This window comes from Mesorhizobium sp. WSM4814 (assembly GCF_055811595.1).
Genome location: NZ_JBVVQT010000005.1, coordinates 84,958 through 142,628 on the forward strand (window position 1 = coordinate 84,958; position 57,671 = coordinate 142,628).

General features: G+C 64.0%; 39 protein-coding genes and 3 pseudogenes (1 of these 42 running past the window's edge). 27 read left to right on the forward strand and 15 right to left on the reverse strand.

Annotated features, from left to right (window positions below):
- Positions 1-144: pseudogene (locus tag AC0L2V_RS10915) on the forward strand (FadR/GntR family transcriptional regulator); the annotation flags it as partial.
- A gap of 182 nt (positions 145-326) precedes the next feature.
- On the forward strand, positions 327-635 hold the full coding sequence (locus AC0L2V_RS10920; protein WP_473509248.1) for an EthD family reductase: 309 nt from the start codon (positions 327-329) through the stop codon (positions 633-635).
- Positions 636-1,566: 931 nt separating this feature from the next.
- On the opposite strand, the gene AC0L2V_RS10925 is transcribed toward AC0L2V_RS10920, so the two are convergent.
- The gene (locus AC0L2V_RS10925) at positions 1,567-2,598 is read right to left on the reverse strand and encodes a GlxA family transcriptional regulator (RefSeq protein WP_473520070.1); all 1,032 of its coding nucleotides are present in this window, start codon (positions 2,596-2,598) and stop codon (positions 1,567-1,569) included.
- A gap of 86 nt (positions 2,599-2,684) precedes the next feature.
- Here AC0L2V_RS10925 and AC0L2V_RS10930 point away from each other — a divergent pair, with 86 nt between their 5' ends.
- Both AC0L2V_RS10930 and AC0L2V_RS10935 read left to right on the forward strand, forming a co-directional pair.
- Entirely contained in the window at positions 2,685-4,088 is a 1,404-nt protein-coding gene (locus AC0L2V_RS10930) for an FAD-binding oxidoreductase (RefSeq protein WP_473509244.1), read from the forward strand.
- A 138-nt stretch (positions 4,089-4,226) separates the two neighbouring features.
- Positions 4,227-4,598, forward strand: a pseudogene (locus AC0L2V_RS10935) (FadR/GntR family transcriptional regulator); the annotation flags it as partial.
- A gap of 122 nt (positions 4,599-4,720) precedes the next feature.
- On the opposite strand, the gene AC0L2V_RS10940 reads toward AC0L2V_RS10935, so the two are convergent.
- On the reverse strand, positions 4,721-5,659 hold the full coding sequence (locus tag AC0L2V_RS10940; RefSeq protein ID WP_473520071.1) for an NAD(P)-dependent oxidoreductase: 939 nt from the start codon (positions 5,657-5,659) through the stop codon (positions 4,721-4,723).
- Between the two features lie 153 nt (positions 5,660-5,812).
- Here AC0L2V_RS10940 and AC0L2V_RS10945 point away from each other — a divergent pair, with 153 nt between their 5' ends.
- Both AC0L2V_RS10945 and AC0L2V_RS10950 read left to right on the forward strand, forming a co-directional pair.
- On the forward strand, positions 5,813-6,709 hold the full coding sequence (locus AC0L2V_RS10945; RefSeq protein WP_287121290.1) for an NAD-dependent epimerase/dehydratase family protein: 897 nt from the start codon (positions 5,813-5,815) through the stop codon (positions 6,707-6,709).
- A 102-nt stretch (positions 6,710-6,811) separates the two neighbouring features.
- A complete protein-coding gene (locus AC0L2V_RS10950; protein ID WP_473509240.1) occupies positions 6,812-7,588 on the forward strand; it encodes a FadR/GntR family transcriptional regulator in 777 nt (258 codons plus the stop codon).
- A 27-nt stretch (positions 7,589-7,615) separates the two neighbouring features.
- Here the strand turns inward: AC0L2V_RS10950 and AC0L2V_RS10955 are convergent, their stop codons facing one another.
- Positions 7,616-8,983, reverse strand: a complete 1,368-nt coding sequence (locus tag AC0L2V_RS10955) for an adenylate/guanylate cyclase domain-containing protein (protein WP_473509238.1) — start codon at positions 8,981-8,983, stop codon at positions 7,616-7,618.
- 2 nt (positions 8,984-8,985) lie between these two features.
- Positions 8,986-9,588, reverse strand: a complete 603-nt coding sequence (locus AC0L2V_RS10960) for a Crp/Fnr family transcriptional regulator (protein WP_473509236.1) — start codon at positions 9,586-9,588, stop codon at positions 8,986-8,988.
- Between the two features lie 277 nt (positions 9,589-9,865).
- Here AC0L2V_RS10960 and AC0L2V_RS10965 point away from each other — a divergent pair, with 277 nt between their 5' ends.
- The gene (locus AC0L2V_RS10965; protein ID WP_473520072.1) at positions 9,866-10,204 is read left to right on the forward strand and encodes a hypothetical protein; all 339 of its coding nucleotides are present in this window, start codon (positions 9,866-9,868) and stop codon (positions 10,202-10,204) included.
- A gap of 98 nt (positions 10,205-10,302) precedes the next feature.
- On the opposite strand, the gene AC0L2V_RS10970 is transcribed toward AC0L2V_RS10965, so the two are convergent.
- On the reverse strand, positions 10,303-10,590 hold the full coding sequence (locus AC0L2V_RS10970; RefSeq protein ID WP_091600302.1) for a DUF3175 domain-containing protein: 288 nt from the start codon (positions 10,588-10,590) through the stop codon (positions 10,303-10,305).
- A 194-nt stretch (positions 10,591-10,784) separates the two neighbouring features.
- On the opposite strand from AC0L2V_RS10970, the gene AC0L2V_RS10975 reads away from it, so the two are divergent.
- The 10 genes from AC0L2V_RS10975 (at position 10,785) to AC0L2V_RS11020 (ending at position 20,165) form a co-directional block, all read left to right on the forward strand.
- Positions 10,785-12,017: an MFS transporter gene (locus AC0L2V_RS10975; protein ID WP_287285202.1), complete on the forward strand. Its 1,233-nt coding sequence runs from the start codon at positions 10,785-10,787 to the stop codon at positions 12,015-12,017.
- 141 nt (positions 12,018-12,158) lie between these two features.
- Positions 12,159-12,482, forward strand: a complete 324-nt coding sequence (locus AC0L2V_RS10980; RefSeq protein WP_473509361.1) for an ArsR/SmtB family transcription factor — start codon at positions 12,159-12,161, stop codon at positions 12,480-12,482.
- Positions 12,479-12,889, forward strand: a complete 411-nt coding sequence (locus AC0L2V_RS10985; protein WP_473509232.1) for an SRPBCC family protein — start codon at positions 12,479-12,481, stop codon at positions 12,887-12,889. Before AC0L2V_RS10980 ends, AC0L2V_RS10985 begins: the two co-directional genes overlap by 4 nt.
- A gap of 122 nt (positions 12,890-13,011) precedes the next feature.
- Positions 13,012-13,233 carry a hypothetical protein gene (locus tag AC0L2V_RS10990; protein ID WP_236385640.1) on the forward strand — a complete coding sequence of 74 codons (222 nt, stop codon included), beginning with the start codon at positions 13,012-13,014 and terminating at the stop codon, positions 13,231-13,233.
- Between the two features lie 248 nt (positions 13,234-13,481).
- Positions 13,482-14,510, forward strand: a complete 1,029-nt coding sequence (gene gntR / locus AC0L2V_RS10995; RefSeq protein WP_473509230.1) for an HTH-type transcriptional regulator GntR — start codon at positions 13,482-13,484, stop codon at positions 14,508-14,510.
- Positions 14,511-14,885: 375 nt separating this feature from the next.
- Positions 14,886-16,010: a sugar ABC transporter substrate-binding protein gene (locus AC0L2V_RS11000; RefSeq protein WP_023798660.1), complete on the forward strand. Its 1,125-nt coding sequence runs from the start codon at positions 14,886-14,888 to the stop codon at positions 16,008-16,010.
- 69 nt (positions 16,011-16,079) lie between these two features.
- Entirely contained in the window at positions 16,080-17,648 is a 1,569-nt protein-coding gene (locus AC0L2V_RS11005; RefSeq protein WP_473509228.1) for a sugar ABC transporter ATP-binding protein, read from the forward strand.
- Positions 17,645-18,625: an ABC transporter permease gene (locus AC0L2V_RS11010; protein WP_023798662.1), complete on the forward strand. Its 981-nt coding sequence runs from the start codon at positions 17,645-17,647 to the stop codon at positions 18,623-18,625. Before AC0L2V_RS11005 ends, AC0L2V_RS11010 begins: the two co-directional genes overlap by 4 nt.
- A complete protein-coding gene (locus tag AC0L2V_RS11015; protein WP_023798663.1) occupies positions 18,622-19,608 on the forward strand; it encodes an ABC transporter permease in 987 nt (328 codons plus the stop codon). Before AC0L2V_RS11010 ends, AC0L2V_RS11015 begins: the two co-directional genes overlap by 4 nt.
- Before the next feature lie 29 nt (positions 19,609-19,637).
- Positions 19,638-20,165 (forward strand): gluconokinase, encoded by a 528-nt coding sequence (locus AC0L2V_RS11020; protein WP_473509224.1) that lies wholly within the window; start codon positions 19,638-19,640, stop codon positions 20,163-20,165.
- Between the two features lie 37 nt (positions 20,166-20,202).
- Here the strand turns inward: AC0L2V_RS11020 and AC0L2V_RS11025 are convergent, their stop codons facing one another.
- Together AC0L2V_RS11025 and AC0L2V_RS11030 are read right to left on the reverse strand one after the other, a co-directional pair.
- Positions 20,203-20,652, reverse strand: a complete 450-nt coding sequence (locus AC0L2V_RS11025; RefSeq protein WP_027154320.1) for an RrF2 family transcriptional regulator — start codon at positions 20,650-20,652, stop codon at positions 20,203-20,205.
- Between the two features lie 252 nt (positions 20,653-20,904).
- Positions 20,905-21,891 carry a sulfate ABC transporter substrate-binding protein gene (locus AC0L2V_RS11030; RefSeq protein WP_473509222.1) on the reverse strand — a complete coding sequence of 329 codons (987 nt, stop codon included), beginning with the start codon at positions 21,889-21,891 and terminating at the stop codon, positions 20,905-20,907.
- A 377-nt stretch (positions 21,892-22,268) separates the two neighbouring features.
- Here AC0L2V_RS11030 and AC0L2V_RS11035 point away from each other — a divergent pair.
- Positions 22,269-22,388: pseudogene (locus AC0L2V_RS11035) on the forward strand (type II toxin-antitoxin system VapC family toxin); the annotation flags it as partial.
- 18 nt (positions 22,389-22,406) lie between these two features.
- Here AC0L2V_RS11035 and AC0L2V_RS11040 read toward each other — a convergent pair.
- The 6 genes from AC0L2V_RS11040 to AC0L2V_RS11065 form a co-directional block, all read right to left on the reverse strand.
- On the reverse strand, positions 22,407-23,447 hold the full coding sequence (locus AC0L2V_RS11040) for a sulfate/molybdate ABC transporter ATP-binding protein (RefSeq protein ID WP_473509220.1): 1,041 nt from the start codon (positions 23,445-23,447) through the stop codon (positions 22,407-22,409).
- A gap of 80 nt (positions 23,448-23,527) precedes the next feature.
- Positions 23,528-24,412: a sulfate ABC transporter permease subunit CysW gene (gene cysW, locus AC0L2V_RS11045; protein WP_023798668.1), complete on the reverse strand. Its 885-nt coding sequence runs from the start codon at positions 24,410-24,412 to the stop codon at positions 23,528-23,530.
- The gene (gene cysT / locus AC0L2V_RS11050; protein ID WP_473509219.1) at positions 24,405-25,256 is read right to left on the reverse strand and encodes a sulfate ABC transporter permease subunit CysT; all 852 of its coding nucleotides are present in this window, start codon (positions 25,254-25,256) and stop codon (positions 24,405-24,407) included. Before cysT ends, cysW begins: the two co-directional genes overlap by 8 nt.
- A 32-nt stretch (positions 25,257-25,288) precedes the next feature.
- Complete coding sequence (locus tag AC0L2V_RS11055) at positions 25,289-26,317, reverse strand: sulfate ABC transporter substrate-binding protein (RefSeq protein ID WP_473509217.1); 1,029 nt, start codon at positions 26,315-26,317, stop codon at positions 25,289-25,291.
- 272 nt (positions 26,318-26,589) lie between these two features.
- Entirely contained in the window at positions 26,590-28,695 is a 2,106-nt protein-coding gene (gene pbpC / locus AC0L2V_RS11060) for a penicillin-binding protein 1C (RefSeq protein WP_473520073.1), read from the reverse strand.
- 193 nt (positions 28,696-28,888) lie between these two features.
- Positions 28,889-34,369, reverse strand: a complete 5,481-nt coding sequence (locus AC0L2V_RS11065) for an alpha-2-macroglobulin family protein (protein WP_473520074.1) — start codon at positions 34,367-34,369, stop codon at positions 28,889-28,891.
- 303 nt (positions 34,370-34,672) lie between these two features.
- Here AC0L2V_RS11065 and AC0L2V_RS11070 point away from each other — a divergent pair, with 303 nt between their 5' ends.
- The 6 genes from AC0L2V_RS11070 to AC0L2V_RS11095 all read left to right on the forward strand — a co-directional run bounded on the left by AC0L2V_RS11070 (position 34,673) and on the right by AC0L2V_RS11095 (position 51,265).
- A complete protein-coding gene (locus AC0L2V_RS11070; RefSeq protein WP_473520075.1) occupies positions 34,673-36,601 on the forward strand; it encodes an autotransporter assembly complex protein TamA in 1,929 nt (642 codons plus the stop codon).
- Positions 36,601-44,511 carry a translocation/assembly module TamB domain-containing protein gene (locus AC0L2V_RS11075; protein ID WP_473520076.1) on the forward strand — a complete coding sequence of 2,637 codons (7,911 nt, stop codon included), beginning with the start codon at positions 36,601-36,603 and terminating at the stop codon, positions 44,509-44,511. The genes AC0L2V_RS11070 and AC0L2V_RS11075 overlap by 1 nt, the downstream gene beginning before the upstream one ends.
- A gap of 389 nt (positions 44,512-44,900) precedes the next feature.
- Positions 44,901-46,556, forward strand: a complete 1,656-nt coding sequence (locus AC0L2V_RS11080; protein WP_473520077.1) for an ABC transporter substrate-binding protein — start codon at positions 44,901-44,903, stop codon at positions 46,554-46,556.
- A 224-nt stretch (positions 46,557-46,780) separates the two neighbouring features.
- Positions 46,781-47,815 carry an ABC transporter permease gene (locus tag AC0L2V_RS11085; protein ID WP_027153847.1) on the forward strand — a complete coding sequence of 345 codons (1,035 nt, stop codon included), beginning with the start codon at positions 46,781-46,783 and terminating at the stop codon, positions 47,813-47,815.
- A gap of 12 nt (positions 47,816-47,827) precedes the next feature.
- On the forward strand, positions 47,828-48,985 hold the full coding sequence (locus AC0L2V_RS11090) for an ABC transporter permease (protein WP_128167239.1): 1,158 nt from the start codon (positions 47,828-47,830) through the stop codon (positions 48,983-48,985).
- A gap of 51 nt (positions 48,986-49,036) precedes the next feature.
- The gene (locus tag AC0L2V_RS11095; RefSeq protein WP_128174264.1) at positions 49,037-51,265 is read left to right on the forward strand and encodes a dipeptide ABC transporter ATP-binding protein; all 2,229 of its coding nucleotides are present in this window, start codon (positions 49,037-49,039) and stop codon (positions 51,263-51,265) included.
- 13 nt (positions 51,266-51,278) lie between these two features.
- Here AC0L2V_RS11095 and AC0L2V_RS11100 read toward each other — a convergent pair whose 3' ends face one another.
- Positions 51,279-51,869: a transglycosylase SLT domain-containing protein gene (locus AC0L2V_RS11100; RefSeq protein WP_473509206.1), complete on the reverse strand. Its 591-nt coding sequence runs from the start codon at positions 51,867-51,869 to the stop codon at positions 51,279-51,281.
- 218 nt (positions 51,870-52,087) lie between these two features.
- Between AC0L2V_RS11100 and AC0L2V_RS11105 the strand changes: the two genes are divergently transcribed.
- Together AC0L2V_RS11105 and AC0L2V_RS11110 are read left to right on the forward strand one after the other, a co-directional pair.
- Positions 52,088-53,626 (forward strand): trimethylamine methyltransferase family protein, encoded by a 1,539-nt coding sequence (locus AC0L2V_RS11105; protein ID WP_473509204.1) that lies wholly within the window; start codon positions 52,088-52,090, stop codon positions 53,624-53,626.
- Positions 53,627-53,856: 230 nt separating this feature from the next.
- A complete protein-coding gene (locus tag AC0L2V_RS11110; protein ID WP_473509203.1) occupies positions 53,857-56,298 on the forward strand; it encodes a GcvT family protein in 2,442 nt (813 codons plus the stop codon).
- 140 nt (positions 56,299-56,438) lie between these two features.
- Here the strand turns inward: AC0L2V_RS11110 and AC0L2V_RS11115 are convergent, their stop codons facing one another.
- The gene (locus AC0L2V_RS11115) at positions 56,439-57,215 is read right to left on the reverse strand and encodes a VOC family protein (protein WP_473509201.1); all 777 of its coding nucleotides are present in this window, start codon (positions 57,213-57,215) and stop codon (positions 56,439-56,441) included.
- 217 nt (positions 57,216-57,432) lie between these two features.
- On the opposite strand from AC0L2V_RS11115, the gene AC0L2V_RS11120 reads away from it, so the two are divergent.
- Positions 57,433-57,671: the 5' portion of an NAD(P)-dependent oxidoreductase gene (locus AC0L2V_RS11120; protein WP_473520078.1), read on the forward strand. It continues 1,126 nt past the right edge of the window; 239 of the gene's 1,365 nt are visible here — the first part of the coding sequence; the start codon lies at positions 57,433-57,435; its stop codon lies off the right edge, out of view.

Here is a 57,671-nt window from a genome sequence, read left to right on the forward strand (position 1 = left end):
GAAACCAGCGACCAGCCTCGGGCGCAGGCGCTGCATGAGGCGATCGAGAAGAACATCCGCCTCCGGCGGCCGGCGGCAGCCCGCACCGCGGTGCACCGACTGCTCGCCAACACCGACGAGGTTATCGGGCGGTCGCGGCGGTAAGGTCAAACGCCATCGCTCTGAACGGCCAGGGAGCGGCGACTTGGAAGACTCACGTCGGGCCTGAAACCCCATATGCTTCGTTGACCTCCTCAGAGCGAGGAACGACCCCATTTGCCAGCACTCTTGCTGAGGAGTATCCTTTTGCGCAAAGCTGGCGGTGAGTGTCGGTTGAAAGGGGGAGCATGGCCAGACTTGTCGCACTCTACAAGACTCCGAAAGACGTGGCCGCCTTCGACCGTTACTATGTTTCGACCCACATTCCTCTGGCCAAAGCCATTCCCGGCTTGAGGAAATACGAAATCAGCGATGGCGGCGTCCATTCGCCGGGTGGGACCTCAGGCTATCATCTTGTTGCTACGCTCTACTTCGATTCCGTTGCGGATATTCAAGCGGCCTTAGCGTCCCCCGAGGGTCGGGCCACGGCGGCTGATCTTGGCAATTTTGCAGATGGCGGAGTGGAGCTAATGCTCTTTGAGACTAGCGAAGTCTGAACCTCGCACAATCCGACCCCATCGGCCATGTCGTGAAGGAGGGCGATGGCTTTCGCTGGCTGCCGGCGGACTGGGTCTGGGATAGAGAAACCTGACCTGTCTGCGTTTCCTGGGCGATCTGCTGTCGGCGGATGTCACGCCTAAACGCCGACTGACACGGATCGCGGTTCTCAACGACGTCCCGTGGAAAAGCCACTGTCACCAACCGATCCGCCATCAAGTGGCCGTCAAGGCGGGACTGGAAATCCGCTGGGGCGCGTGAGCCATCGTAGAGGGCTTCTGAAGCATTGATGGCGTTTTCCGAGCGCCCACTTGGTGCATTAGATGTCGGATGTCATCTGCAGTATGACCGTAGATTGCCATGACCGTCAGGATGATCGGCTCGCTCAGGAGATCGTCAAGCGTAGGTTCACGCTCTTGCGTCATGGGTCGCCTCAAAGTTCTTGTTTATTCCCGCACCTTCTGCTCGAACGATGACAGTGAGACGGCGTTCGGGAAACTCCTCAAAAAGAGGTAGTCTGCATCGTCATCGTCGACGACCGATATGGGTGCAGGTTGCCGCCATCAACTTAGTGAGCGGCTGTCTTGCTTTCCTGCCGCGCCCAGTAAAGCGAATACAGAAGCTGATTTGCCGCGCTGTGCCCCTCCTGGTGGGCGGCGGCTCAAGCCACTCTTGCCATGTTCGGCACCCGCGCTTTTTATCTGCTTGCTAGCTGGAGGAGCTGAGGAGAACCGAACCTCTGACCTCGTCATTGCGAATGTCGAGTACGCGATTGCTTGCGGACATTACCCGGTGCTGCCGCAACTTCCGCTTCTGTGAAGGGTTGCGGATGCCGGCAATGTCGGCTTACGAGAAATGGCAAAGCTGGCCTTTATGGCCGACATCGCGGCGCAGAGCGGAATATGGGCATCGCGCCGCGACTGTTGACATTTAATCGCGGCTCAGCGCTCGCCGGAGAGCACTGAAACGAATGCGATATTGCTGGGGCGTCAGTCCGATCTTGCGCCGGAACAGGCGCCCGAAAAAACTCGCATCCTCATAGCCCACTTCATTGGCCACCGCCTCGACCTGCAGGTCGCCCGTCTCGAGTAGTTCCTTGGCCGCTTCGAGCCTGAGCGCGTGGATGTAGTCGATTGCCTTCATGTCCGTGGCCCTTGCGAAGCGGCGCACGAAGGAGCGCTCGGAAAGGCCTGACAGCTTGGTCATGGCAGCGACGGGCGAGGGCGTCCGGTAGTTGAGCTCCGCCCATTTCTGGCAGCGGTTGATCACCGCGTCGTCGGTCTGGCGGAAACGCATCAGCGCGGCGAAGGGCTGCTGGCCCATGTCGTGCCACTGCAGCATGTAGACCTTGGCGACCTCCATCGCCTCCTTGAGGCCGACGAAGCGCGCGATGAGATAGAGGGCGAGATCCTGCCAGCTCGAGCCGCCCCCGGCCATGACGATGCGCTGGGCCTCGCCGCTCAGCACCAGCGACTGGCCCGGCTTCACCTTCACGCCTGGATAGTTGTTAGCGAGCGTCGCGACATAGCCCCAATGGATTGTGGCCTCGCGATTTTCCAGCAACCCCGCTTCGCCGAGCAGGACCGCGCCGGAACAGGCGCTGGCCAACATGGCGCCGTCCGCATGCGCCTGCCGCAGCCAGCGGGCCTCGGCATCATACTGCCCGGCGACGCTTTCGCCCGGATTGACGAAGAAATCGGGGATGCAGACGATGTCGGGTCGCGGGCAGTCGGAAAGCGCGTGGTCCGGGCGTACCCAGACGCCGTTTGCGGCGCGAAACGCGCTGCCGTCCCCAGCAACCACATAGGGCCGCATGCGCGGCGTGCCCGCGGCACCGCTGGTGATGAACAGGAAATCCCTGCCGGGCGAGGAAAACAGGTCGAACATGCCGTAGATCGTGGAGGCGGTAGCCTCCGGAACGGCAAGGATCGCCACATTCAATGGGCCGGTCTGTTCAACCATGGCAGAAATGACCGCCTTCCAGCATTTTTGACTTTAGCGGTCGTGCCGGTGCTGCGCTAGCGTGCGTGAAACGAGGAGACCGCCATATGGCCACCGCCGCCACCCTTGCACCATCGAGCATCGAAAGCTTCCGTTCAACGATGCGTGGCGAGGTGCTGGAGCCGTCTAGCCCGTCCTACGATGCGACGCGGGTCGTCTGGAACGGCATGATCGACCGCCGTCCCGCCGTCATCGCGCGCTGCCGGAATGCTGCCGATGTCGCGGCATCGGTGAATTTCGCGCGCGAAGAGCGGCTGGCGATCGCGATCCGCTCGGGCGGCCATAATGTCGCAGGCTATGCCGTCTGCGACGGCGGCCTGATGATCGACATGTCGCTGATGAATGGCGTGCGGGTCGCCGGCCTCGATCGTGCTTTCGTAGAGGGCGGCGCTACGTGGGCCGATGTCGATGCGGCCACCGCCCCGCTTGGCCGCGCCACGCCGGGCGGCCTGATCTCGGCGACCGGCGTCGCCGGCCTGACACTCTCAGGAGGCATCGGCTGGCTGCGCGGCAGCCACGGCCTCAGCGTCGACAATCTGCTGGCCGCCGATCTGGTGACCGCCGATGGACGCCTCATCCATGTCGATGCGACGCAGAACCCGGATCTCTTCTGGGCGTTGCGCGGCGGCGGCGGCAATTTCGGCGTGGTGACGAGCTTCGAGTTCAAGCTGCACCCGATCGAACCGGAGCTGATGTTCTGCGGTCCTGCCTATCCGGAAGAGCGCGCCAACGAGATCATTCCGCTTTGGCGCGACTTCATGCAAACCGCCCCCGACCGCCTGAGCGGGCTGGCCGAGTTCTCCACCATGCCGGAGGACCCCTCCGTTCCCGAACACGCCTGGGGCCGCCGCGTCCTGGCGCTTGCGCATGTCTATGACGGACCGGCGGACGAGGGCGAGCGCGTCGTGGCTCCGCTGCGCAGCTTTGGCGAACCGCTCGTCGATTTCAGCGGTCGCATGCCGTATCGAACCATCCAGGCGCTCTATGACGGCCTGTTCCCGAAAGGCCGCGACCGCTGCTACTGGAAATCCACCTACCTCTCGCGCCTCGACGACGAGGTCATCGGGGAGATCACCGCGCGGATGGCGAAGCGGCCCTCCGAGATGACCTTCGCCTCGATCTGGAAGTTCGGCGGTTTCGTCCAGCGCGTTGCAGCCGATGCGACCGCCTTCGGCGACCGCTCCATGCCCTTCATGCTCAGCCTCGACGCCATCTGGCCAGGCGCTGACGATGACGATGCGAACATCGGCTGGGTTCGCAGCTTCTGGCAGGACATGCAGCGCTACTCGACCGGCCGCCTCTACCTGAACTTCCCAGGCCATGGCGAAGGTGCGGATCTCGTGCGCGACGCCTTCGGAGCCGAGGTCTACGCGCGGCTCGCCAAGATCAAGCACAGATACGATCCGGACAATCTGTTCCGCCTCAACCAGAACATCCTGCCAATGCTCTGACGCACAATCCAAATCGGGCGCGTACGGTTGCGACTCTCGTCTCGATCGTGATGGCTTTGATCGCGCTGAGTCGCGAGCGACTCCCAGTGTGGTCGCCGCGATGTGTGCTTTCAATCAGTGGCAAATCTGTCCGCAACGGCCGAGATCGGCCAGGCCTGCCGGGAGATGGGCGAGGCGGCGACGCTGCCGGAGCGCACCCGCGCCGACACGCGTTTTCACCTGGCTATCCTGCGCGCCTCGGGCAACGACCTGCTGGTGCCGCTGGGCGTGCTGGTCGAATCGGCGCTCGATCATCTCTTCGTTTTCGTCACGCGCGAAACCAGCGACCAGCCTCGGGCGCAGGCGCTGCATGAGGCGATCGAGAAGAACATCCGCCTCCGGCGGCCGGCGGCTGCAAGAAGTGCCGTGCACAGGCTGCTCGCCAATACCGACGAGGTTATCGGCCGGTCGCGGCGGTGTTTCATACGCCTTTCCTTCTCCCCTTGTGGGAGAAGGTGGATTGGCGCGTAGCGCCAAGACGGTTGAGGGGTATTGGAAGAAATGAGGCGTTGGCGTTCCCTGGAACACCCCTCATCCGACCTCGCTTCGCCAGGCCACCTTCTCCCACAAGGGGAGAAGGGACGGCGATCGCCTCAGATCGTCTGTTTCTTCCCATCCTTCGTCGGCGTCAAATCGACGCCGTTGACCTTGCCGATATGCGTCGCCAGCATCGGCACATATTGATCGGCGGGCCCGGCGGCGAATGCGCTGGCGAAGGCGTTCTTGGTGGCGTTGCCGAGCGGGTTGGCGATGCCGGCGGCACCGGCCATCGATTCGAGGTAGGTGAGGTCCTTGAAGGCGTTGGCGATGGTGAATTTGTGCGCATCGCGGTCGCCTTCAAGCGTCCAGCGCATAAAAGTCTGGTAGAAGCCGCAATCCATGCGGCCGTTGCGGATGACGCTGTCGAAGCGCGGCGGCGAGATGCCGACCTTTTCGGCCAGCGCCAGCGCCTCGGAATAGATCGCCGCATAGCCCAGCGAGATGAAATTATTGAGCAGCTTCATACGGTGGCCGTCGCCGGTGTCACCGATATGGACGATACGTCCGGCCCAGGTGTCGAGCACTGGCTTCAGCCGGGCAAAGACCGCGTCGGATGCGCCGACCATGGCGTCGAGCGTGCCTTCCCAAGCCTCCTTCGGGGTGCGGCTGAGCGGGGCGTCGACATAGTCGACGCCGAGCCCCTTGAGTTCGGCGGCAAGCGCCACCGTCGAAGTCGGGTCGGAGGTCGAGCAATCGACGACGACCGAACCCCTCTTCAAGCCTTCCTTGAGGCCGCCCGGCCCGCGGATGATGGCCTCGACCTCGCGCGAGCCGGTGACGCAGACGAAGACGATATCGGATGCCGCTGCCACCTCGCGCGAGGTTGCGGCTTCCTTCGCACCGCGGTCGAGCATGTCTTGCGCCGGTGCGCGGTTCTTGCGGCCGAGAAACGTCAGGGAATAGCCCTTGTCGACGATGTTCTTGGCGATCCCGTGTCCCATCAGGCCAAGGCCGATGAAGCCGATCTTTTCGCTCGCGGCGGTGGTGTTCATGTCGTGTAATCCCTGTTGCGGTCTCGATGACGGCGCCGCACTTCTGCAGGCGAATTGTTGAAGCGGGTTTTTGCCGCAAGCGGTTGGCAGACGATTGCAGAGTTCGATATTGTCTGACAATACACATGAATCCTGGAGAATGTGGAGAGCAAAATGACGAAGCGGATCATGTTCACCGGCGGCAGCGGCAAGGCTGGGCGTCATGTCGTGCAGTATCTGGTCGAGCAGGGCTGCCAGGTGCTCAACATCGACACCAAGCCGCTCGACAATCCCAAGGTGCGCACCTTGATCACCGACATCACCGACAGCGGGCAGGTGTTCAATGCGCTGTCGAGCTATATGGGCCTGCATGAATTCGACCCGTCGCTGCGCGCGCAGCCGGTCGATGCCGTAGTGCATTTCGCGGCGATCCCGCGCATCATGATCACGCCCGACAACGAGGTGTTCCGCATCAACGCGCTCGGCACCTACAATGTCATCGAGGCGGCGGCAAAACTCGGCATCCGCAAGGTGGTGATCGCCTCCAGCGAGACGACCTATGGGCTGGTCTTCGCCAACGAGCCGCGCGACCCGACGCATTTCCCGCTCGACGAGGATTATGACGTCGATCCAATGGACAGCTATGCGCTGTCGAAGATCGTCAACGAGAAGACGGCGCGCGCCTTCGCGCTGCGCAGCGGCATCGACATCTACGCCTTGCGCATCGGCAACGTCATCGAGCCGCATGAATATTCGCTGTTCCCGAAATGGTTCGCCGATCCAGGTTTCCGCAAGCGGATCGCCTGGAGCTATATCGACGCGCGCGACCTCGGCCAGATCACGCTGCGCGCCATCGAGAAGGACGGGCTCGGCTATCAGGTGTTCAACGCCGCCAATGACGACACCTCCTCCGACCTGCCGACGGCCGAACTGTTGAAGCGGTTCTATCCCGGCGTGCCGGTCAAGGTTGAACTCGGCGAATACGAGACGCTGCTCTCGAACCGCAAGGCGCGGGATATGCTCGGCTTCCGCCCGGAACACAGCTGGCGGAAATACGTCAGGACGGCATGACGAGGCCGATGCATCCCGGCTGATCTGTGCACAGAAGCAGGCTTTGCCGCCCGAGGCTGTTGCGGTGCTTGACAGCTTTCGGAATCCGGACTTTGTGAACGCATGCGGGACGGCAAGCCGAATAAGCCAAAAACACCGGCCAGGGCGGCGTCGGCCGAGCGCCCGGCTGTCGTTCGCCGTGCCGATACGGCGCGTATGCCTGGGGCGAGCGTGCATGCGTCGCTAGCCAACGAAATCGGTCTCAGGATCGTGCGCGGCGACTATCCGCCGGGAACCATCCTGCCCAATGAGGCCAAATGGTCCGAGACTTTCGACGTCAGCCGCTCGGCGGTGCGCGAAGCGATCAAAATGCTGATGGCCAAGAGCCTTTTGGCGTCGCGTCCAAAGATCGGCAGCTGGGTCGAGCCGAAAGAGCGCTGGAACCTGCTCGACCGCGACGTGCTGGCCTGGTACGCGACCTCGCCCGACCGCGAGGTGTTCCTGAAGACGGTGCAGGAGTTCCGCCACATCATCGAGCCGGAAGCGACCGCCTTTGCCGCGATGCGGCGCACAGACGAGCAGATGGCCGAGATCAGCCGGGCCTGCCGGGAGATGGGCGCGGCGGCGACGCTGCAGGAGCGCACGCGCGCCGATACGCGTTTTCATCTGGCGATCCTGCGCGCCTCCGGCAACGACCTCCTGGTGCCGCTCGGCGTGCTGATCGAATCGGCGTTCGATCATCTGTTCGCCTATACGACGCGGGAACTGGACGATCTGCAGCACGCGCAGAAACTGCACGAGGCGATCGAAAGGAACATCCGCCTGCAGCGGCCGGATGCGGCACGCAACGCGGTGCGCAAGCTGTTGGCCAATACAGATAGCGTCATCAAGTCGCGCTGAAAAAGCGCGCCGGACCACTGCAGCGCTTCATCTTCTTTCTCCACCGCCCGCAATTTCGCCGTTCGCAATCTCCCCGTTCGCGATCTCCCCGTTCGCAATCTCCTTGTCGGCATCGGCAAGCGCACCGGTCAAAAACCAGGCTTCGGTTTCAGCCAATCCCTTAAGGGCGATGCTGCCGCGGCGCTCGAAGGCGAAGCGATGGCCGACCATCGCCATCAATTGAGCCGAGACCTGAATGCGGCCGGGCTCGCCATGAGCCTCCATGCGCTGCGCGACGTTCACCGCGTCGCCCCAAACGTCGTAGGAGACGCGCAGGTCACCGATCACCCCGGCGACAACCACGCCGTTGTGGATGCCGATCCGCAAGGAGAGCCGGTGGCCTCCCAATGCCTTGTGCCGGCTCATTTCATGCTGCATCTCGAGCGCCAGCCGGCAGATCGCGACGGCGCCGCGTTGAGCGTCGCCGTCGAGGCCGCCGACGGCCATATAGCTGTCGCCGATCGTCTTGATCTTGTCGACGCCGTTGCTTGTGCAGAGTCCATCGAAGCTGCAGAACAACTCGTCCAGCCATCCGACCAGCTCATCGGGTCCGACTGCATTGGCTGCGGCTGTGAAGCCGGCGAGGTCGGCAAACATGATGCTCGCCGATGGTACTTTGTCGGCGATGCGCCGTTCTTCTCCGCGTTTGAGGCGCGCCGCTATCGCCCGGGGCAATATCACCTCGATCAGCGATTCCGAGCGGGCGAATTCCTGTGAAAGCTCAATCTCGGCACGGCGCAGAGCGGTGAGGGCGTAGGCGATCAACAGGAGGTTGATGATCATCGTGTTTATGAGCGCCTGAACCGCCAGCGTTTCCCGAAAACCGGCCTGTTGGGGCATTACGAAGCCAGTCGGGCGCCCGAAGTAAAGCGTCGCGATCAAGGCCAGGAACGCCGCTGCGTAGAAGATCAAGAACTGCCGCCATTGCTCGATGCCGAAAATGAACAGCAGGAAAGCGGCAAGCGTAAAGTAGATCTGAAGGCCGCTGTCCAGACCGAGCGCCAGAACCACATAAGTATGGCCGCCGATGGTCAGCGTCGACAGGGCGATCGCTCCAAGATTCTCACCATAGCGTTGCAGCCGGTGCAGCCGGTGCACGGACAGGGCAAGAACGGTCACCACCGCATTGTAAATATGCAGCGGCATCAAAGCCCAGGGGAAGAGGACGGCATTCAGCAGCAGATGCGAGAAGGCGTTGAGCGCGATGGCGAATGCGCCGATATTGGTGAAAATCTGCCGCCGGCGGATATCGGGATTGTCAGCCGTGACACCCAATTGGATAAGGCGCGAAATCCAGGGCGGGGTCTGACGCCGGCGCGATCGGCTCTTCGGGGTCAGTTCGTGCAGCCCAGCCATCGTCAGGCATTCATCGCAACCGAGATACGCCGGTTGAGTTCTGCCGGGTTTGTAAGAACGAGCGCGCCGCGCGCCTTCGCAACAAGCCCGTCCCGGACAAGCGCCGATAATTCGCGTGACACCACCTCACGGCGGGAACCTATGCGCGCGGCGAGGTCGTTCTGCAGTGGCGGTGGCGTTATGATCCGCTCACCGCTGCTGCCGCTTCGCAGCCGCGACAGGCGCAGCAATTCGCACAAAAGCCTCGGCCTCACCTGCAGGAACGAATATTCCGCAAGGCGCGTGTTCAGGCTCCGTATCCTTTCGGCCAGCAGCGCGAGGAAATGCAGGGCGAACGCCGGATTGTCGTGGAGCAACCCTGAAAAGAACGGAGCAGGCATCACCACCAGTTCTGAACGGTGGAGCGCGGTGACATTGGCAGCGCGCGGCCGGCCGTCGATGGCCGCCAGTTCGCCGAAACATCCACCCACTCCCAACTCGCCAAGGATCACCTCTTTGCCAACTGGAGAGCGATAGAGAATGCGGACCCGGCCCGACATCAGGAAATAGACATCGGTGCTCGGATCCTCGAAATCGATGATCATCTGATTGGCGTCGACGCTCATCCGTCTGCAGCGCTGCGAAATACGCACGCGCGTATCGGCGTCGAGTGTCTCGAACACTGGAATGGCATCCAGATCGGTCATCTTCCCAACCCGCCACCGAAAAAAAGTGACGCTGGCCCTTCCGGGACATAGTGGCCGCGTCGTGCCGGACTGGCAAGCAAAGAGCGCCCAGGTTGATGGTGTGACCGAATGCACATCGTAAAAATTCGGGACACGGCATGATCGTCTCCATCGAAGGGCGATTGGCGCTCTTCGCGAAACCCAGGGAGGAACGAACATGACCAGCAAACTTATCGGCATCGCAACAGCAGCCACCATCGCCATCGCAGCGCTCGCATCGACGGCTTCCGCAGCACCATTGGCGGCCTTCGGCAACACACCATCGGCGGCCTTCGGCAACACTGGGCAGCAGAGCCAGGCTGCCGGCGACTTTGTCATCAAGGTCGGCCATCGCAGCCATCGTCATGGCCACGGTCACGGCCACCGCTGGCACAAGCGTTTCGGCTTCTACGACTACTATCCCGTCTATGATTATCCCGGCTATAGCTGCTGGACCAAGAAGAAGATTTTCACCAACCATGGCATTTTCTGGAAGAAGATCTGGATCTGCGGTTGAACCATAGCTTGGACACACCGAGGCCCGGCCTATTGCAGCCGGGCCTCTTTTGTATTTGGCTGCCGTGGCCCCTATGCCTTCGTTGTCCTGCAGGCGTCTCAGTGTTCTCTCGGGCGGCCAAACGCGGCGCGCAGTTCGTCCTTGGCGTCCTCCAGCACTTTCTTCTGCTTGGCCGGCAGGTTCGTGCCGGCGCGGTTGATGTAGAAATTCAGCATCGACATGGCGGACTGGAACGGCTCGGCCTTGCGCCGGTCGCTGTGCTCGGCCGATCGCTTCAGCGAGGCTGCGATCTTCTTGGGGTCGTGGGATTCGAAGATATGTTCCTCGAGGTCCAGCGCATCGCTGTGCTCGGTGACCTCGGCCGACCATTTCCTTTTCGCGGTCATGACAAGCTCCTTCTCCCTTCTATTGGCCTATTGGCAAGTTTGATGAAAAACTCCGGGACGGCGGCCACCGTTCCACTGCAGCTCAAAATCCCTGGAGCCACGCAATTGCGGATGTGGCGCTGCACGGCGCCGCCAATGTGCCGATAGTGGTGTCGAACACGTCGACTTGCGCACAACCGCGGACAGGAAACGCCTTGACCACAACCGCCTCCAGCCGGCCGAGCAGCCCCGGCATAGACAGCGCCTATGCCTGGCTGCGGCTCGGCATCTCGATGCTGCTGGCGACGATCGGCGGTGTCGGCATGTGGGCGGTGGTCGTGGTGCTGCCCGCCATGCAGGCCGAATTCGGCGTCGATCGCGCCGCCGCTTCGATGCCCTATACCGCGACCATGGCCGGTTTCGCCGTCGGCAATGTGCTGGTCGGCCGCGCCATCGACCGCATCGGCTACTGGATACCGGCGCTCATTGCCTCGGTGACGCTCGGTACCGGGTTCCTGCTGGCGTCGCTGACCACTTCGATCCTGCAGTTCACCCTTGTCCAGGGACTTTTGATCGGCGTCGGCACGTCGGCGATTTTCGGGCCGCTGATCGCCGACATCTCGCACTGGTTCAACCGCCGCCGCGGCGTCGCGGTGACGGCTGCCGCCGCCGGCAGCTATCTCGCCGGGGTGATCTGGCCGTTGGCAATGCCCTACGTCATACAGAGCGAGGGCTGGCGCTTCACCTATGCCGCAATCGGCGTCGTCTGCCTCGCCACCATGCTGCCGCTGATCATGCTGCTCAGGCGCGGCGCACCACATGCCGCCGCTCCCGGTTCACCCGGCAGCCGGCCGGTCCAGCCGATCACGCTGTCACCGGCAGCGCTGCAGGTGTTGCTCGTCGTCGCCGGCCTTGGCTGCTGCGTGGCGATGTCGATGCCGCAAGTCCATATCGTCGCCTATTGCATGGATCTCGGCTACGGCGTGGCGCGAGGCGCCGACATGCTGTCGATCATGATGGCGGCGGGCGTCGTCAGCCGGCTGGCGTCCGGCTTCCTTGCCGATCGCATCGGCGGCGTGAAAACCCTGCTAATCGGCTCGGTGCTGCAAGCCCTGTCGCTGTTGTTCTACATCCCCTTCGACGGGCTCGCGTCGCTTTACGTCGTCTCGCTGGTCTTCGGCCTGTCGCAGGGCGGCATCGTGCCTTGCTATGCCATCATCGTGCGCGAATACATGCCCGCCAAAGAGGCCGGCCAGCGCGTCGGAATCGTAATCATGGCAACGATCTTCGGCATGGCAATCGGCGGCTGGATGTCGGGCTGGATCTACGATCTGACCGGCTCCTACGCCGCCGCGTTCCTCAACGGCATCGCCTGGAACCTGCTGAACATAGCGGCCATGGTGCTGCTGTTGTGGAAGGCGCGACGCAGCGCCGCGGCGATGGCCTGAGCACTGACCCCGCTGGCCCAGAGCGATGGCAGCGACATGGGGTGAGCCCCCCGTGACGCGGAGCCCGGTCCAGGTTCCTGCTTGACTTACACATATCTCGGCGGTTATTGGTTTTCAATAGCCAGAGAGTTATCGATCGCCATGTCACAGCCCCACGAGATCCTCTTCAAAACGCTTGCCGATCCGACGCGACGGGCCATCTTCGAGCGGCTGTGTCGCGACGGAGACCAGACCGTCGCGGCCCTGACCGCTCGGGCCGGGGTCTCACAACCGGCCGTGTCAAAGCATCTTGGGGTGCTGAAGCAGGCCGGATTGGTGCGCGACCGCCACGAAGGCCGCAACACGCGCTACAGCGCGGAGTTCGGCGCCCTGGCGCCGCTGATCGACTGGACAAACCAAATGGCTGGGTTCTGGCAAAGCCGGTTCGACAACCTCGAAGATCTGCTCAAAAGGATGGACCAATGATCAATACCGAGACCGAAACGCGCGCCGTCATTGTTGAACGGGAGGTCGCTTTTCCGCCGGAAAAGATCTGGCGCGCGCTCACCCAATCACACCTGATCGAGGAGTGGCTGATGAAGAACGATTTCAAGCCAGACGAGGGGCACCGTTTCAATCTGAGCGCGGACTGGGGGACGGTCGACTGTCAGGTCCAGGCAGTCGAGCCCAACAAGACGCTGTCTTACACGTGGGATACCAAGGATCTCAGAAGTGTCGTCACGTGGACGCTCACCCCTACGAGCACGGGGACCCATCTGCGCATGGAGCAGTTGGGCTTCCGGCCGGATCAGCAGCAGTACTATCAGGGCGCCCAACACGGATGGCAGCGGTTCTTTGCGAAGCTGGAGCAGGTCCTGGCGCGAATAGAATAGGCGTGCCGGCGCCATAGGCATCTGCGGGCGAACGCAATGCCCAACAAGACGTCTGTCAACGAAACAAGGTAGCAAAAAAGCCGCCAAGCGGGCGTGCAGCTCGTCTTCTGAGGAGGTCCCAAATGAACTGGAACAAATGGATCCGGCAATTCCACCGCTGGCTGTCGATCATTTTTACGGCGGTCGTCGCTGCCATCTTCATCACCTTGGGCGTAGGTGTCGAGCCGGCCTATTGGGTATATCTCATGCCGCTGATCCCGCTCGGCTTGCTCATGCTCAGCGGTCTCTATCTGTTCGCGTTGCCCTATGCCACGAACTGGCGCAGCGGACGACGCACGGCGTAGAAGACTGAGCACGGTGGACGACAAGACGCCCGCTCACCACCCACAGCCGAAATTCAAACAGTGGCGCTACCCGAGTTCGGGTAGCGTCCTGCCCGGTTCGCTTGACAATGGGGTAAGGCTGCGCGACGCCAGACGGGTGTGGCAAGTCGGGTGCGGCAAAGTCGGATTGGCATGGCGACAGTGGCAAAGACGCTGAACAGCATTTCGCGGTCGCGCTTCGGCGAGGGCGCCGCGTTCGGGACCAGGCTATGACCAAACCGCGCTCGCGCCGTGGCGGCGGCCGTCCGACGATCGCCGATGTCGCGCGCAAGGCCGGCGTCGGCGCCATTACCGTCTCCCGTGCCTTGCGCGAGCCGGAGCGCGTTTCGGAGGATCTGCGCCGCCAGATCCAGGCTGCTGTCGATGAGCTCGGCTATCTGCCCGATCCGAATGCGCGAGCATTGGCTTCGGCGCGCGCCGAGGTCTTTGGCGTGCTGGTGCCGTCGCTCACCAACAGCGTCTTTGCCGAAGTGCTGCGCGGCATCTATGACAGCCTGTCCGACAGTTCCTACCGCATCCAGTTCGGCAACACCCATTATTCCGGCCTCGAGGAGGAACGGCTGCTGCAGGTGTTCGGCCCGCAGCGCCCGGCGGCGCTGATCGTGGCGGGCATCGACCAGACGCCAGTTTCGCGAAGACTGCTCGAGACGGCCGGCTGCCCGGTGGTGCAGGTCATGGAGACTGGCCCCGATCCGGTCGACATGATGGTCGGCTTCTCGCATTTCGATGGCGGCAGGGCGGCGACTGAGCACATGATCGAAATGGGCTATCGCTGCATCGGCTTCATCGGCGCGCGCATGGACCCGCGCTCGCAGCGGCGTCTGGCCGGCTATCGCGCGGCGATGGAGGCGGCCGGCCTGTTCAACGCGCGGCTTGTCACCACCACGCCGGTGCCGTCCAGCGTGACGCTCGGGCGCGAATTGTTTCGCGACGCGCTGGCCAAGATGCCGACGCTGGACGGGATTTTCTGCAACAATGACGACATCGCGCTCGGCGCGCTGTTCGAGTGCCACCGCACCTCGATCGCCGTGCCGAAGACGATCGGCATCACAGGCTTCAACGATCTCGATATGATGGAAGTGGCTTTCCCCTCGGTCACCAGCGTCCGGACGCCTCGCTACGAGATCGGCCGGCTGTCGGTCGCCATGGCGCTCGCGGCGATTGCAGGCAAGCGGCCGCAACAACCGGTCGTAGACCTTGGCTTCGAACTCAAGCGCCGTGAGAGCACTTCCCGCTGAAAGCACTGGCCGCTGAAAGCACTGGCCGCTGAAAGCACTGGCCGCTGAAAGCACTGGCCGCTGAAAGCACTGGCCGCTGAAAGCGCTTGCAGGCATCGCCAAATGCCGCTTTACTCTACGTCATGGTAGCGCTACCAGTTATATCCAGGCGAAAGCTCGCGAAACAGCGAAAGTCTGTTTATTATATATAAGCGACAGCTGATGCTTGTTTATTATGGATAATATGATAGTTTTTATTCCGGTTTACTGAGCCACGAGGGAGGAGATCGGGTTGGCATTCGGCCACCCTGAAAGCGCGACGGCAAGGCAGGAGGTGCCGAGCCAGGCACGCGAGACGCGTAGAACAATCAGAAACTGCAACTGGGAGGAATATCGATGATCAAGTCACTCGTAGGTGGCGTCGTCGCCGCCACTGCATTCGTCATGCTGAGTTCGTCGGCGCTCGCCGAACCCGAAATCGTCGCAGGCCCATCCGCCGAGCCGGAATGCTTCGCGCCATGGGCCGCCGACACGCAGTTCTTCAAGTTTCCCAAGAAGGAAGGCCCGTACCGCATCGCGCTCGCCAATGGCTATATCGCCAACACCTGGCGCATCCAGATGGTGCAGACGGCAAAAGCCTATGCGGCGCAGCCGGAGGTCGCGGCCAAGCTCAAGGAATTCAAGGTCGTCTCGACCGGCGAAGACGTGCCGGCGCAGATTTCGGCGATCAACAATTTCATCGATTCCGGCTATGACGCGATCGTCGTCAACGCGCAGAATCCGACGGCGTTCGGTCCGGTCATCAAGCGCGCCAAGCAAGCCGGCGTCGTGCTGGTCGCCTTCGACAACATCCTCGACACCAAGGACGCCATCAACGTCAATGTCGACCAGAAAGGCCTTGGCGAGTTGTGGGCCAACTGGCTGATCAAGCATATCCCCAATGGCGGCAAGCTCCTCGAGGTGCGCGGCGTTGCCGGCACGTCGGTCGACACCGACCGCCACAACGGCATCCATGAGGCCCTCGACGCTTCGGGCAAGAAGTGGGAGGTCACCGAAGTCGTCGGCAAATGGGACGATGGCGTCGCGCAAAAGGCTACGGCCGACGCGATCGCCACCAACGGTCCCTTCGATGGCGTCACCGGGCAGGGCGGCGACACCGGCATCGTCCAGGCGATGATCGACGCCAAGCATCCGTTCGTGCCGTTCGGCGGCGAAACGGAGAATGGGTTTCGCAAATTCTGCGCCAAGTTTGCCTCAGAAGGGCTGAAATGCTCGTCGGCCGGAACCGGACCCGCCCAGGTGGCGGTCGCCATCAAGACGGCGATCGCCGCGCTCGAAGGCCAGGTCGTCCCGCAGGCGGTGAAGCTGCCGCTGGCGATCGTCGAGGATCCGAACCTCAAGGAGGGCGAGGACTATTTCCCCGACCAGTCCGACAATTTCTTCGTCGGCAATTCCTTCCCGACCTGCGGCATCAATTTCACCGCGCAGGAAATCATGGGCCAGAGCAAGGAGAACCAGTAGGCTGATCGCTCGGCGCCGCGGGTATTCCGTGGCGCCGGTCCCGAAGAACAAGCGCCTTGGGAGGGGCCGATGGACGGTGCGGTTCCGCTCTTCCGCATGGAGGGCATATCCAAGCGCTATGGCGGTGTGCGGGCGCTGGAAAAGGCCGAGCTTTCGGTCACGCCAGGCAGCATCCACGCTATCCTCGGCGAAAACGGCGCCGGCAAATCGACGCTGATCAAGGTCATGGCCGGCGTCGTCGCGCCTGACGAAGGCCGCATGATGCTGGACGGAAGCGAGGTGAGCTTCGCGTCGCCGGCCGCGGCCAACCAGGCCGGCATCGTCTGCATCTTCCAGGAATTGTCGCTCGTCCCCGAACTCAGCGTCGCCGACAACATCGTCATTTCCGATCCGCCGAAACGGTTCGGCATGATCGACCGCAAGGCGCAGCGGCGCATCGCGGAGGAAGCCCTGGCGCGTGCAGGCGCCGCCGACATCCACCCGCTGGCGCTGGTCAAGGATCTTCCGCTTTCAAGACGGCAGATGGTCGAGATCGCCAAAGCACTTGCCAGGAAGCCGCGCATCCTGATCCTCGACGAGGCGACCTCGGCGCTGACCGCGGCCGACGTCGCCAAGATTTTTGGCGTCTTGAAGCGGCTGCGCTCGGAAGGGTTGGCGCTGCTCTACATCTCGCATCGGATGAACGAGATCGCCGAACTGGCCGACCAGTGCACGGTGTACCGCAACGGCCGCAACGTCGCCAGCTATGCTGCGGGCTCGAAGAGCGACAACGAAGTCGTCGAGCTGATGATCGGCCGCGAATACAGCCATATTTTTCCACCGAAGCCGGTGCGCGCCCCGGCTATAACCGCTCCGGTGCTTGAGGCGCGAAAACTGTCGTGGACCGACCGGCTGGACAATATCTCGCTCACGGTCGGGGCAGGCGAGGTCGTCGGCCTCGGCGGCCTCGACGGCCAGGGCCAGCGCGAATTGCTGCTCGCCTTCTTCGGCGTGCTGCGCGGCCTCAGCGGCCAGATACTGATCGACGGCAAGCCGGTGGCGATCGCCAGCCCTGCCAAGGCCCGCAGTGACCGGATCGGCATGGCGCTGATCCCGGAGGACCGCAAGACCGAAGGCCTGATGCTGCCAATGACGGTGCGCGAAAACCTCTCCTTCGCCGCACTCGACCGGTTGTCCAGGGCCGGCATCATCGACCGTGCCGCCGAACAGCGGCTGATCGACGAAATGGTCGCCCTGCTGGCGATCAAGACGGCCGGCCTCGACATCCCGGTTGGCGCGCTGTCCGGCGGCAACCAGCAGAAGGTGGTCATCGCCAAATGGCTGATGCGGCAGCCGCGCATCATCCTGCTCAACGACCCGACGCGCGGCATCGACGTCGGCACCAAGCAGGAACTGTATCAGCTGATGCGCAAGCTCGCCGACCAGGGCGCGGCGATCCTGTTTTACTCGACCGACTATGACGAGCTGATCGGCTGCTGCGACCGGGTGCTGGTGCTCTATGACGGAGCGGTCAAGCGCGAGCTGGTCGGCGCCGAGATCACCGAGCGGGCGCTGATCGCCAGCGCGCTCAACATCCATGGCGAAGAGATGCCCGTCAGAGGCATGGCGAAGACGCCAGCCCGAGGAGCAGACGCGTGAAGGATTGGCGCTACTGGCTTGCCGAACAACGCGGAACGCTGCTGGCGTTCGGTATCTTCATCGTGATGTTCACGATCTACACCTCGAACCATCCGGCCGGCTTTACCGCCAATGTCGTGCAGACGGCTTCCAACAAAGGCGTGCTGCTTGCCTTCGTCGCCATGGCGCAGACGCTGGTGGTGATCACCGCCGGCATCGACCTTTCCGTCGGCATGATCTTTCTGCTGACCAACTGCCTGGCCTCATGGCTGGTCATCGGCACCGGCATCGAGACCGCGTTCGGTGTCGTCGCGGTGCTCGGCACCGGGCTGCTGTGCGGGGCGATCAACGGCGCCATCGTCATCTACGGACGGCTGCAGCCGATCGTCACCACCATCGCCACCGGCGCGGTCTATTTCGGCATCGCGCTGCTGCTGCGACCGTTCCCGGGCGGTTCGGTCAATGAGGATCTTGCCGACGCGCTGACCGGGCGGCTGTTCGGCGTGGTGCCGGCGAGCCTGGTGGCGCTGCTGGCCATCGTGCTCGTCGTCTGGGTGCCGTTCAGCCGCTCGGTGCTTGGGCGCGCGGCCTATGCCGCAGGATCTTCGGAGATGGCAGCCTACATGTCCGGCGTGCCGATCCGCCGCGGCAAGTTCGCCGCCTACGCGCTGGCCGGCCTGCTGGCCGCGATTGGCGGGCTGTTCCTGACCTTCTTCACCTATACAGGCGAGGCGGCCTATGCCAGCGGCAATGCCTATACGCTGTTCTCGATCGCCGCCGTGGTGCTCGGCGGCGTCTCATTGTTCGGCGGCAAGGGCAGCGCCATCGGCGCGATTTTCGGCGCGCTCGCCTTCCGCACCATCGGCGACCTGCTCTTCGTCTTCGATTTCGATCCGCTCTGGCAGCCGCTGTTCCAGGGCGTCATCCTGCTGATCGCCGTCAGCCTCGGCGCCTTCGCCCTGTTCAGGGTCCGCAACCGGCTGGAGTGGTTCCTGTGAGCGAAACGACCATCGCCGGCATCGCCGGCCGCATGCCGAAATTCATCCGCCGCGCCGACCCTGCGGTGCTGACCGCCTTTGCCTGCATCGTGTTGCTGCTGTTTGTCGGCAGCCTTTATTCGCGCAGCTTCCTGTCGCCGGAATATCTGCTGCAGCAGCTCAAGGTGGCGTCGTTTCTCGGCGTCATCGCCACCGGCATGATGCTGGTCATCCTGCTTGGCCAGATCGACCTGTCGGTTCCGTGGTCGGTGGCGACGGGCGCGATGATGGCCTGTGCGGCCGCCGCCTACGGCCCGCTCGGCGTGGCGCTGGCGATCCCGTTCGGCATTTTCTGCGGCGTCGCGATCGGCATCGTCAACGGCATCGGCGTCGCTTATCTGCGCATTCCCTCGATGATCATCACGCTCGCCACCAATGCCGTCGCCCAAGGGCTGATGGTGGTCTATACAGGCGGCTTCTCGCCACAGGATTCGGCGACCCGGGCGATGCGCTATCTGGCGACCGGCTTTGCCATTCCGGGCGTGCCCAATGCCGTCGTCATCTGGGCGCTGATCGGTGCTGCGATGGTTTTCGTGCTGACCCGCACCGGCTTCGGCCGCACGGTCTACGGCATCGGCAACCGCGAGCGCGCCGCCTACCTCTCCGGCATCGACACGCGGCGCGTGGTGCTGATCGCCTTCGCCGTATCCGGCGGGCTCTCAGCCTTCGGCGGCGTGCTTCTGGCCGGCTATGCCTCCAAGGCGGCGCAGTCGATGGGCGACGCCTATCTCCTGCCGTCGATCGCTGCAGTGGTGCTTGGCGGCACCTCGATCCTCGGCGGCCGCGGCTCCTATCTCGGCACGGTCGCGGGCGTCATCCTGATCACGCTTTTGCAATCCATTCTTTCCGTCATGCAGATGCCGGAGGCGGGGCGGCAGATCATCTATGGCGTCGTCATCGTCGCCATGCTCCTGCTTTACGGCCGCGCGCCGGCCAGCCGCTGACCCGCATCGTGGACGAAAAGACAGCACAAATGCAGAGCGATCGCATTCGGCCCGCACCGGCCGTCGTGGTGATGGGCGTCGCCGGCTGTGGCAAGTCGGCGGTCGGCGAAGCGCTGGCGGCGGCATTGGCCGCTGTCTTCGTCGAGGGCGACCGGCTGCATCCACCGGAAAACGTCGCGCGCATGGCAAGCGGCGAGCCGCTGACCGACGCATTGCGCGAAGGCTGGCTCGACGCGACCGGCCGGCGCATTGCCGGACCGGTCGGCGATGGGCAGAGCGTCGTCGCCGCCTGCTCGGCGCTCAAGCGCAGTTACCGCGAGCGTCTGCGCGGTTTTTGCCAGGACATTTTGTTCCTCTACCTGGAAATCGACCCCGCGACCGCAAAGCAGCGTGTCGGCTCCCGCCAGGGGCATTTCATGCCGGCAAGCCTGGTCGACAGCCAGTTCGCCACGCTCGAACCGCCGGCAGCCGACGAGAATGCATTGACGCTCGATGCGACGCGCCCGATCACCGATATCGTCGCCGACGTAACAAGCCTGTTCGAGTCGGATTCATGAGGGGTCGCTGGCGCCGATTCCGCTTCAAGACGCCAGATCAGATCTGTGACGTCAGTTCGACTGGAAAATCGTCATTGTCGGCGTCGCGCATGGCGGCGAGGCTGCGATTGTCCAGCACCTCGGCGATCGCATGGCGCACCTCCAGCATCATGTTCCGGACCTGGCATGTCGCCTCGTCGCAATCATCGCAGCGCTGATATTGGGTGCGGCTGGCGCAAGGGATCGGCGCCAGCGGCCCGTCGAGGACGCGCACGACATGGCCGATCTTGATCTCGGAGGCCGGCCGGGCGAGCCGATAGCCGCCTTCCTTGCCCTTGCGGCTCTGGACGAAGCCGGCATTGCGCAATTCGCCCAGAATGGCATCCAGGAATTTCTTCGGGATGTTGTTGGCGACGGCAATGTCGTTGACGAACGCCAGCTGGCCGACCGGCAAGCCTGACAGGTGTACGAGGGCCTTGAGGCCGTATTTGCCTTTTTTGGTAAGCATGCCCGATTCAGTTCATGAAAACCCCAACCGCCCGCATCTGGCGGTTGTTTGTGTGCAAATCATGACGTTTTGTCGCGCGATGCAGTTTCGCGAAACAAGCCGTCCGCGGGCACAGTAGGCACAAACACGTTGATTCTTCGTGACGTTTTGGACGGCGCGCTAGGAACGTGCGGGAAATCACCTGTCCGGAGCGCGAAAAACGAAGAAAGCCGGCAAAAGCCGGCTTTCTATCGATTTCGAAGATCGCTTGGCTCAGCGGCTGCCATAGGTCTGGTCGAGCAGTCCGCCGGCGGCGAAATGCTCGGCCTGGATCTTGGCCCAGCCGCCGAAGACATCTTCGACCGTCAGCAGCCGGACGTCGGGAAACTCGGCCTTGTATTTGGTGGCGACCGCCGCGTCGCGAGCCCGCAGGCCGTTGCGGGCGGCGATGTCCTGGCCCTGCGGCGTGTAGAGGAAGTCGAGATAGGTCTTGGCGAGGTCACGCGTGCCATGCTCGTCGGCGACCGTGTCGACGATCGCCACCGGAAACTCCGCCAGCAGGCTGACCGAGGGCGTCACCTGCTCGAACTTGTCGTCGCCATACTCCCTGCGGACGCCGCGCGTTTCCGACTCGAAGGTGATCAGCACGTCGCCGATCTCACGCTGCACGAAGGTGGTGGTGGCGGCGCGCCCGCCAGAGTCGAAGATCGGCACGTTGTTGAACAGCTTGGTGACGAATTCCTTGACCTTGGCGTCGTCGCCCTTGAAGGCCTCCTTGGCGTAGGCGATGGCCGCGAGATAGGTGTAGCGCGCATTGCCCGACGTTTTCGGGTTGGGGAAGATCACCTGGACGTCGTCGCGCACGAGATCGTTCCAATCCTTGATGTTCTTCGGGTTGCCGGCGCGCACCAAAAAGGACGGCAGCGAATAGAAAGGCGAGGCGTTGTCGGGGAAGTCCTTCTGCCAGTCGGCGGAGATAAGCCCCTTCGAGACCAGGAAGTCGATGTCGAGGACCTGGTTGAAGGTGACGACATCGGCGCCGAGGCCTTCGGCGATGGCACGCGCCTGCGCCGACGTCCCGGCGTGCGACTGGTCGACGGTCACGCCGGGGTGCTCTGCGACGAAGGCCTTGTTGATCTGCGCAAACAGTTCGCGGCCGACATCATAGGACGCGTTCAGCAATTTGTCGGCCGACCAGGCTTGGGAGGATGCGAGGAACAGGCCGGCCAATGTGGCGACGCCAAGCAAAAATCGCTTCATGAAAACAGGGCTCCGATGCAGTGCGCTTATTCCCACCATAGCGGCAAGGCATGGTGGGCGACGAGACACGCAGAGCGGCTTCACCACGCCCTCGCGAGAAAAATGTTCCCATTCCAGGCCGTTGCTAGGATTTTCTTTCACCCGGGGTCTTGCGAAGCACCTGGGCAGCGGTCCCCATGCGTTGGCAAGACGATTGCATCGCGACACTGGCCTCTCGGCGCGGCTCGCGCAATGGGCGCAAGAGCCACCGCTCGGTCCCGAGGACGACTTCCCCGGAACCGACGACATGCCTGTCAAATCCGAAAGAATTTTTTAATGCGGCTCATGCTGGACACCAACTTGTCAGCGACATGATCCGAGACCCGGCGGGCAGAGCCACTATTGGCCAAAACGACCTTTTTATTGCTGCCCACGCCTACGCGCTGGACACCACCCTGGTAACCGCCAACATGGGAGAGTTCAACCGGATCAAGGGCCTGAAGGTCGAGAACTGGCTGAGTAGCGCCGGAAGGGGATCAAGCAGCCGGAAAAAGCTTCCAGCGCCGCGGCCTGAACGCTACCCGGCTCTTCTGCGCCGCCGGATGGTCGACCGGCAGCTCGATCTCGACCCGCTGGCGCTCGCCGCCGATTTCGAGCTCCACCCGTCTGGTGCCGGCGACGCGGCGGCTGGCGGCGACCGTGCCGGCGATGCAGCCATTGCATTCGTCCACCAGGTCGACATCGTGCGGGCGGAAGAACAGCGTTGCTTCGCCCCGCGGCGCCTGCGGCGCCGACAGCCCGATCGGGCGATCGGCGATCCAGACCTGGCCGTCCTCGACCTTGACCGGAAGCACGCTCGATTCACCGATGAAGCCGTAGACAAAGGGCGAATTCGGCGTGTCGTAGATTTCGTCGGCGGTGCCGACCTGCTCGATGCTGCCCTGGCTCATCACCACGACGCGGTCGGCAAGCTCGAGCGCTTCTTCCTGGTCATGGGTGACAAAGACCGTGGTGTGGCCGGTGGCGTCATGGATGTCGCGCAGCCAGCGGCGCAATTCGCGGCGGACCTGGGCGTCGAGCGCGCCGAACGGCTCGTCCAGCAAAAGCACGGCCGGTTCGATCGCCATCGCGCGGGCCAGCGCCACGCGCTGGCGCTGGCCGCCCGAAAGCTGAGCCGGATAGCGCTTTTCCAAGCCGGAAAGCTGGACGAGGTCGAGAAGCTCTGAGGCACGGCGGCGGATTTCCTGCGCCGACGGCCGTGACGGCCCGTGCCGAACTTTTAGGCCGAAGCCGATATTGTCGGCGACCGTCATATGGCGAAACAGCGCATAATGCTGGAAAACGAAGCCGACATTGCGCTGCTGGATCGACTTTTGCGACGCATCCTCCTCGCCAAAGAAGATCTTGCCTTTCGTCGGCCGCTCCAGCCCGGCGATCAGCCTGAGCAGCGTCGTCTTGCCGGAGCCGGAAGGCCCGAGCAGCGCGATCAGTTCGCCGGACTTGATGTCGAGCGAAACGTCATGGAGCGCCGGAAACCGCTCAAACTCCTTGCGCACGTTGGCAACGCGAACTTCCATCAACCGTCCCTTTTTTCAAAATCTTTGTTTCATGCATGTCGTCATCCCCAAAACCGCTACACACTTTTGGGCGACATGCACTAGTGTCCGCGCGTCGCGGCGAGCTCGGCGCCGTAGCGCATCTCGAGAAGTGTTTTCAAGACCAGCGTGACCAGCGCCAGGCCCGCAAGCAGTGAAGCGACGGCGAAGGCGGCTGCGGCATTGTATTCGTTATAGAGGATTTCGACATGCAGCGGCATGGTGTTGGTCAGTCCGCGTATGTGGCCCGACACGACGGAGACCGCGCCGAACTCGCCCATGGCGCGCGCATTGCACAACAAGACGCCGTAGAGCAGCCCCCATTTGACGTTGGGCAGCGTCACGTACCAGAACGCCTGCCAGCCATTGGCGCCGAGCGACAGCGCCGCCTCCTCGTCGCCATTGCCCTGCTCCTGCATCAAGGGGATCAGTTCGCGGGCGACGAACGGGAAGGTGACGAAGATGGTGGCCAGCACGATGCCCGGCACGGCAAACAGGATGACGATGCCATGCGCCTTCAGCCAGGCGCCGAACAGGCCTTGCGCGCCGAACAGCAGCACATAAACCAGGCCGGAAATGACCGGCGATACCGAAAACGGCAGGTCGATCAGCGTGGTCAGGAAGGCCTTGCCCTTGAACTCGAACTTGGCGATCGCCCAGGCGGCGGAGACGCCGAAGACGATGTTGAGCGGCACCGAGATCGCCGCCACCAGCAGCGTCAGGTGGATCGCCGAACGCGTGTCGGGATTGGTCAGCGCCTCGGTATAGGCACCGATGCCCTTTGCGAAGGCTTCATTGAAGACGACGATCAGCGGCAACAGCAGGAAAATGCCGAGGAAGGCAAAGGTCACGATCATCAGCACGGCTTTCGCCGGGCGGCTTTCGGTCACTGCCGCCGACTGGCTTTCGTGGTGCGGTGCGTAGGATTTGATCTCCGGATCAGCCATAGCGCTTGCGGCTCCACGTCTGCACCAGATTGATGACCAGCAGCATCACGAACGACAAAGCGAGCATGATCGCCGCGATCGCGGTCGCCGCCGCATAATTGTATTCCTCCAGCCGGATGACGATCAGAAGCGGCGCGATCTCGGATTTGTAGGGCAGGTTGCCGGCGATGAAGATGACGGAGCCGTACTCGCCGACGCCGCGCGCGAAAGCCAGCGCAAAACCGGTGACGATGGCCGGCGCCAGGCCCGGAAGCAGAACCCGGGCAATAGTCTGGAAGCGATTGGCGCCGAGCGTGGCGGCCACTTCCTCGACCTCCTTGTCGATCTCCTCCATGATCGGCTGGACGGTGCGCACGACAAAAGGCAGGCCGATGAAGATCAGCGCGATGACGATGCCGAGCGGCGTATAGGCGATCTTGACGCCGAGCGGCGCCAGCAGGCTGCCGAGCCAGCCATTCGGCGCGTAGAGCGTGGTCAGCGCGATGCCGGCGACCGCCGTCGGCAAGGCGAAGGGCAGGTCGACCATGGCATCGACGATGCGGCGGCCCGGAAAGTTGTAGCGCACCAGCACCCAGGCGACGATCGTGCCGAAGACGACATTGACCATGGCGGCAATGAAGGCGGTGCCAAAGCTGATTTCAAGCGCGTTGATGGTGCGGCGGTCGGTGGCGATCGCCCAGAAATCGGCCCAGCCAAGCGCGGCCGATCGCCAGATCAGCCCTGACAGGGGAATGAGGATGATGAGCGTGAGGTAGGCAAGCGAGAAGCCGAGCGTCAATCCGAAACCCGGAATGACGCTCGGCTGTCTGAACCGCCACCCCGCCTTGGCGGGTGCTGTGGTCATGTCGTCCTGATCTAGAATCTAGCTTAACGGGTCTACTGGGCCGGCTTGTAGATCTGGTCGAATATACCACCGTCGCCGAAATGGTAAGGCTGTGCTTTCTTCCAACCGCCAAAAAGCGGATCGTCGATGGTGATCAGCTTGATCTCAGGCAGTTTGGCGAGGTCCTCGGCCGGCACCAAATCCGGCTTCGACGGGCGATAGTGGTGCTTGGCGATCAGCGTCTGGCCTTCCTTGGAGTAGAGGTAGCTCAGATAGGCTTCGGCGACTTTTCGCGTGCCCTTGGCATCGACATTGGCGTCGACCACGGCGACCGGCGGCTCGGCCAGGATCGAGGTCGGCGGGTAGACGATATCGAAATTGTCGGCGCCGAATTCGTCGAGCGCCAGATAGGCCTCGTTTTCCCAGGCCAGCAGCACGTCGCCGAGGCCTTTTTGCGCAAAAGTTACAGTTGCGCCGCGCGCGCCGGTGTCGAGCACCGGAACATGCGCGTAGAGATTGCCGACGAATTCCTTGGTCTTGGCCTCGTCACCGCCATCCTTGGCGTTGGCATAGGCCCAGGCGGCGAGATAGTTCCAGCGTGCGCCGCCCGAAGTCTTGGGGTTGGGCGTGATCACCTGGACGTCGTCCTTGACCAGATCGCCCCAGTCCTTGATACCTTTCGGATTGCCCTTGCGGACGAGGAAGATGATGGTCGAGGTGTAGGGCGCCGAATTGTTCTCGAACTTGGTCCGCCAGTCGGGATTGATTTTCTTCGATTTCTCGACGATGGCGTTGATGTCGCCTTCGAGCGCCAGCGTCACCACGTCGGCGTCGAGGCCGTCGATCACGGCGCGGGCCTGTGCGCCCGAGCCGCCATGCGATTGCTGGACGGTTACCGTCTCGCCGGTCTCGGCCTGCCAGTGGGCGGCGAAGGCCTCGTCGAATTGCTTGTAAAGCTCACGCGTCGGGTCATACGACACGTTGAGGATGGTGGTATCGGCGAACGCGAAACTGAGCGTGCCGAACTGGACAGATGTGGCGACCAGTGCGCCGAGCAGTTTCCTGAAATGAGGATTGGTCATTTCCGCCTCCGTTGAGATCACCTCAATCTATTGAATTGGTAGAAATTAGATGCAATCAATGTTGCTTTTTTCGGCCTAATGAAGCAATTTTTCGCCGGCTTTCGGCATCACGAAGAAATTCTTTCCGCGCAACGCTGCAGTGCCGAATCCGGGCACATGAAGCAATCTATCTAGAGACAGGTCGCGCCTCGGCAATGGCCTGAGGAGTCGAGCGTGTCCTGCTTACTCGCCGACCTAATGGAAAGCCAATTCCCTGAATCGCTTGGCGCATTCTATTCAACGAACACTTTCACGCTGGCCGCACGCCCGGCCGCGTCGATCACGGTCAGGGTCGAATAGCCGGCGCCGTCCGGCTGCCAGGTCGCGGTGCGCCGCCGGTCGATGCCGACCAGCGGCTTGCCATTGGCCAGCCAGCGGAACGGGGCGCGGCCGCCTTGCAGCTTCAGCACCAGTGGCATGGCGTCGGCGGTGGTGGCGGCGAGATCGACGTGGGCGCCGTCGGGCGGAAAGATGATCGTCGGCGCGGGCTCGGTCGGCGTCGCCTGGACTAGGCCGTCGGCGCCAGAACCGAAGCGCGCCAATGTCACCGGCAGATCGTCGCGCCTGGGTCTGGTGACGCCGGCCATCTGGCCTGGCAGCGGCACGGCAGCCAGGCCGGAGCGGACAAAGCCCTCGAACAGGATCGGTGCGGCCGAGACATAGCCGGACAGGCCGGGCACCGCGCCGGCGTCGGGGCGGCCGACCCAGACGCCCAGCACATAGCGCCCGTCGAAGCCGACCGACCAGGCATCGCGGTAGCCGTAGGAGGTGCCGGTCTTGTAGGCAATGCCGCGCCGGGCGGCGCCCTCGGGCGGCTTGACGCCCGACAATATGTCGGTGATCTGCCAGTTCGCCTGATCGTTGAGGATGGTAGCGGTCGAGCGCTCGGCATTCGCCGGCTCGGTGCCGACATGCAGCGTGTGTGCCTTGCCGCCATTGGCGAGCCCGGCATAGAGCTGGACGAGGTCGCGCAGCGTCACGCCGACGCCGCCAAGGCCGATGGCGAGACCCGGCGCCTTGTTGACGGGCAGGATCGGCGTGACGCCGGCCTTCCGAAAGCGCGCGAGCAGCCGCGCCGGCCCGACCGCGTCGAGAACACTGATCGCCGGCACGTTGAGCGACAGCTGCAGCGCCTGCCTGATGCTGACGTCGCCCTGATAGCCCATGTCGAAATTCTTCGGCCGATAGCCGGAGAAATCCGTCGGCCTGTCGTCGATCAGCGTTTCCTGCGCCACCAATCCCTGCTCGAAGGCGAGCCCGTAGATGAACGGTTTTAGCGTCGAACCGGGCGAGCGGACGATCCTGGTCATGTCGATCCAGCCGGAGCGGCTGGCGTCGAAATAGTCGGCGGAGCCGACTTCGCCGAGGATGTCGCCGGTACGGGCGTCGGCTAGCACCATGGCGACGGACAGGCGAGGGCCGAGCCTGGCGGCGGCATCCCTGGCCACCTGTTCCAGCCCTTCCTGGACACTCTTGCGGATCGTCAGCCGCAGCTTGTGGCCGGGGACGGCCCGGGGCAGCACTGCATAAGCGGCATGGGCGGCGAGTGCCGGCAGCGGGCGGCGGCTGGCGGGAACATCGTCGAGCGCGGCACGTGCGGCCTCGCGCTCGCCGAGCAGGCCCGATGCGACCATGCGCGTCAGCACCCGGTCGCGGGCGGCTTGGGCGATTGCCAGGTTGCGGTCGGGCCGGCGCTTTTCCGGCAGTTGCGGCAGCGCGACGAGCAGCGCCGCCTCCGAGACGTCCAGCCGCTTCGGCTCCTTGCCGAAATAGGCCAGCGAGGCGGCGCGCACGCCTTCGAGATTGCCGCCATAGGGCGCCAGCGTCAGATAGCGTTCGAGGATCTCGCGCTTGCTGAGCCGCCGCTCGATCTGCAGGGCGCGCAGCAGCTGCTTGAGCTTGGAGCCGAGGCTGCGGCTGTCGCGCGGTTCGGTCAGCCGGGCGAGCTGCATCGACAGCGTCGAGCCGCCGGAGACGATACGGCCATTGGTCACGAACTGGCCGGCGGCGCGGGCCAGCGCCAGCACGTCGACGCCTCGATGGTCCCAGAAGCGCTTGTCCTCGTAAGTCACCAGAATGTCGACGAACTGTCTGTCGACCTGATCGAGGCGGGTGGCGAGCCGCCAATAGCCGTCCGGCGTGGCAAAGGCCCGCAACAGCTGGCCGTCGCGGTCCTGGACTTCGGTCGATACCGTCAGCGCCGCCGGCAGCGGCGGCGGAAAGGCGCGGTCGAGCTGCCAGAGGGTGGCGGCGGCGAGCGCGACGAAGCCGGAGAGGGAGGCGGCGGCGATGGCTGAACGGCGCAGGAATTTCTTGGAGAGCACCGCGTTGCCCCTCATCCGCCTGCCGGCACCTTCTCCCCGTCTAGCGACGGGGAGAAGGGGGCTGTCACGGCCCACAGCGGCTTTTCTGCAGCGTTCGAGTTTGGCGAAAATTTCGGCGCAGGCCTCTTTCTCCCCGTCACTATACGGGGAGAAATGCCCGGCAGGGCAATGAGGGGCATCGCCATCGCCATGGTTCGCCATCTTTGCCTTACGGCGCCTTGACCTCCATCATGCCAGTCGCGGTGCGGGCCGAATATTGCGGCCGGTACATGTCCTCGACGGTTGCCGCCGGATGGGCATAGGTGCCCGGCGTCACCGCACGCACGACATAGGCGAGCGTGATGTTGCGGTCGCCTTCGCCGTCGTTCGGATTGAAAGCGGCGACGAAACGGTCGTCGCGGAATTCGAGATGGGCGGCGTCGGTCTGGGCCAGCCAGGAGAAATTCGACAATTGGGCGCTGGAAACCAGGCCCGGATTGTCGATCTCGAAGCCGGCCGGCAGCAGATCGGTGATCACCAGCCGCGACGGCCATTTGTTCTGCTCATAGATATTGAGCACGACGACATAGCGTTCGTTCTGGGTCGCCTGCGTGACATTGGCTTCGGTGCCGTCGAGCTTGTAGTAGGTGCGGCCGATGGTGAAGCCGTCGCCGCCGGCCGGCAACGGCTGGATCGGCGAGGCCACCGTGGTGACGACCGCCTGCAGCGGGTTGCTGCCGGTGTTGGCGACGGTCAGCGGACTGTCGGCAATGTCGCTGCCGGCGATCTGGTCCGAATAGGCGCCGGCATGCGGCGCGCCATTGATGGTCAGCGCGATCGCATCATTGCCGGCCTTCAGGGCACGCGCCGCCAGCAGCATCCAGGACTCGTCCTGCGTGCTGGTCCATCTGACGGCGGCGCGTTCCTGCGTCACCCGCTTGATCAGCGCCGGCACGATCGCCGGCACCGGCTTGGATTCGGCGGCAAGCGCCAGCATCGCCGCGCCGTCACGCAGTGGCGAGCCGTAATCGGACCTGTAGTAGTCGTATGCCGAGCTCGAATTGGCCAGTTGCAGGGCGGCCTGGAAGGTGGCTTCCGCGCGCTGCGTGTCGCCATAGAGCGCCAGGCCCGCCGCCAATTGGGCGACGGCCATCGGGCTGGTAAAGGCTTCGAGCTGGGTGTCGGCGTAGTAGCGCAGATCGCCGATCGAGGCCTTCTTGTTGCGGGCCAGCACATAGAGCGCATAGGCGATCTCGCTGCCGCGATCCTTGACGTCCTGGTCATAGCCGATCGCGTTTTGCAGATTGCTCAGCGCCTGGTTCATCGCCAGCGCCGGCACGTCGTATTTCTGCTCGCGCGCCCGGGTCAGGAAGTCGGTGACATAGGCGTCGAGCCACAAATCGCCGGAGCCCGGGCCCCACAGGCCGAAGCTGCCGGCCGAGGCCTGGTAGCTCAGCACCTTGTAGATGGCATCCTGGATGCGGCCGTGCAGATCGGCGTCGCTGGCCATGCCGGCGCCCGACGCCATCTCGTTGACATACAGCAGCGGCATGGCGCGGCTGGTGGTCTGCTCGGCGCAGCCATAGGGGTAGCGGTCGAGCGTCATCAGCAGCGATGGCACGTCGAAGGCCGCCGCCTGTGAAACGCCGACGCTGACCGAAGCGCCGTCGAGCAGGCTTGCCGCCAAGAGCTCCTTGTCGACGCGCAGCGAGCCGCCTTTGTCCTTGAGGTCGACCACCATGCGGGTGGTCACCGGCAATTGCGCCGGGCGCACCGGGACATAGAGCGTCTGCTCGACAGCGGTGCCGTCGGCATGGGCGAGCTTGATGGTGATCGAGGCGTTGCCCGGCGCCTCGGCGATCAGCGGCACGGTCAGCGTCTGCCGCTTGCCCTTGGCCAGCGTCAGCTTTTCGGGCAGCGCGGCATCGCCGGTCGAAAGATCGCCTGACGTGTCGATCGACAGCGCATAGTCGCCCTCCGGACCGTCGGCGTCGGTGACGTCGAGCCGCATGACGGCCGAATCGCCGGGCGCTAGGAAGCGCGGCAGGCCGGCGGTGATCACCACCGGATCGCGCACGATCACGTCGGACTGGGCATGGCCGACCCCGTCCTCGGTCCAGGCGACGGCCATGACGCGCACGGTGCCGTTGAACTGCGGGATGTCGAAGTCGATCCGCGCCTTGCCGTCGGCGTCGAGCTGGACCGGACCGGAGAAGAAGGCGACCAGCTTTTCGGTCGGCGGGCTGCCTTGCGACTGGATGTTGGCGCCGTCGCCGCCACTGCGCAGCTTGCCGGTCGTGCCCAGCGAGCCGTCGATCAGGCGGCCGTAGAGGTCGCGTACTTCAAGGCCGAGCATGCGCTGGCCGAAGAACCAGGTCTCCGGATCCGGCACCTTGTAGTTGGTCAGGTTGAGGATGCCGACATCGACGGCCGCGACCATGACATAGGCGTTGGCGCCCGGCTGCACGCCGGCCACCGAAACCGGGATCGACAGCTGCTGGCGCGGCATGGTCTTGTCCGGCGGCGTCAGGCTGACCGCGAGTTTTTTCGAGCCCGGATCGACCTTCAGCCATTTGACGCCGATCGCGCGCGCCGGCATGCGGGTTTCCTGCGCCTCGCCCGGCCTGAACAGCGTTGCCGTGACATAGGCGCCCGCGCCCCAGTCGTCGCCGACCGGGATGTCGATGGTGCTGCCGCCGGCCGGCACGCTGGCGGTGACGGTCTTCAGGAGCTTGTCGGCGCCGATGATGACGAGCAGCTCGCCGGCAAAATGCGGCGACACTTTGAGCTTGGCCACTTCGCCCGCCGCATAGTTGTCCTTGTCGAGGGCGATTTCGAGGCCGTCGGGCGTTTCGGTGGTGGTGGAGCTGACATACCAGCCGGCGTCGAATTCGTAGCTGGTCGCCGGGCCTCGCGGGTCTGATGTCTCGATCTCGAGCCGGTAGCGGCCCCAGTCGACCGGCAGCGAGACGGTGGCCTCGCCGTCGGCGGTCAGGTCGACCTGGCCGCTGGCCACCGACTTGGTGAAGGTGACCGGCTCATAATTCCAGGAATTGCTGGAGCGGTACCATTGGTAATTGCGTTCGACCTTGACCAGCGACCATTGCGCGCCCTGCAGCGCCTCACGCTTGCCGTCGGGGTCGACGGCAATCAGGCCGAACTTCGCCGTGCCGCCTTGCGGCACCTCGTCGCCGTCGAAATCCGGGCGGATGCCGATCATCTGGCCCTGCGGCCGGATGGCGATGTTGAGCGAGCGTTCGACGGCGCGGCCGCCGGTCTCGCGCATCCTGACCGTAACCTTGGCATCGACCAGCCTGGTGGTCGAGGGCAACTGGTCGACGGAAACCGGGAAGGTCGCCTTGCCGTCGTCGCCGACCACCGGCAGGCCGGTGAACGGGGTGACTGACGGTTCCGCCGACTGCTCGTCGGCGAGGCCGAAGGAATAGCCCTTGAAGCGGTCCCAGGCGCGGGTGGTCGACAGCGTCAGTTCGCCTTCGAGCGCCAGCCCGGCGGCCGGCGCGCCATAAAGGAAGCGGCCGTCGACGGTAACGTTGGCGGTTTCGCCCTGCGCGATCTCGCGGCTGTCGGAGGACAGGTCGAACTCGATGCGATCCGGCACGAAATCCTCGACCAAAAACATCTGGCTGGCGACCGCCGCCTGCTTGGGGTCGGTGTGGATCGCCACCGTCCAGGTGCCGCGCATGGCGTTGGCTTCGAGCGGCAGGTCGACGGCATGGCCGCCGGCCGATGCGCCGTCGCTGACGATGCGGCGGTTCTCGACGCCGTCGGGACGGGTGAAGATGAAGGTCAGCGGCAGGTTCTCGACCGCCTTGGCGGCGCTGTCGCGGGCAAGTGCTGCGACATGGACGTCCTCGCCGGCGCGGTAGATGCCGCGTTCGGTCCAGGCATAGACGTCGAGCGCGCCCGGCGCCGGACGCCCGGTGACGCCGCGATCGGAAAGATCGAAGCCGGCGCGGCCCATGTCGAGGAAGACGAAGTCGCTGTCACCCTGCTTGGCTGTCAGCACGGCCGGCACCATGCCGCCGTCGCCGCGCGTCAGTCCGGGGTTGAAGACGGCGCGGCCTTGCGCGTCCGTGGTCGCGGTGCCGAGGATCTCGTTGTTCCTGGCCAGCAGCGTCAGTTCAGCACCTGATATCGGCTTGGCGGTTGCGAGCGAACGGGCAAAGACGTTCAGCCCGTCCTGCCCGGTATAGGTCGACAGGCCGATATCGGAGACGACGAACCATTGCGTGGCGCGCGAATCATAGTCGTCGTCGTTCTCGTCGACCGGTTGCGCGGTCAGCACATAGACGCCGGGCTTGCGCTGCGGCAGCGCTTCGTCGACCGGGAAGGAGGTTGTTACCTCCTTGTTCAGGTCGTTGGCGATGGCGAGCTGGCCCTGCCAAACCGGCTCGCCCATCTGGTCGGAAATGTTGGAGATGTCGTAGCCGTCAAGCTGGCGCAGGAACTGGTAGCCGGACAGAAGCTGGGTCAGCGAGCGATCGCCGATGCGAAAAAGCTTCATTTCGGCGGCGCTCATGTTGACGGTGACGACCGGGATGCCGCGGCGAGCGCCGGCCGGCAGCACGAAGCTGTCGCCGGTGAAACGGGCGGACGGGGCGCGGTCCTGCACATAGATCGACAGCACCACCGGGTTGGAGATCACCTCGCCGATGGCGGCCGGCAGGCCGGGACGGAAGGTCACGTCGTAATGCTGGCCGTGCTCGAGCCCCTCGACGCAGATCTGCTTGTCCTTGGCCTCGACACCCTTGGGGGCGGCGTTGTCGACGGTGACGAATTGCGCGTAGTCGACGCCGGTCTTAACCAGGTCTTCGGAAAACTGCGCGCAGATGCGTGGCGCGCTGGTGTCGGCGTCGACCGTATGATCGACGACGCGGAAGCCCTTGCGCGCCTTGAGGTCCTGATAGGCGGCCGTGACCCAGGGCGAACTGACCAGCGCGAGGCTCGCTTCGTAGGCCTGCAGCGCCGGCCGAGCGAGGTCGCGGCGATCGAGCCCGTCGCCAAGCAGTGCCAGCGCTTCGGCACGGGTTTTTGTGGTGCGCAGCAATTTGTAGGCGTTGAAGCCGGCGGAGGTGGCGTTCGCCGGCAGGGTCGACGCCTCGGCGCTGTTGGCGGTCGGCTGCACGGCAAGTGTTTCCCGCGCCAGTTCAAGCCAGAGTTGGCCATCGTCTGGCAATACCGAAACCAAAGCCTCGTATTTTTGAACGGCCAGGCGGTGGTCGCCGGTCTGCGACGCTTGCCTTGCCGCCTCCCGCAGCGCCGTCAGCCCTTCGGTGGGCTTGGTGTAGGCCGGGCCGGTGAGCCTGTTGCGGTATTGCTGGGCCTGGTCGGCCATCCAGGCGGGGAAGAAGGCGAGCGCCGGCGGCGCGCCGATGTCGGGGTCGCCTTCGACGTTGACGACCTTGCCGGCGACCGCGCCCTTGAAGGGCTTCAGCGTGTTATAATCGGATTTGAGAAAACACCATTTGGCCTTGGGGTTGTAGGTGAAGGCGCGGCAGGCGGGATCGCCAAGACATGTCGTCGTGCACTGATCGAGGCTGACGTTCTGGTCGGATCTGAGATCGAAGCCGAAGTAATCGGAATTGTCCGATGTCACCACCCGGCGCGCTTCGGCCGCTTGCGCGACACTGCCCCAGGCGAAAAAGAGAAGGAAAAGAATCGACAGACCACGAGCCGCGCGCATTGCCATGACACCCCTCCGGACACTGCTTACGTTACGTCCACGTACGTCCAGACATGTTCAAGCTTCGGTCCAGCTTGTCAACACAAGGACGCGGCAGGTTCCCGCCTGCCAACGGTTTCCTTTCCGGCCGATGACCGGTAGTACCTCCACAGGACAGGGATCACGCTTTCTTGCGGCGACGCAGAAGGTGTGAATTCCAAGCCCTGTCCATTTAAGACAGTTGGATTGTGGCAATTGGATTGTGGCCCGTTTACGAGCAATTCAGAACTTCATTCCAATTTTAGCTTTGGCCGCTAGTGTAGAGTTGTAATGTCGGCGTATGAAAGGCAGATGTCGGGAGGAACCGCGCCACGGCGCGTGTTTTCGCTCGCCTTGCTTTCCGCCTTGCTATGCTCGACTGCACTGGTTGGCGCGAGCGGAAATGCGGCCGCTTTCGAGATCTTCGGCATCAAGCTGTGGGGATCGTCGGAGGATGAAGATGCCGACATCGTCGATCCGCTGCGCTATGCGGTGACCATAGAGGCGCCCGACGCCGACGAGGATCTCGCCGAAAAACTCGAAAACGCCTCGGCGCTGAAGGACGACGAAGAACGTCCGGTCTCCGGTTCGCTCGGCCTGCTGGCCAAGGCGCGTGCCGACCGCGATCAGCTTGTCGCCGCCCTTTATGCGGACGCCCGCTACGAGGGCGTCGTCACCATTACCATCGAAGGCAAGCCGCTCGACGATTTGCCGCCCGACGCCGAATTCTCGGGTCCGCAGCCGATTCCGGTGGTGATCAACATTGCGGCCGGGCCGAAGTTCACGCTTGGCGACATCAGCCTGGAGGGCGATGCGGCGGGGCTGTCGGGCGCCGATTTCGGCCTGATCGCCGGCGGCGATGCCGGTTCCGGTGCCGTGCTCAAGGCCGAGGCGTCGATCGTGCGGGCGCTCAAGGAGGGCGGCAGGCCGCTGGCCAAGGTGACCGCCCGCGAGATCGTTGCCGATCACGCCACCTCGACGCTCGACGTGGCGCTGACCGTGGCCGCCGGGCCGGTTGCCGGCTATGGCGACACCACGGTCGAAGGCACCGAGAAGGTCGACCGCGCTTTCACCGAATACATGACCGGCCTGAAGCGCGGCCGCCAATATTCGCCGGAAGAGGTCGACGAGGCGCGCGACCGGCTGCTCGGGCTGGAAGTCTTCAACAGCGTCACGCTGAAAGAGGCCGACGGTCTCGACGCCGACGGCAACATCCCGATCGGCGTTGAAGTGAGCGAGCGCAAGCCGCGCTATTTCGGTCTTGGCGGCACCTTCTCCAACACCGAGGGGCTCGGCCTCGAAGGCTATTGGGGTCACCGCAATCTGTTCGGCCGTGCCGAAAAACTGCGCATCGAGGGCGAAATCAGCGGCATCGGCAGCAACGAACTGACCGAGCTCAACTACAATGCCGGCATCATGTTCGAAAAGCCGGGCGTGGTCGGGCCGGCGTCCAAATTCTTCGCCAACGTCAACACCGTGCTGGAGCATCCCGACGCCTACGACCGTTTCTCGGTCAAGGGCAGCACGGGCCTGTCTTATGACCTCGACAGGCAGCAGACGGTTTCGGCGGAGGTCGCGCTCGACTATTCGAAGATCACCGATTCCTTCGGCAAGCACACTTTTCTGATCGCCAGCATTCCGCTGCGCTATGTCTACGACAACCGCGACAACCGGCTCAACCCGACGACCGGATTCAGGGCGCTGGCCTATGCCGAGCCGAGCTACGACATTTTGAACGGTGCCGCCTTCGTCAAGCTGAGGGGCGAAGGATCGGCCTATCAGGCGCTCGACGCGGCCTCGAAGTTCGTCCTGGCCGAACGCGTCGCCATCGGTTCGATCATCGGCGCCGGCCTTCAGGATGTTCCGGCCGACCGCCGTTTCTATTCCGGCGGCGGCGGCTCGGTGCGCGGTTATGCCTATCAGGGCATCGGTCCGAAGGACGCCGACGGAGAGCCGATCGGCGGGCTGTCCATCTTCGAGACCTCGATCGAGATGCGCATCGCCATCACCGACACGATCGGCGTCGTGCCGTTCGTCGATGCCGGCACCGTCTCGACCGATCAATTCCCGGATTTTTCCAACATGAAGGTCGGCGCCGGCGTCGGCTTGCGCTATATTACGCCGTTCGGACCGCTGCGCATCGACGCGGCGGTGCCGCTCAACCCGGATCCCGACGACCCGGATTTCGGCATCTATGCCGGCATCGGCCAGGCGTTTTGATGACAATGTTCAAGCGCATCCTTCGCATTGCCCTTTACACGCTGCTCGTCCTGGTGGCGGCGGTGGTCGGTGCGCTCGTCGTGCTGACCAAGACCGAGCGCGGCCGCGCCAATCTCGCCGGCATCATCTCGACCGTGGCGTCGAGCGATGACCAGAAGGTCACGGTCAGCGGCATCGACGGCATCTGGTCCGGCGCGCTGACGGTCGACCATGTGGTGCTGGAGGATCGCCAGGGCGCCTGGCTGGTGGCGCGCAAGGTGGCGGTCGACTGGTCGCCGCTGGCGCTTCTGTCGAAGAACTTCAGCGCCGGCCGCGTCGCCGCCGATCGCATCGAACTGGCGCGGCTGCCGGTGGCCGGCACGCAGCCGAGCCAAGGTGGCACGCTGCCGGTGTCACTCGACGTCAAGCAGATCGACCTGCCGGAAATCGCGCTCGGGCAGGCGCTGGCCGGCAGCGGTATCGCCGAGCTCGCCGCCAGGGGATCGTTCAAGGCCGACGCGGCGCCATTGGCGCTCGCAACCAGCCTCAACATCACCCGCCGCGACGGCAAGCAAGGCAAGCTCGACGCCAACATCCATTTCGCGCCCGCCGACAACAAGCTGGACCTCGATCTGAAGGCGTCGGAGCCCGCCGGCGGCATCATCGCCAATCTGCTCAAATTGCCGGATGCGCCGCCGGTCAACATCGTCGTCACCGGCACCGGGCCGGTCGCCAATTGGAGCGGCATCGGTACCTTCGTCGTCGACGGCCAGATCGTCACCCAGCTCACAGGTCGCCACCAGCTCACCGACAAGGGCAACTATGTCGAGGCCAAGGGCGACGGCGACTTCCAGCGCTTCTTGCCCGACAATCTGAAATCCTTGTTTGCCGGCAAGACCAGCTTCGACCTCGCCGGAACCGCGATCGTGACGGGCGGCGTCGAGGTCGAGCGCGCCAGCATCGACAGCGATGCCGTGCATGGCACCGCCGCGGGCAGCATCGACCCCAACGGCGCCAGCGACCTTTCGGTGGAACTCGCCGCCAAGGGTCCACCAATCGTGCTCAGCCTCGGCGCCGCGGCGCAGCCGGTGACGGTCGCGATCACCGGCGCCACGGCCCGCGCGTTCGGCGGCGGCAAGGCGCCGATAATCGACATCGGCGCGTCCCTGGTCTCGGTGGTGGCGGGCGGCACGCGGGTGGACGATCTGGTGGCCGAAATCCATTCCGACGGCTTCGACATCCAGGACCGCAGCGGACCGGTCACCATCAAGCTTATCGCCGGCGGCCTGAACACCGACGTGGCGACGCTGGCGCCGCTGGTGACCGGCAGGGTCACCGCGGACCTCGCCGGGTCGGTCAGCAAGGACGAGATTGTCGTCGATCAAGGCACGCTGCGCAGCGATGCGCTCAATGCCTCGGTGACATCCAGGGTGACGCTGGCCGATCTGGCGATGACGCTCAAGATGAATGCCGATGCCGTCTCGACTGCGCTGCCGCCGCAGATCCGCCCGATTCTCGGCGAGCGCGTGACATTCTCGGCGACCGCGACCCGCGACCCGCAAGGCTTGTTTGCCGCCAATGCGCTGCAACTCAATTCGGGCTCGCTCAGCGCCAGCGGCACCGCCAGCGCGACGGGCACCGACATCCAGGCCGACATCAGGGGCACGCTCGGCGATGTCTCGGTGCTGTCGCCGATGGTTGGCGTACCGGTCGGCGGGGCCGTCGATTTCGCGCTGACGGCGAGCGGCGCGCGCTCGGCGCCGGATTTCTCGGTCTCGGCCGACAGCGACAGCCTGACCGCGTCGGGCCGGACGGTCAAGACGATCAAGCTGACAGCGACGGGCAAGGCCGACATCGTCAATCCCGCTGCCGATGTCGCACTGACAGGGTCCGTCGACGACCAGCCGCTCGATCTCAGGGCATCTTTGGTGACGCGTGACGGAACGCGTTCCCTCAACGGGCTTAGCCTGTCGCTGGCCGACAACAAGGTCTCGGGCGATCTCGTGCTCGACGACAGCTTGCTGCCGCTCGGCACGCTGACCCTCGAAGCGCCCGATATCGGCCCGCTGGCCGCGCTTGCCGGGCAGACGGCGGCCGGCGACGTGCAGGGCAGCATCCGCCTCTCGAATGATGGTGGCGCGCCGACGGTAGTCATCGATATGACGAGCGGGTCTATTTCCCGCGGCGATCTGGCGGCGAAGACCATCGCCGTCAACGCGCTGGTCGCCAACTTTCTCAAGGCGCCGGCGATCTCCGGCACGATCAAGGCCGATACGGTCACATCAGGCGCCACCGTGATCAGCGGCATCGGTGTCGATTTGAGGCGCGACGGCGACTGGACCGGGTTTTCCGGCGGCGCCACCGTCGCCGGCATTCCGGCCAGGGCCGAAGGCAGGGTGAAGATCGCCGACGGCACGACAAGCGTCGAGATCGCTTCCGGCGAAGCGACCATTCGCGGCATCAAGGCGGCGATCGCGCAGCCGTCGACCCTGAGCATCGCCAATGGCAACGCCAGCATCGAGAAACTGATGCTCGATGTCGGTGGCGGATCGGTGACAATGTCCGGCACCGCCGGCCAGACGCTCGATCTTGCGGCAGAGTTTTCCGGGCTGCCGGCCGCCCTGGCCAATGATTTTTCACCCGGCCTCGACGCCGCGGGCACGCTCGGTGGAACGGCGCAAGTGACGGGACCGTCAGCAGCCCCTGACATTCGTTTCGATGCGCAGCTCAGCGGCGCCGAGACCAGCCAGACCCGCCAGGCGGGGCTCGGGCTGCTCAACCTCGATGCCGCAGGCAGCTTCTCCTCCGCCGGTGGCGTCGCCATCGACAACGCGACGCTTGCCGGGGACAAAATTTCCGGCAAGGCTGCCGGCACCATCAATCCGAACGGCGCCAGCGATTTTTCGCTCGACCTGGCCTCGACCGGCCCGAGCCTGCCGCTGGCGCTTGGTAGCACCGAGAGCCCGATCAAGCTCGAGTTGCAGGCGCTGTCGGTGGAGGTCGCGGGGCAGGGCACGCAATCGACGCTGAATATCTCCGCGACACTGCCGTCGGTCGCCACCAACCTCGCCAAGGCCGAAGGCATCGCGCTTGCGCTCCATTCCGACGCCTTCGATCTGAAGGGCCGAACAGGGCCGATCTCCGGCACGGTGACGGCGGACAAAATCGGCCTGGACAATCCGACCATCGCGCCGCTGCTCGCCGGAAAGATTACTGCCAAGGTCGCCGGCGATCTCGCTACCGATACCATCGTCATCGACAGCGGCTCGGTAACGAGCGAGGTACTGGACAGCGGCTTTAATGGAAGGGTCTCCCTGGCCGATGGCGCCATCGATCTCAACCTCAGGGCGGTTGCGGCTTCCGCGGCACTGCCGGCGGCAGTGCGCGGCGTGCTCGCCGAGCGGACGCAGCTCAGCGCGGCACTGAAGCGCGACGCCAACGGCAATGTTATCGCCAACGCCATCAGGCTGGTATCAGGTGCATTCAGCGCCGACGGGCAGGCCAGCCTCGCCGACAACAAGGTCAGCGCCGACGTCAAGGGCGCGCTCGCCGACATCTCGCTTCTGTCCGGGGATGCCAAGGGCGCCATCACCTTCGCGCTGAACGCGCAAGGCGCCAGCACCGCGCCCGACCTGTCGCTGACGGTCAACAGCGACCGGCTTTCGGTGGCGGCGCGAGAAATCACCGGGCTAAAGCTCACCGCGACGGGGAAGGGCGACATCGCCAGCCCGGCGGCCGATATCTCGCTCACCGGATCCGTCAATGACGAGCCACTCGATTTCAAGGCGTCGCTGGTAACGCGCCAGGGAAAGCGGTCCATAAACGGACTAAGCCTGTCACTGGGCGACAACAAAGTTTCGGGCGACCTTGCTCTCGACGATCGATTCCTGCCGCTCGGCACGGTTGCGCTGGATCTACCCGATATCAGTCCGCTCGCAGCCCTGGCGCTGGAAAAAGCTGACGGCGACGTGCGTGGCACGATCGTCTTCTCGAAGACCGGCAATGCGCCTCATGTCGCCATCAAGGCGACCACAGATTCAATTTCGCGCGGCGATCTTTCGGCAAAGACGGTCACCATCGATGCGCTGATTGCCAACTATGTCGCCGCACCGGCGATCTCCGGTAAGATCCGTGCCGACAGCGTCACCTCCGGCGGCACCGTGATCAGCGGCATCGATGTCGATTTGAAGCGCGACGGCGACTGGACCGGGTTTTCCGGCGGCGCCACCGTCGCCGGAATTCCGGCCACGGCAGAAGGCAGGGTGAGGATCGCGGACGGCACGACAAGCGTCGAGATCGCCTCCGGCGATGCGACCATTCGCGGCATCAGGACGGCGATCGCGCAGCCGTCGACCCTGAGCATCGCCAACGGCGCCGCCAGCATCGAGAAACTGATGCTCGATGTCGGCGGCGGATCGGTGACCGTATCCGGCACCGCCGGCCAGACGCTCGATCTTGCGGCAGAGTTTTCCGGGCTGCCGGCCGCGTTGGCCAATGATTTTTCACCCGGCCTCGACGCCGCGGGCACGCTTGGTGGAACGGCGCAAGTGACGGGACCGTCAGCAGCCCCTGACATTCGTTTCGATGCGCAACTCAGCGGCGCCGAGACCAGCCAGACCCGCCAGGCGGGGCTTGGGCCGCTCAAGCTCGATGCGGCAGGCAGCTTCTCCTCCGCCGGCGGCGTCGCCATCGACCGCGCGACACTTTCAGGAGACAAGATTTCCGGCAAGGCTGCCGGCACCATCAATCCGAACGGCGCCAGCGATTTTGCGCTCGACCTGGCCTCGACCGGCCCGAGCCTGCCGCTGGCGCTCGGCAGCACCGAGAGCCCGATCAAGCTCGAGCTGCAGGCGCTTTCGGTAAAGGCTGCAGGGCAGGGCACGCAGCCGCAGCTCGACATTTCCGCTGTTCTGCCGTCGGTCGCGACGAAATTCAGCGATGTCGAGGGGCTCACGCTGGCATTGCACTCGGACGCTTTCGACGTGAAGAGCCGGACGGGGCCGGTCTCCGGCACGGTGACGGCAAACAAGATCGGCCTGGACAATCCGACCATAGCGCCGCTGATCGCCGGCAAGATCACGGCACAAGTCGCCGGCAGCCTGGCGACCGACGGCATTGTCATCGACAGCGGGTCGGTGACGAGCGACGCGCTGAACAGCGGCTTCAATGGAAGGATCTCGCTGGCCGACGGCGCCATCGACCTCAACCTCAAGACCGACGCCGTTTCCGCGGCGCTGCCGGCGGCAGCGCGCGGCGTGCTCGCGCAGCGGACGGAACTCAGTGCCGCGCTGAAGCGCGACGCCAATGGCAATGTCACCGCCGATGCGATCAGGCTGGTGTCCGGCGCGCTGACCGCCGACGGGCAGGCCAGCCTTGCCGACAACAAGCTCACCGTCGACATCAAGGGCGCGCTGGCCGACATCTCGCTTCTGTCAGGGGACGCCAACGGCGCCATCACCTTTGCGCTGAACGCGCAAGGCGCCAGCACCGCGCCCGACCTGTCGCTGACGGTCAACAGCGAGCGGCTTTCGGTTGCCGAACGCGAGATCACCGGGTTGAGCCTCACCGCCACCGGGAAGGCCGATGCCGCCAACCCAGCGGCCAATGTCCAACTGACCGGAAACGTCGCGGGCCAGCCCCTGCAAGGCAGCGCGGTGCTGGCGACGTCAGACGGCAAGCGCGCCATCGACGGGCTTTTGCTGTCGCTCGGCAAGAACCGGATATCAGGCGACCTGGCGCTTGACGAGGCGTTCGTGCCCGAAGGCACCGTGGCGCTCGACCTGCCCGACATCGGACCGCTGGCAGCGCTTGCGCTGGAAAAGGCGGAAGGCGACATCCGCGGCACGATCGTCTTCTCGAAGGCCGGCAATGCGCCTGGCGTCACCGTCAAGGCTTCGACCGCTTCGATTACACGCGGCGATGTTTCGGCGAAGACGGTGACCATCGATGCATCGATCGGCAATTATCTCGCGGCACCGGTGATCTCCGGAAAAATCCGTGCCGACAGCGTCACCTCCGGCGGCACCGTCGTTCGCGGCATCGATGTCGATCTGACCCGCGACGGCGACTGGACCGGCTTTTCCGGCGGCGCCACCGTCAAGGACATTCCGGCCGAGGCAGCCGGCCGCGTCAGGGTCGCCAATGGCACGACGACGGTCGAGCTCGCCTCCGGTCAGGCGACGATGCGCGGCGTCAAGGCGGCGATCGCCCAGACCTCGACCATCACCATCGCCAACGGCACCACCAGCCTGGACAGGCTCGCACTCAACCTCGGCGGCGGCACGGCGACGGTTTCGGGCAAGGTCGGGGAGGCGCTCAATCTCAACGCGACGCTGGCGCGGGTGCCGATATCGCTTGCCAACAGTTTCTCGCCCGGCCTCGATGCCGCCGGCTCGATCTCGGGCACGGTGAAGGTGACGGGCGCGCCGGCCAATCCGGCCGTCGCCTTCAAGGTCGACGCCGCAGGCGTCCAGACGTCGCAGACCCGCGGCGCCGGTTTCGGCGGCATGGGCGTTTCGTCCTCCGGCACGTTTTCCGGCAACCGACTGACCTTCGAGGCCAACATGAGCGATGCCGCCGGTCTCGGCCTCAAGGGCGGCGGCACGATGACGACATCAGGCACGCCGACGCTTGATCTCGACTTTTCCGGCAAGGTGCCGTTCGCCTTCCTGACCCGGACACTGGCCGCACAAGGCCTGTCGTTGAGCGGCACGGCCGACGTCAATCTGAAGGTGCGCGGCCCGGCGACGGCGCCGGTGATCACAGGCACGGTCCGCACGTCAGGTGCCCGCCTGATCGATGCACGCTCGGGACTTGCGATCAACGACATCACCGCCGATGTGGCGATCGGCGATGGCGTCGCCAGGATCAACCGCCTGACCGGCAATTTGTCGACGCGCGGCAGCCTGTCGGCCAGCGGCACGGTCGGCATCAATCCGGCGCAAGGCTTTCCGGCCGACCTGTCGGTCAAGCTCGTCGACGGTCGCTACACCGACGGCAGGGTGGTCACCGCCAATCTCGGCGGCGACCTGACCATCAAGGGGCCACTCGCATCGGCGCCGGTGATCTCGGGCACGATCAACCTGGCCAAGACCGTCATCACCGTTCCCGAAAAGCTGCCGGGCTCGCTGGCGGCGCTCAACATCAGGCACAAGAACGCACCGGCCGCCGTGCGCGCGCAGGACAAGGCGTTGCGCCCGGCGACGGCGAGCAGCAGCAGCAGTGGCGGCGGCCTCAACCTCGATGTCACCGTGAACGCGCCCAGCCAGATCTTCATCCAGGGCAGGGGCGTCGATGCCGAGCTTGGCGGTTCGTTGCGGCTGACCGGCCCGGCATCGTCGCCGCAAGCGGTCGGCACCTTTGACTTGCAGCGCGGTCGGCTGTCGATCCTGGCCAAGCGGCTGACCTTCACCGAAGGCACGGTCGGCTTTTCGGGGTCGCTGGTGCCTTATCTCAATCTCACGGCGACATCGACGACGAGCAGCACCACCGTCACCATCGTGGTTTCGGGCGAGGCGACCAATCCGAAATTCAACTTCTCGTCGGTGCCGGCATTGCCAGAGGACGAGGTCCTGGCGCAACTGATTTTCGGCCGCTCGATGTCGAACCTGTCGCCGCTGCAGATCGCCCAGCTTGCCGAAGCCGCCGCGCAACTGGCCGGCATCGGCGGCTCGACCTCGCTGCTCCAGAACCTGCGCAGCGCCATCGGCGTCGACGATCTCGACGTCGTCACCGACGAGGAGGGCGGCACCGCGGTCTCGGCCGGAAAATATCTCAACGACCGCACCTATGTGACGATCCAGAAGGGCGACAAGCCGGGTTCGGGCAAGGCAGCGATCGATCTCGACGTCGGCCGCGGCGTCAAATTGCGCGGCGAAGCCACCGATGCCGGCGAAGCCAAGGGTGGCATTTTCTACGAACGCGAGTACTGAAGCCGGCCGGCGAGATAGGGTCCGGCAATCCGACAGCCCTCGTCGCCGTATTGGCACTCATCCGGGATCGGCCGGCGCGGTGCAAAGCTTCGCGCACGACCGCGAGAATCGAAATCGATTTCGGCGCAAAATCAAACCGCTACAGCGTCCGTTGCGCGCCCGACGGGACGTGCGGCGCGGCAGTGAATGTCTCAGTTTGATCGATGCCGGAGATTCGAACGAAATCTGCCGGGCAATAGCAATTTTGCGCCAAGACTGTCGTTATCACGCGAACTGCTTCCCTTCCAAAGTTGCACATTCCTTGGCATGTTCCCAATCCGTGCCGTTTTTGACATCACGGCCCGGATGCGGAATGGTAAAAGGCAGAAAGCCAACAATGGGAGTTCTCGATGACAATCTACAAGAGTAATGGCGACCGCGTTCCGGATCACATCCATGCGATGGCCGAGGAAGCCAGGGCGGGACGTGTCGATCGCCGCGAGTTTCTCGCTTTGGCCAGTGTCTTCGGCGCGTCCACGGCGATGGCCTATGGCATGCTCGGTCTCGCCGACCCGACGCCGGCGAGAGCGCAGGACGTGCAGGGCAAGAAGGGCGGCATACTGAAGGTCGCTATGTGGATCAAGGATCCGAAGGATCCGCGCAAGGCAGACTGGTCGGAAATCGCCAATGCCGAGCGCCAGGCGCTCGAGCCGCTGGTCAAGTACACAAATGAATACACGTTCCGCCCCTACCTGCTCGAGAGCTGGGACGTCAACGACGACGCCACCGAATACACGCTGCATGTGCGCAAGGGCGTCACCTGGAACAACGGCGATCCGTTCACCGCCGACGATGTCATCTTCAACCTCAAGCGTTGGGGCGACAAGAAAGCCGAAGGCAATTCCATGCCCGGTCGCCTCGGCTCGCTGGTCAAGGACGACAAGCTGGATGAGAGCGCCGTCACCAAGGTCAACGATCACACGATCAAGCTGACGCTCAGCACGCCGGATATCGCGCTCATCCCCAACGTGTGCGACTATCCCGGTCTCGTCGTCCACAAGACCTTCGACGAAAAGGGCGGCGATTTCAAAGCCTGCCCGATCGGCACCGGCCCATTTGAACTGGTCTCCTACGATGTCGGCCAGAAAGTCGTCTACAAGCGCCGCGAAGACAACAAGTGGTGGGACGGCGAAGTCTTTCTCGACGGCATCGAGTTCATCGATTACGGCACCGATCCGGCGGCCACGGTCAGCGCCTTCGAATCCGGAGAGGTCCATACCAACTTCGAGACGTCGGCCGACTATGTGTCGATCCTCGACGGTGTCGACCTGGTCAAGTCCGAGGTCGTCACCGCTTCGACGATCGTCTGCCGCACCAATGTGACCAACAAGCCTTACGACGATCAGAAGGTCCGCAACGCCCTGCAGCTCGCGGTCGACAACGCTGTCGTGCTCCAGCTGGGCGGTGGCAATGCCGGCACTGTCGCCGAAAACCACCATGTCTCGCCGATCCATCCGGAATATTTCGAGCTGGCGAAGATTGCCCGCGATCCGGCCAAGGCGAAGGCGCTGATGGCGGAAGCCGGCCAGGCCGATTTCGAGCACGAGCTGATCACGGTCGACGAAGACTGGCACAAGAATACCGGCGATACGATCGCCGCGCAGATGCGCGACGCCGGCATCAAGGTCAAGCGTACGGTGCTGCCGGGTTCGACCTTCTGGAACGACTGGACCAAATACCCGCTGTCGATGACCAACTGGAACATGCGGCCGCTCGGCGTCCAGGTTCTGGCGATCGGCTATCGCACCGGTGAAGCCTGGAACGAGACGGGCTGGTCGAATCCCGAGTGGGATGCCAAGCTCAACGCGGCGCTCGCCGTTGCCGACCCCGCCAAGCGCAAGGAAATGATGAAGGACATCGAGCAGATCCTGCAGGATTCCGGCATCATCATCCAGCCTTACTGGCGCAAGCTCTACAGCCATTCGGTCGCTGCCGTTAAGAACTACGGCATGCATCCGACCTTCGAGCGCGACTACGGCAAGGTCTGGCTCGACGAGGAGGCCTGATCGGATCGATCGTGGAAGGGGCGGTTCGCCCCTTCCACCCACGCCTTGCATGATCCCACAACCGAAGGTCGGCGCAGCAAGAAAGCGCGGACTCTTCGGAGAGGGCGTGCAATAAGACAGGGTTGATCGCATTCTGAGGGTCCGTTTGACAGCCAGCTCTGCCGATCGCAGCTGAACTGGCTCCAAGCCGGCCTCAACCCCAACCAGACCGGCAGGGGACCGCCATGCTTTCTTTCATCCTTCGACGCCTCGGCACCATGGCATTGACGATGCTGTGCCTGACGATGGTCGTGTTCTTCCTGATCAATCTCGATCCCAATCTGAAAAAGCTGGCAATCAGCCAGACCGAAATGCACACCTCGGCCGAGCAGCTCGAAAGCTGGCTGGTCAACCATGGCTATCGCCAGAATTTCTTCTCCCGCTATGGCCAATGGCTGGGTATCGTGCCCAAACAGCCGGTCACAGACCCGGCAACCGGCAAACCGGCGCGACGTTTTTCCTTCTGCAACGATCCTGTCGAGCCGACATTTTCCGGCGTGCTGCAGGGTGACTTCGGCTGCTCGACCAAGTTCAAGACGACGGTCGCGTCGAAGCTATTCCCGGCGCTTGGTGCTACCGGAATCCTGATGTTCTGGGTGCTTGTGGTGATGGTGCCGATCTCGCTGCTGATCGGCATCCTCGCCGGCATGCGCGAAGGCTCGCGAACCGACCGGACCTTGTCGGTCGCCTCGATTGCCTCGACGGCGACGCCCGAATATGTGTCGGGCGTCATTTTCACCGTCATCTTCGCCTCATGGCTCGGCCTGCTGAACGGTTCGGCGGCTTCGGCCAGCCGCGGCATCACCTTCTACAATTTCACGCTGCCTGTGATGACGCTGGCGATCTATGGCATCGGCTATATCGCCCGCATGACCCGCGCCTCGATGGTCGAGGTGATGACGCAGCAATATATCCGCACCGCCCGGTTGAAGGGCCTCTCCTTCGGCAGCGTCGTGGTCAAGCACGCGCTGCGCAACGCGCTGATCGCGCCATTCACCGTCATCATGCTGCAATTTCCCTGGCTGCTCACCGGCGTCGTCATTGTCGAGGTGATGTTCCGCTACCAGGGGTTTGGCTACACGCTGGTCGAGGCGGCCGGCAACAACGATATCGATCTTTTGCTCGGCTGCTCCCTGGTCTCGGTGTTCATCGTCCTGATCACGCAGCTCATTTCCGATGTCGGCTACGCGTTTCTCAATCCGCGTATCAGAGTTCAATAGGGGATCGAGCGGATGCAGCTTGAATATATCGGCGCCTTCAATGTGGTGCTTGGCGTGCTTGCGCGTTTCTGGCCGGTCTGGATCGCTCTCGTCCTGGTGATGGGGGCGAGCTTCGCCTACAAGAAGAGGCTTGGCCTCTACGGTCAGCTCTTCGACAGCAGCGTCGGCATCGTCGGCGTCGGCATCTGCCTGTTCTGGCTGTTCACGGCGATCTTCGCGTCGACCGTCTCGCCCTTCAATCCGCTTGTCCAGATCCCGATCATGAAGGACGCGCTACCGGGCGCGGTCGAGCCGCAATCGGGACTTGTCTACCTGTTCGGCGGCGACAAGCTTGCCCGCGACGTGTTCAGCCGCATGGTCTACGGCAGCCAGATCGTGCTGATCATCGCGCCGGCGGCGACCGGGTTTGCGCTGATGGTCGGCATCACGCTCGGTCTGCCGGCCGGCTATTATGGCGGCAGGATCGATACGGTACTGTCATTCCTCGCCAATCTGGTGCTCGCCTTCCCGGTAATCCTGCTGTTCTACCTCCTGGTGACGCCGGGCATCATGGAGACACCTATCCCCTATGCGATGGCCGGCCTGTTCTTCATGTTCCCGATCATCTTCTTCAGCGTGCTGTTCTGGACGCGCTACAAGAAACGGCCCGACCGGCTTTACATCCTGCTGGGGCTGACGCTGATCGTTGGCGGCTGGGTCTATGCCGGCCTGGTCTTCGATGCCGATCCGTTCAGGATCATCCATATCGATCCCAACCAGCTCAACATCTTCGTGGCGGTGGTGTTCGCCTCCAGCCCCGGCGTGTTCCGCATCGTGCGCGGCCTGGTCATGGACATCAAAACGCGCGACTATGTGGCGGCGGCGCAGACGCGCGGTGAATCGCCCTGGTACATCATGCTGTGGGAGATACTTCCCAATGCGCGCGGGCCGCTGATCGTCGATGCCTGCCTGCGTATCGGCTACACCACGATCCTGCTCGGCACGCTCGGCTATTTCGGCCTGGGGCTGGCGCCCGAGAGCCCGGACTGGGGCACCGCGATCAAGGATGCCAGCCGGCTGCTGCGCTCCTTCATCCATCCGGCGCTGCCGCCGACGATCGCGCTGATGTCGTTCGTGCTGGGCCTTAATCTGTTGGCCGACTCGCTGCGTGAGCAATCGATGAAAGATTGATGGACGGGTTCTCGACCCGATATGCTGAAAGAACCAGGATTGGAGCGACCCATGAATGAGGCAGTTCGAAATCCCGCCAAGCCGACCAATGGGCCGACCAATGGGCCGATCATCGAGATCGAGAACCTGTCGATCTCCTTCTTCACCCGCAAGGGCGAGATACCGGCCGTCATGGATTTTTCGTGCACGGTCATGCCTGGCGAAGCGATGGGCATCGTCGGCGAATCCGGCTGCGGCAAGTCGACCGTGTCGCTCGGCATCATGCGCGATCTCTCCAACATCGGAAAGATCGTCGGCGGCCGGATAAAGTTCCAGGGCAAGGACATGGGCGAGCTGTCCGACGAGGAACTGCGCGCCATCCGCGGCAACAAGATCGCGATGATCTACCAGGAGCCGATGGCCAGCCTGAACCCGGCGATGAAGGTCGGCCAGCAACTGATGGAAGTGCCGCTGATCCACGACAAGGTGTCGAAGGAAGAGGCTTATCAACGCGCGCTGGAAATGGTGCGCTCGGTCAGGCTGCCCGATCCGGAGCGCATGATGCGCTCGTTTCCGCACCAGCTTTCCGGCGGCCAGCAACAGCGCATCGTCATCGCCATGGCGCTGCTGTCGAAGCCGGCGCTGCTCTTGCTCGACGAGCCGACGACGGCGCTCGACGTGACGGTCGAAGCCGGCATCGTCGACCTGGTCAAGGGGCTCGGCGAGAAGTTCGGCACCTCGATGATCTTCGTGTCGCACAATCTCGGCCTGATCCTGGAAACCTGCGACCGCATCACGGTGATGTATTCGGGCGAAGCGGTGGAGACCGGCAAGATCAAGGACGTCTTCGATCGGATGCGCCATCCCTACACGCAAGGCCTGTTCCGCTCGATCCCGCTGCCCGGCGCCGACAAGAATTCGCGGCCTCTGATCTCCATCCCGGGGCAATTGCCGCTGCCGCACGAGCGGCCGAAGGGCTGCAATTTCGGCCCCCGCTGCCACCATTTCGTCGAGGGCGTCTGCAACGCCGCCGAAATCCCGATGATCGCGGTCGACGGCCATGAAGGCCATTTTTCGCGCTGCGTGCGCTTCAACGAGATCGACTGGGAAGCGCTGCCGCCCGGCGCCAAGAAGGTCAACGAGCGCGTCGAGCCCGGCGCGCCGGTGCTCAAGATCGAGGATCTCAAAAAGTACTACAAGGTCGGCGGCAGCGAGGTGTTCGGCTCGAGCGAGGGCCGCGTCGTCAAGGCCAATGAGACGATCTCGTTCATGGCGCGCGAATCCGAGACCGTCGCCATCGTCGGCGAGTCCGGCTGCGGAAAGTCGACGCTGGCCAAGGTGCTGCTCGGGCTGGAGACGGCAAGCTCCGGCAGCGTGACGCTCGGCAACCAGCAGATCCAGTCGATCGGGGTCGAGAACCGCAGCGTCGAGACGGTGTCGTCGATCCAGATGGTGTTCCAGAATCCGTTCGACACGCTCAATCCCAGCCATACGGTCGGCTCGCAGATCATCCGCACTCTGGAAAAGTTCAATGTCGGCAACACCGTTGCCGACCGCCGCAAGCGCATGCTGGAGCTGCTCGACCTGGTGAAGCTGCCGCGGGCGTTCGAGACCCGCAAGCCGCGCCAGCTTTCAGGCGGCCAGAAGCAGCGCATCGGCGTGGCGCGGGCTTTTGCCGGCGATGCCAAGGTGGTGGTGGCCGACGAGCCGGTCTCGGCGCTCGACGTGTCGGTGCAGGCGGCGGTGACCGAGCTGTTGATGGACATCCAGCGCAAGAACAAGACGACGATGCTGTTCATCAGCCACGACCTGTCGGTGGTGCGCTACATCGCCGACCGCGTCGTCGTCATGTATCTCGGCTATATCGTCGAGCAGGGCACGACCGACCAGATCTTTTCGCCGCCCTATCATCCCTATACCGAGGCGCTGCTGTCGGCGATCCCGATCGCCGACACCAGCGTGATCAAGAAGCACATTGTGCTGGAGGGCGACATCCCGTCGGCGATGAACCCGCCAACCGGCTGCCCGTTCCAGACCCGCTGCGGCTACAAGAAGCTGGTGCCGGACAACCTTTGCGAGACGCAGGTGCCGCCGGTCAAGCATCTCGGCGACGGTCATATGAGCCTGTGCTGGCTTGCCGACGACGTGCTGGCGAAAATGGAGCCGGTGATCAAGTTCGACAAGGAGCATGCCGCGAATGAAGGCGTGCCCGACGACGCGCCGCAGGGCATCGGTCCGGGCTTTGCCGGCGCTCCGCCGCAGCGTCCGCACGGCAAGAGGCCGAAGCTCACGGACGATTAGATCCGTGGCGCCATCAAGGCGCGCATTGGCGTAGCTGCGCGGCGTAGTCCCGAGCCATCTGCTCGGTGGCCCGCGCATAGCGCTGCACGCCGGCATCGCCGCGGTTGCCGCGGCCATAGGCCGTCCAGCCGAGATAATAGGCCAGATAGAGATTGTAGGTGTCGTTGCGGGCGACGCCGAGCGTGTCTGATGTCTTGGAATGATACCAGCCGACGAAATCGACGGCATCGGCGAAGCTGGTGCGGCGCGCCGCCCAACTGCCGGTCTCGCTCTGATATTGCGCCCAGGTGCCGTCGAGCGCCTGCGAGAAGCCGGTGGCGCTGGAGGCACGTTTCCAGGGAATGAAGCCGAGCAGCTTCTTGCGCGGCGGCCTGGCGTTGCTTTTGAAGCCGGATTCCTTGCGCACCGTCGCCATCAGCACGGGAACCGGCACGCCGTGCTTCTGTTCGGCGCGTTCGGCCGCCGCCTGCCAGTTGTCGAACCAGCCGTCATTCTGGTCGAAGACAGCGCAGACATTGTTGATATGGCTCGGCGGCGTCGCGCAGGCCGACAGCGCCAGCAGCACGGTAACGGCTACAATTTTACGAAAACTCGACCGACCCATCGCAAGAGGATTAGGCCGAAAACATAAAAGGAATCTTGCAGCGTTCCTTAACGGCTGATCGGCCGCTTTGGCCGCGACACAGCGAGGATAGATATTCCGACGTTTTCCGTCGCTTTTGTCGGCACGAAAATCCCAAAATGCCGCCTTGGCTAAAATCGCGCCCGCAGGTGGCGGATTTCTGACAGCCCGATCGTCGTGCCGGCGCTTTGATGCGCCGCATGACCGAACCGAGACGCAAGCGCGGCGCCGAGCGAACCAGCAACAGGGGACCGGCCGCCATCCCGCAACTGCCGTTGCGCCGCGTGACAAATCCCTATCCGCCGATGGCGATGCTCTCGGCCGACCAGATCGAGGCGATCCACCAGGCGTCGATGCACATTCTGGAGAATTTCGGCATCGAGGTGATGAGCCCGCGGGCGCTTTCGCTGTTCGAGAAGGCCGGCGCCAAGGTCGATCATGCGTCGATGACTGTCCGCATCGACCGCGGCATGGTCGACGAGGCACTGAAGATGACGCGGTCCAGCTATACGCTGGCGCCGCGCAACCCGGCCCACACAGTCCATCTCGGCGGCAACACCATCAATTTTACGCTCGTCGCCGGACCGCCGAACGTGCATGACATGGAACGCGGCCGGCGCGCCGGCAATTTGCGCGACTATTGCGATCTCACCCGGCTGGCGCAGCATTTCAACTGCATCCACATGCTCGGCAATCAGGTCTGCGCACCGGTGGAACTGCCGGCCAATTCACGCCACCTCGATACCTATTTCGCCAATCTGACGCTGACCGACAAGAGTTTTCACGTCTCGGCGATCGGCCGCGGCAGGGCGCTGGACGGCATCGAAATGATGGCGATTTCGCGGGGCTTGAGCCTCGACCAGATGCGCGACGATCCCGGCGTCACCACCATCATCTCGGTCAACTCGCCGCGCCGCTTCGACGAGATGATGGCCGAAGGGCTGATGACCATGGCCGAGTTCGGCCAGTCGGTTGCGGTGACGCCGTTCACGCTGATGGGGGCGATGAGCCCGGTGACGCTTGCCGGCGCGCTGGCGCAACAGAACGCCGAGGCGCTGTTCGGCGTGGTCTTGACGCAGCTTGTCCGCCCTGGCGCCCCGGTCATGTATGGCGCCTTCACCTCCAATGTCGACATGAAGTCCGGTGCGCCGGCCTTTGGCACGCCAGAGAACACCAAGGCCAACATCGCCTCCGGGCAATTGGCGCGGCGCTATGGACTGCCCTACCGGACGACGCCGGGCTCGGCCTCCAACGCCGCCGACGCGCAAGGCGCCTACGAGACGCTGATGGCGCTGTGGGGCGCGGTGCTCGGCCACGGCAATCTCGTCTACCACGCAGCCGGCTGGCAGGAGGGCGGGCTGACTGCATCGTTCGAAAAGTTCATCATCGACGTCGAGATGATCCAGCACATGATGGAGTTTTTGCGCCCGATCGAAGTCAACGAGGCGGAACTCGCCGTCGAGGCGCTGGGTGCGGTGCCGACCGGTGGCCATTTCTTCGGCGAGCCGCACACGCTGGAGCGCTATGCAACCGCCTTCTACCAGCCGATGCTCTCGAATTGGCAGAACTACGAGGCCTGGCAGGAGGCCGGCGGGCTAGACGCCACGGCGCGGGCGACGCGGCTGTGGAAGAAAGCGCTGGAGGATCATGTCGATCCGGCGATGGATATTGCCGTGCGCGAGGCGCTGGAGGCGTATGTGGCCAGGCGCAAGGAAGCGATCGGGCAGGGCGAGCCGTGAAAGCTGGTGATCCGTCCAACACCCCTCATCCGTCTTGGCGCTTCGCGCCAATCCACCTTCTCCCACAAGGGGAGAAGGGAGAGCGCCCGACCTTCTCCCCATGTGGGAGAAGGTGGCCGAGCGAAGCTCGGTCGGATGAGGGGTGTTGGACGGATCGCGACGTCATTCCGGTTTCCTCCCGCCCCGATTCATCTCACCCCTCCAACTCCCTGAAATAACGAGAAAAACTCATGAAATCGCATGCGAAGGTCGTGGTCATTGGCGGAGGCGTTGTCGGCTGTTCGGTGCTGTTCCATCTCGCCCGTCACGGCTGGACCGACATTGTGCTTCTGGAGCGCGACGAGCTGACTTCCGGCTCGACCTGGCACGCGGCCGGCGGCATGCACACGATCAATGGCGATCCCAACGTCGCCAAGTTGCAGAAATACACGATCTCGCTCTACAAGGAGATCGAGGAGCTGTCCGGCCAGGCGACCGGCGTGCATCTGACCGGTGGCGTGCTTTTGGCGGCGACCGAGGCGCGGCTCGACTGGCTGCGCGGCGTTGTCGCCAAGGGCCGCTATCTCGGCATCGACCTCGAGGAGATCTCGCCTGATGAGGCGGCCGAGTTGATGCCGCTGCTCGACCCGAAACAGTTCGTCGGCGCGGTGCGCAACAAGGAGGACGGTCATCTCGACCCGTCCGGCGTCACCCACGCCTATGCCAAGGCTGCCAGAAAACTTGGCGCCGAGGTCGAGCGCTTCACCAAGGTCGAGGATATCGTGCGCCGCGCCGACGGGTTGTGGCGGATCATCACCAACAAGGGCGAGGTGGTGGCCGAGCATGTCGTCAACGCCGCCGGCCTGTGGGCGCGCGAGGTCGGCCGCATGGTGGGCCTCGAACTGCCGGTGCTGGCCATGGAGCACATGTACCTGATCACCGAGGACATGCCGGAGGTCGCCGCCTGGAACCAGAAGACCGGCACGGAGATCATCCACGCGGTCGATTTCGACGGCGAGCTCTATCTGCGCCAGGAGCGCGGCGGCATGCTGATGGGCACCTATGAGAAGGCCAACAAGCCATGGTCCGAGCTCCAGACACCGTGGAATTTCGGCCACGAGCTTCTCGAGCCCGACATCGACCGTATCGCGCCGTCATTGGAAGTCGGGTTTCGGCATTTCCCGGCCTTCCAGAACACCGGCATCAAGCAGATCATCAACGGCCCCTTCACCTTCGCGCCCGACGGCAACCCGTTGGTCGGGCCGGTGCGCGGCCTGCCTGGCTTCTGGGTCGCCTGCGGCGTCATGGCCGGCTTTTCGCAGGGCGGCGGTGTTGGCCTGGCGCTGTCGAACTGGATGATCGAGGGCGATCCCGGCGCCGACATCTGGGCGATGGACGTCTCTCGCTACGGCGACTGGGCAACGATGGCCTACACCAACGCCAAGGTGCGCGAGAATTATTCGCGGCGTTTTTCCATCCGCTTCCCCAATGAGGAATTGCCTGCCGGGCGGCCGCTCAAGACCACGCCGGTCTACGACCTCTTGTCGGCGAAGGGCGCGCAGTGGGGCGTGGCCTATGGGCTGGAAGTGCCGCTGTGGTATGCGCCCGAAGGCGTCAGGGACGAGTTCTCGTGGCGGCGCTCGAGCGATTTCGAGCATGTCGCAAAAGAGGTGAGGACGGTGCGGACAAGTGTCGGCCTGTCGGAAATCTCGTCCTTCGCCAAATACAGGGTGACGGGCGCGGGCGCGGCGGCCTGGCTCGACCGCCTGCTTGCCTGCAAGCTGCCAAAGCCCGGCCGCATGACGCTGGCGCCGATGCTGAAGCAAGACGGCAGGCTGATCGGCGACTTTTCGCTGGCCAATCTCGGCAGCGGCAATTCCAGCGGGGAGGGCTGGTTCCTCGCCGGTTCCGGCATTGCCGAGCAGTATCACATGCGCTGGTTCGAGGCGCATCTGCCGCAAGACAGCTCGGTCCATATCGAGGCGCTGGGGGCGAGACTGACGGGCCTGTCGATTGCCGGTCCGAGGGCGCGGGACGTGCTGGCAAAAGTCACGCGGGCGGATGTGTCGAATGCGGCGTTCCCGTTCATGGCGACGGCCAGGATGGATATCGGCATGGCGCCGTGCCTGGTCGGCCGCGTCAGCTACACCGGCGACCTCGGCTACGAGATCTGGGTGGCGCCGGAATATCAGCGTGCCGCGTACCAGACCCTGATGGCGGCCGGCGAAGACTTCGGCATCGGCCTGTTCGGCGCGCGCGCGCTCAACGCGCTGCGGCTGGAGAAGAATTACGGCTCGTGGGCGCGCGAATACCGGCCGATCTACGGACCGCTGGAGGCGGGGCTCGACCGTTTCGTCGCCTACGGGAAAGAAACCGATTTCATCGGCAAGCAGGCGGCACTGGCCGAGCGCCAGCAAGGCGGCAAGCTGCGGCTGCGCGCCTTTGTCGTCGATGCGGCCGACGCCGACGTCATCGGTGACGAGCCGATCTGGTTCGACGGCGCGGTGCGCGGCTGGGTCACGTCAGGCGGCTACGCACATCATTCGAAGACGTCAGTGGCGATGGGCTATGTGCTGAAGGAGATCGCCGACGAGGCCGATGGTTTCGAGGTCGAGCTCTTGGGCAAGCGCTACACCGCACGGGTGCAGCCGACGCCGCTGTTCGACGCGAATCTCGAGCGGATGCGAGGGTGATGGCGCCGCTAGGTGGAGGCTATCCAAAATGCGCGGGGTCGGCGGGACAGCGCCCCCCTCTGTCCTGCCGGACAGAGGGGGGCGCGAAGGATCGCCCACTTCGACAAGCATGACGCCAAATAGCGTGACGCCTGACCCAGCTACCGCACCGGTGCCGTCAGCGCGAAATGAGCACCCTGTGGGTCCGTGCACATCACGATCCAGCCGCCGCCGGGAACCTCCATCGGTCCCATCAGGATCGTGCCGCCATTATCGGTGACACGCTTGGCCGCCGCGTCGATTGCGGGGACATTGAAATAGAACTGCCAGACCGGCACCGGAACCTGCTCGGGCTTGTTCATCATGCCGCCGACAGGTTCGCCGCCGGCGGCAAACAGCTGGTAGGTGCCCATCGGCCCCATATCCATGGCGTCGCCCTTGGTCCAGCCGAATTGCCCGGCATAGAAATCGAACGCCGCGCGCCAGTCGGTCGTATAGAGTTCATGCCAGCCGATATTGCCGGGAGTAGTAGCCGGCAACGGCGGCTGGTCAGGGCCGTCAGGCTGCAGGAAGTTGAACACCGCGCCTTGCGGATCGGCGACGACGGCAAAGCGGCCGACGCCCGGAATGTCATCGGGTTCGCGGTGAACCGCACCGCCGGCCCCCTTCAGCGATTTCGTCGAAGCATCGACATCCCCGGTATGGATGTAACCGACCCAGGCTGGCGGCATGCCCGTCTTGCGCACTTCGTCCGGCTGCGTCATCAGCCCGGCAACGCCGCGCTCGCCGACATTCATCACGACATAGCGCGGCATGCCGGGCGCGCCGTCGAAGGGCTGCGCCTTCCAGCCCACCACGTCGGTGTAGAACGCTTCGGCGGCGTCGAGATCGGTGGTCATCAGCTCGTACCAGAAGAAGGACGTCGGGGAGTTTGGCATTGTCGTGCTCCTTGGGTTTCCAGTCATCGATCATGCGTGATCCATCTAGGACGATCTTCGCGACGGAATTCCGACAGCCAAGGCCAATATAGAAAACATGAGTATTGATATCATGTTTTGTCATGGCTTTTCAGCGGCTTGCGTCGAAAATTGACCAATTGATAAAAAAACAAAACGTGCTAGCCTTCCGCAAAACAACAAGGAATGGGGAAGCGGAATGGCGACTGGTCATTTCAAGCAGGGCATTGCCGGCGGGCGGCTTTCGCCCGAGCAATATGCCGATAATTTTTCCGACCTGCATCCGCCGCTCGATCATCATGAGGCGCTGGTCGAGTCCGATCGCTGCTATTTCTGCTACGATGCGCCGTGCATGAACGCATGCCCGACCTCGATCGACATCCCGCTGTTCATCCGCCAGATCTCGACCGGCAATCCGATCGGCTCGGCCAGGACGAT

What these genes read in the sequence shown, in the direction of transcription:
- AC0L2V_RS10920 (WP_473509248.1), top strand. Translation starts at nt 327, where the DNA reads ATGGCCAGACTTGTCGCACTCTACAAGACTCCGAAAGACGTGGCCGCC.
- AC0L2V_RS10925 (WP_473520070.1), bottom strand. Translation starts at nt 2,598, where the DNA reads ATGGTTGAACAGACCGGCCCATTGAATGTGGCGATCCTTGCCGTTCCG.
- AC0L2V_RS10930 (WP_473509244.1), top strand. Translation starts at nt 2,685, where the DNA reads ATGGCCACCGCCGCCACCCTTGCACCATCGAGCATCGAAAGCTTCCGT.
- AC0L2V_RS10940 (WP_473520071.1), bottom strand. Translation starts at nt 5,659, where the DNA reads ATGAACACCACCGCCGCGAGCGAAAAGATCGGCTTCATCGGCCTTGGC.
- AC0L2V_RS10945 (WP_287121290.1), top strand. Translation starts at nt 5,813, where the DNA reads ATGACGAAGCGGATCATGTTCACCGGCGGCAGCGGCAAGGCTGGGCGT.
- AC0L2V_RS10950 (WP_473509240.1), top strand. Translation starts at nt 6,812, where the DNA reads ATGCGGGACGGCAAGCCGAATAAGCCAAAAACACCGGCCAGGGCGGCG.
- AC0L2V_RS10955 (WP_473509238.1), bottom strand. Translation starts at nt 8,983, where the DNA reads ATGGCTGGGCTGCACGAACTGACCCCGAAGAGCCGATCGCGCCGGCGT.
- AC0L2V_RS10960 (WP_473509236.1), bottom strand. Translation starts at nt 9,588, where the DNA reads ATGAGCGTCGACGCCAATCAGATGATCATCGATTTCGAGGATCCGAGC.
- AC0L2V_RS10965 (WP_473520072.1), top strand. Translation starts at nt 9,866, where the DNA reads ATGACCAGCAAACTTATCGGCATCGCAACAGCAGCCACCATCGCCATC.
- AC0L2V_RS10970 (WP_091600302.1), bottom strand. Translation starts at nt 10,590, where the DNA reads ATGACCGCGAAAAGGAAATGGTCGGCCGAGGTCACCGAGCACAGCGAT.
- AC0L2V_RS10980 (WP_473509361.1), top strand. Translation starts at nt 12,159, where the DNA reads ATGTCACAGCCCCACGAGATCCTCTTCAAAACGCTTGCCGATCCGACG.
- AC0L2V_RS10985 (WP_473509232.1), top strand. Translation starts at nt 12,479, where the DNA reads ATGATCAATACCGAGACCGAAACGCGCGCCGTCATTGTTGAACGGGAG.
- AC0L2V_RS10990 (WP_236385640.1), top strand. Translation starts at nt 13,012, where the DNA reads ATGAACTGGAACAAATGGATCCGGCAATTCCACCGCTGGCTGTCGATC.
- gntR (WP_473509230.1), top strand. Translation starts at nt 13,482, where the DNA reads ATGACCAAACCGCGCTCGCGCCGTGGCGGCGGCCGTCCGACGATCGCC.
- AC0L2V_RS11000 (WP_023798660.1), top strand. Translation starts at nt 14,886, where the DNA reads ATGATCAAGTCACTCGTAGGTGGCGTCGTCGCCGCCACTGCATTCGTC.
- AC0L2V_RS11005 (WP_473509228.1), top strand. Translation starts at nt 16,080, where the DNA reads ATGGACGGTGCGGTTCCGCTCTTCCGCATGGAGGGCATATCCAAGCGC.
- AC0L2V_RS11020 (WP_473509224.1), top strand. Translation starts at nt 19,638, where the DNA reads ATGCAGAGCGATCGCATTCGGCCCGCACCGGCCGTCGTGGTGATGGGC.
- AC0L2V_RS11025 (WP_027154320.1), bottom strand. Translation starts at nt 20,652, where the DNA reads ATGCTTACCAAAAAAGGCAAATACGGCCTCAAGGCCCTCGTACACCTG.
- AC0L2V_RS11030 (WP_473509222.1), bottom strand. Translation starts at nt 21,891, where the DNA reads ATGAAGCGATTTTTGCTTGGCGTCGCCACATTGGCCGGCCTGTTCCTC.
- AC0L2V_RS11040 (WP_473509220.1), bottom strand. Translation starts at nt 23,447, where the DNA reads ATGGAAGTTCGCGTTGCCAACGTGCGCAAGGAGTTTGAGCGGTTTCCG.
- cysW (WP_023798668.1), bottom strand. Translation starts at nt 24,412, where the DNA reads ATGGCTGATCCGGAGATCAAATCCTACGCACCGCACCACGAAAGCCAG.
- cysT (WP_473509219.1), bottom strand. Translation starts at nt 25,256, where the DNA reads ATGACCACAGCACCCGCCAAGGCGGGGTGGCGGTTCAGACAGCCGAGC.
- AC0L2V_RS11055 (WP_473509217.1), bottom strand. Translation starts at nt 26,317, where the DNA reads ATGACCAATCCTCATTTCAGGAAACTGCTCGGCGCACTGGTCGCCACA.
- pbpC (WP_473520073.1), bottom strand. Translation starts at nt 28,695, where the DNA reads ATGAGGGGCAACGCGGTGCTCTCCAAGAAATTCCTGCGCCGTTCAGCC.
- AC0L2V_RS11065 (WP_473520074.1), bottom strand. Translation starts at nt 34,369, where the DNA reads ATGGCAATGCGCGCGGCTCGTGGTCTGTCGATTCTTTTCCTTCTCTTT.
- AC0L2V_RS11070 (WP_473520075.1), top strand. Translation starts at nt 34,673, where the DNA reads ATGTCGGCGTATGAAAGGCAGATGTCGGGAGGAACCGCGCCACGGCGC.
- AC0L2V_RS11075 (WP_473520076.1), top strand. Translation starts at nt 36,601, where the DNA reads ATGACAATGTTCAAGCGCATCCTTCGCATTGCCCTTTACACGCTGCTC.
- AC0L2V_RS11080 (WP_473520077.1), top strand. Translation starts at nt 44,901, where the DNA reads ATGACAATCTACAAGAGTAATGGCGACCGCGTTCCGGATCACATCCAT.
- AC0L2V_RS11085 (WP_027153847.1), top strand. Translation starts at nt 46,781, where the DNA reads ATGCTTTCTTTCATCCTTCGACGCCTCGGCACCATGGCATTGACGATG.
- AC0L2V_RS11090 (WP_128167239.1), top strand. Translation starts at nt 47,828, where the DNA reads ATGCAGCTTGAATATATCGGCGCCTTCAATGTGGTGCTTGGCGTGCTT.
- AC0L2V_RS11095 (WP_128174264.1), top strand. Translation starts at nt 49,037, where the DNA reads ATGAATGAGGCAGTTCGAAATCCCGCCAAGCCGACCAATGGGCCGACC.
- AC0L2V_RS11100 (WP_473509206.1), bottom strand. Translation starts at nt 51,869, where the DNA reads ATGGGTCGGTCGAGTTTTCGTAAAATTGTAGCCGTTACCGTGCTGCTG.
- AC0L2V_RS11105 (WP_473509204.1), top strand. Translation starts at nt 52,088, where the DNA reads ATGACCGAACCGAGACGCAAGCGCGGCGCCGAGCGAACCAGCAACAGG.
- AC0L2V_RS11110 (WP_473509203.1), top strand. Translation starts at nt 53,857, where the DNA reads ATGAAATCGCATGCGAAGGTCGTGGTCATTGGCGGAGGCGTTGTCGGC.
- AC0L2V_RS11115 (WP_473509201.1), bottom strand. Translation starts at nt 57,215, where the DNA reads ATGCCAAACTCCCCGACGTCCTTCTTCTGGTACGAGCTGATGACCACC.